General features: G+C 70.0%; 56 protein-coding genes (1 of these 56 cut by a window edge). 37 read left to right on the forward strand and 19 right to left on the reverse strand.

Annotation, left to right across the window (positions count from 1 at the left end; all coding sequences use genetic code 11):
• Window positions 1-150: 150 nt before the first annotated feature.
• From ACFW0G_RS10955 to ACFW0G_RS10965, 3 genes are all read right to left on the reverse strand, one after another.
• Window positions 151-654 (reverse strand): hypothetical protein, encoded by a 504-nt coding sequence (locus tag ACFW0G_RS10955; RefSeq protein WP_378324792.1) that lies wholly within the window; start codon window positions 652-654, stop codon window positions 151-153.
• Window positions 655-661: 7 nt separating this feature from the next.
• Window positions 662-1,909: a hypothetical protein gene (locus ACFW0G_RS10960; RefSeq protein WP_378324793.1), complete on the reverse strand. Its 1,248-nt coding sequence runs from the start codon at window positions 1,907-1,909 to the stop codon at window positions 662-664.
• A 79-nt stretch (window positions 1,910-1,988) separates the two neighbouring features.
• Window positions 1,989-2,135 (reverse strand): hypothetical protein, encoded by a 147-nt coding sequence (locus tag ACFW0G_RS10965; RefSeq protein WP_378324795.1) that lies wholly within the window; start codon window positions 2,133-2,135, stop codon window positions 1,989-1,991.
• A 228-nt stretch (window positions 2,136-2,363) separates the two neighbouring features.
• Here ACFW0G_RS10965 and ACFW0G_RS10970 point away from each other — a divergent pair, with 228 nt between their 5' ends.
• Window positions 2,364-3,350, forward strand: a complete 987-nt coding sequence (locus ACFW0G_RS10970) for an MsnO8 family LLM class oxidoreductase (RefSeq protein ID WP_378324796.1) — start codon at window positions 2,364-2,366, stop codon at window positions 3,348-3,350.
• A gap of 100 nt (window positions 3,351-3,450) precedes the next feature.
• Here the strand turns inward: ACFW0G_RS10970 and ACFW0G_RS10975 are convergent, their stop codons facing one another.
• Complete coding sequence (locus ACFW0G_RS10975) at window positions 3,451-6,027, reverse strand: YbhB/YbcL family Raf kinase inhibitor-like protein (RefSeq protein ID WP_378324798.1); 2,577 nt, start codon at window positions 6,025-6,027, stop codon at window positions 3,451-3,453.
• A 279-nt stretch (window positions 6,028-6,306) separates the two neighbouring features.
• Between ACFW0G_RS10975 and ACFW0G_RS10980 the strand changes: the two genes are divergently transcribed.
• Window positions 6,307-7,635 carry a lipase family protein gene (locus ACFW0G_RS10980; protein ID WP_378324799.1) on the forward strand — a complete coding sequence of 443 codons (1,329 nt, stop codon included), beginning with the start codon at window positions 6,307-6,309 and terminating at the stop codon, window positions 7,633-7,635.
• Window positions 7,636-7,735: 100 nt separating this feature from the next.
• Window positions 7,736-8,398, forward strand: coding sequence for a TetR/AcrR family transcriptional regulator (locus ACFW0G_RS10985; protein ID WP_378324800.1), 663 nt, complete (start codon window positions 7,736-7,738; stop codon window positions 8,396-8,398).
• 7 nt (window positions 8,399-8,405) lie between these two features.
• Here the strand turns inward: ACFW0G_RS10985 and ACFW0G_RS10990 are convergent, their stop codons facing one another.
• On the reverse strand, window positions 8,406-11,198 hold the full coding sequence (locus ACFW0G_RS10990; RefSeq protein WP_378324801.1) for a BTAD domain-containing putative transcriptional regulator: 2,793 nt from the start codon (window positions 11,196-11,198) through the stop codon (window positions 8,406-8,408).
• 166 nt (window positions 11,199-11,364) lie between these two features.
• Here ACFW0G_RS10990 and ACFW0G_RS10995 point away from each other — a divergent pair, with 166 nt between their 5' ends.
• The 3 genes from ACFW0G_RS10995 (at window position 11,365) to ACFW0G_RS11005 (ending at window position 13,307) form a co-directional block, all read left to right on the forward strand.
• Window positions 11,365-11,952, forward strand: coding sequence for a CHAP domain-containing protein (locus ACFW0G_RS10995; RefSeq protein ID WP_378324802.1), 588 nt, complete (start codon window positions 11,365-11,367; stop codon window positions 11,950-11,952).
• 92 nt (window positions 11,953-12,044) lie between these two features.
• Window positions 12,045-12,941 (forward strand): LysR family transcriptional regulator, encoded by an 897-nt coding sequence (locus tag ACFW0G_RS11000; RefSeq protein ID WP_378324803.1) that lies wholly within the window; start codon window positions 12,045-12,047, stop codon window positions 12,939-12,941.
• Between the two features lie 54 nt (window positions 12,942-12,995).
• Window positions 12,996-13,307: a DUF6506 family protein gene (locus ACFW0G_RS11005; protein WP_378324804.1), complete on the forward strand. Its 312-nt coding sequence runs from the start codon at window positions 12,996-12,998 to the stop codon at window positions 13,305-13,307.
• A gap of 22 nt (window positions 13,308-13,329) precedes the next feature.
• Here ACFW0G_RS11005 and ACFW0G_RS11010 read toward each other — a convergent pair whose 3' ends face one another.
• Both ACFW0G_RS11010 and ACFW0G_RS11015 read right to left on the reverse strand, forming a co-directional pair.
• A complete protein-coding gene (locus tag ACFW0G_RS11010) occupies window positions 13,330-13,632 on the reverse strand; it encodes a hypothetical protein (RefSeq protein WP_378324805.1) in 303 nt (100 codons plus the stop codon).
• Complete coding sequence (locus ACFW0G_RS11015) at window positions 13,632-13,784, reverse strand: hypothetical protein (RefSeq protein ID WP_378324969.1); 153 nt, start codon at window positions 13,782-13,784, stop codon at window positions 13,632-13,634. The genes ACFW0G_RS11010 and ACFW0G_RS11015 overlap by 1 nt, the downstream gene beginning before the upstream one ends.
• Between ACFW0G_RS11015 and ACFW0G_RS11020 the strand changes: the two genes are divergently transcribed.
• The gene (locus tag ACFW0G_RS11020; protein WP_378324806.1) at window positions 13,736-14,566 is read left to right on the forward strand and encodes a multiprotein-bridging factor 1 family protein; all 831 of its coding nucleotides are present in this window, start codon (window positions 13,736-13,738) and stop codon (window positions 14,564-14,566) included. The genes ACFW0G_RS11015 and ACFW0G_RS11020 overlap by 49 nt on opposite strands.
• Here ACFW0G_RS11020 and ACFW0G_RS11025 read toward each other — a convergent pair whose 3' ends face one another.
• Complete coding sequence (locus ACFW0G_RS11025; protein WP_378324808.1) at window positions 14,567-15,166, reverse strand: TetR/AcrR family transcriptional regulator; 600 nt, start codon at window positions 15,164-15,166, stop codon at window positions 14,567-14,569.
• A 92-nt stretch (window positions 15,167-15,258) separates the two neighbouring features.
• Between ACFW0G_RS11025 and ACFW0G_RS11030 the strand changes: the two genes are divergently transcribed.
• The 4 genes from ACFW0G_RS11030 (at window position 15,259) to trpA (ending at window position 18,359) form a co-directional block, all read left to right on the forward strand.
• Window positions 15,259-15,936 carry a nitroreductase gene (locus ACFW0G_RS11030; RefSeq protein WP_378324809.1) on the forward strand — a complete coding sequence of 226 codons (678 nt, stop codon included), beginning with the start codon at window positions 15,259-15,261 and terminating at the stop codon, window positions 15,934-15,936.
• 38 nt (window positions 15,937-15,974) lie between these two features.
• Window positions 15,975-16,160 (forward strand): tryptophan biosynthesis modulator TrpM, encoded by a 186-nt coding sequence (gene trpM / locus ACFW0G_RS11035; RefSeq protein ID WP_378324810.1) that lies wholly within the window; start codon window positions 15,975-15,977, stop codon window positions 16,158-16,160.
• 136 nt (window positions 16,161-16,296) lie between these two features.
• Window positions 16,297-17,535 carry a tryptophan synthase subunit beta gene (gene trpB, locus ACFW0G_RS11040; protein ID WP_378324812.1) on the forward strand — a complete coding sequence of 413 codons (1,239 nt, stop codon included), beginning with the start codon at window positions 16,297-16,299 and terminating at the stop codon, window positions 17,533-17,535.
• Complete coding sequence (gene trpA / locus ACFW0G_RS11045; protein WP_378324813.1) at window positions 17,532-18,359, forward strand: tryptophan synthase subunit alpha; 828 nt, start codon at window positions 17,532-17,534, stop codon at window positions 18,357-18,359. Before trpB ends, trpA begins: the two co-directional genes overlap by 4 nt.
• Before the next feature lie 39 nt (window positions 18,360-18,398).
• On the opposite strand, the gene ACFW0G_RS11050 is transcribed toward trpA, so the two are convergent.
• Window positions 18,399-18,593 carry a hypothetical protein gene (locus ACFW0G_RS11050; RefSeq protein ID WP_378324815.1) on the reverse strand — a complete coding sequence of 65 codons (195 nt, stop codon included), beginning with the start codon at window positions 18,591-18,593 and terminating at the stop codon, window positions 18,399-18,401.
• Window positions 18,594-18,661: 68 nt separating this feature from the next.
• The gene (locus ACFW0G_RS11055; RefSeq protein WP_378324816.1) at window positions 18,662-18,895 is read right to left on the reverse strand and encodes a hypothetical protein; all 234 of its coding nucleotides are present in this window, start codon (window positions 18,893-18,895) and stop codon (window positions 18,662-18,664) included.
• 191 nt (window positions 18,896-19,086) lie between these two features.
• On the opposite strand from ACFW0G_RS11055, the gene ACFW0G_RS11060 reads away from it, so the two are divergent.
• The 3 genes from ACFW0G_RS11060 to ACFW0G_RS11070 are packed head-to-tail and all read left to right on the forward strand — an operon-like array spanning window position 19,087 to window position 22,116.
• Window positions 19,087-20,274: a sensor histidine kinase gene (locus ACFW0G_RS11060; RefSeq protein ID WP_378324817.1), complete on the forward strand. Its 1,188-nt coding sequence runs from the start codon at window positions 19,087-19,089 to the stop codon at window positions 20,272-20,274.
• Entirely contained in the window at window positions 20,275-20,952 is a 678-nt protein-coding gene (locus ACFW0G_RS11065) for a response regulator (protein WP_378324818.1), read from the forward strand.
• An 18-nt stretch (window positions 20,953-20,970) separates the two neighbouring features.
• Complete coding sequence (locus ACFW0G_RS11070; RefSeq protein ID WP_378324820.1) at window positions 20,971-22,116, forward strand: cytochrome P450; 1,146 nt, start codon at window positions 20,971-20,973, stop codon at window positions 22,114-22,116.
• Between the two features lie 45 nt (window positions 22,117-22,161).
• Here the strand turns inward: ACFW0G_RS11070 and ACFW0G_RS11075 are convergent, their stop codons facing one another.
• Window positions 22,162-22,599: a PPOX class F420-dependent oxidoreductase gene (locus tag ACFW0G_RS11075; protein WP_378324822.1), complete on the reverse strand. Its 438-nt coding sequence runs from the start codon at window positions 22,597-22,599 to the stop codon at window positions 22,162-22,164.
• An 81-nt stretch (window positions 22,600-22,680) separates the two neighbouring features.
• Between ACFW0G_RS11075 and ACFW0G_RS11080 the strand changes: the two genes are divergently transcribed.
• The 5 genes from ACFW0G_RS11080 to ACFW0G_RS11100 are packed head-to-tail and all read left to right on the forward strand — an operon-like array spanning window position 22,681 to window position 31,368.
• Window positions 22,681-24,144, forward strand: a complete 1,464-nt coding sequence (locus ACFW0G_RS11080) for a hypothetical protein (RefSeq protein ID WP_378324963.1) — start codon at window positions 22,681-22,683, stop codon at window positions 24,142-24,144.
• The gene (locus ACFW0G_RS11085) at window positions 24,144-24,944 is read left to right on the forward strand and encodes a hypothetical protein (RefSeq protein ID WP_378324824.1); all 801 of its coding nucleotides are present in this window, start codon (window positions 24,144-24,146) and stop codon (window positions 24,942-24,944) included. The genes ACFW0G_RS11080 and ACFW0G_RS11085 overlap by 1 nt, the downstream gene beginning before the upstream one ends.
• A gap of 16 nt (window positions 24,945-24,960) precedes the next feature.
• Window positions 24,961-29,436: a hypothetical protein gene (locus tag ACFW0G_RS11090; RefSeq protein WP_378324825.1), complete on the forward strand. Its 4,476-nt coding sequence runs from the start codon at window positions 24,961-24,963 to the stop codon at window positions 29,434-29,436.
• 13 nt (window positions 29,437-29,449) lie between these two features.
• Entirely contained in the window at window positions 29,450-30,553 is a 1,104-nt protein-coding gene (locus ACFW0G_RS11095) for an LLM class flavin-dependent oxidoreductase (protein WP_378324826.1), read from the forward strand.
• Entirely contained in the window at window positions 30,550-31,368 is an 819-nt protein-coding gene (locus ACFW0G_RS11100) for a TIGR03620 family F420-dependent LLM class oxidoreductase (protein ID WP_378324827.1), read from the forward strand. Before ACFW0G_RS11095 ends, ACFW0G_RS11100 begins: the two co-directional genes overlap by 4 nt.
• A gap of 4 nt (window positions 31,369-31,372) precedes the next feature.
• Here the strand turns inward: ACFW0G_RS11100 and ACFW0G_RS11105 are convergent, their stop codons facing one another.
• Entirely contained in the window at window positions 31,373-31,861 is a 489-nt protein-coding gene (locus ACFW0G_RS11105; protein ID WP_378324829.1) for a YybH family protein, read from the reverse strand.
• A gap of 37 nt (window positions 31,862-31,898) precedes the next feature.
• On the opposite strand from ACFW0G_RS11105, the gene ACFW0G_RS11110 reads away from it, so the two are divergent.
• Window positions 31,899-32,291, forward strand: a complete 393-nt coding sequence (locus ACFW0G_RS11110; protein ID WP_378324830.1) for an ArsR/SmtB family transcription factor — start codon at window positions 31,899-31,901, stop codon at window positions 32,289-32,291.
• 102 nt (window positions 32,292-32,393) lie between these two features.
• On the opposite strand, the gene ACFW0G_RS11115 is transcribed toward ACFW0G_RS11110, so the two are convergent.
• Genes ACFW0G_RS11115 through ACFW0G_RS11125 form a run of 3 tightly spaced genes read right to left on the reverse strand, consistent with a single transcriptional unit; the run spans window position 32,394 to window position 36,610 of the window.
• Complete coding sequence (locus ACFW0G_RS11115; protein WP_378324831.1) at window positions 32,394-33,038, reverse strand: LysE family translocator; 645 nt, start codon at window positions 33,036-33,038, stop codon at window positions 32,394-32,396.
• A 47-nt stretch (window positions 33,039-33,085) separates the two neighbouring features.
• Window positions 33,086-34,657, reverse strand: coding sequence for an ABC transporter substrate-binding protein (locus ACFW0G_RS11120; RefSeq protein WP_378324832.1), 1,572 nt, complete (start codon window positions 34,655-34,657; stop codon window positions 33,086-33,088).
• A gap of 9 nt (window positions 34,658-34,666) precedes the next feature.
• On the reverse strand, window positions 34,667-36,610 hold the full coding sequence (locus tag ACFW0G_RS11125; protein WP_378324833.1) for a hypothetical protein: 1,944 nt from the start codon (window positions 36,608-36,610) through the stop codon (window positions 34,667-34,669).
• Window positions 36,611-37,030: 420 nt separating this feature from the next.
• Between ACFW0G_RS11125 and ACFW0G_RS11130 the strand changes: the two genes are divergently transcribed.
• The 6 genes from ACFW0G_RS11130 to ACFW0G_RS11155 all read left to right on the forward strand — a co-directional run bounded on the left by ACFW0G_RS11130 (window position 37,031) and on the right by ACFW0G_RS11155 (window position 42,200).
• Window positions 37,031-38,227, forward strand: a complete 1,197-nt coding sequence (locus ACFW0G_RS11130) for a winged helix DNA-binding domain-containing protein (RefSeq protein ID WP_378324834.1) — start codon at window positions 37,031-37,033, stop codon at window positions 38,225-38,227.
• 173 nt (window positions 38,228-38,400) lie between these two features.
• Window positions 38,401-39,405 (forward strand): type I glyceraldehyde-3-phosphate dehydrogenase, encoded by a 1,005-nt coding sequence (gene gap / locus ACFW0G_RS11135; RefSeq protein WP_378324835.1) that lies wholly within the window; start codon window positions 38,401-38,403, stop codon window positions 39,403-39,405.
• Window positions 39,406-39,410: 5 nt separating this feature from the next.
• Window positions 39,411-40,658 (forward strand): phosphoglycerate kinase, encoded by a 1,248-nt coding sequence (locus ACFW0G_RS11140; RefSeq protein ID WP_378324836.1) that lies wholly within the window; start codon window positions 39,411-39,413, stop codon window positions 40,656-40,658.
• Window positions 40,659-41,444, forward strand: coding sequence for a triose-phosphate isomerase (gene tpiA / locus ACFW0G_RS11145; RefSeq protein ID WP_378324837.1), 786 nt, complete (start codon window positions 40,659-40,661; stop codon window positions 41,442-41,444).
• A 116-nt stretch (window positions 41,445-41,560) separates the two neighbouring features.
• Window positions 41,561-41,791 carry a preprotein translocase subunit SecG gene (gene secG / locus ACFW0G_RS11150; RefSeq protein WP_378324964.1) on the forward strand — a complete coding sequence of 77 codons (231 nt, stop codon included), beginning with the start codon at window positions 41,561-41,563 and terminating at the stop codon, window positions 41,789-41,791.
• A gap of 64 nt (window positions 41,792-41,855) precedes the next feature.
• On the forward strand, window positions 41,856-42,200 hold the full coding sequence (locus tag ACFW0G_RS11155; protein ID WP_345387038.1) for an RNA polymerase-binding protein RbpA: 345 nt from the start codon (window positions 41,856-41,858) through the stop codon (window positions 42,198-42,200).
• Window positions 42,201-42,209: 9 nt separating this feature from the next.
• On the opposite strand, the gene ACFW0G_RS11160 is transcribed toward ACFW0G_RS11155, so the two are convergent.
• Complete coding sequence (locus ACFW0G_RS11160) at window positions 42,210-43,376, reverse strand: sensor histidine kinase (RefSeq protein ID WP_378324965.1); 1,167 nt, start codon at window positions 43,374-43,376, stop codon at window positions 42,210-42,212.
• Window positions 43,377-43,587: 211 nt separating this feature from the next.
• Window positions 43,588-45,066 carry an FAD-dependent monooxygenase gene (locus tag ACFW0G_RS11165; protein WP_378324838.1) on the reverse strand — a complete coding sequence of 493 codons (1,479 nt, stop codon included), beginning with the start codon at window positions 45,064-45,066 and terminating at the stop codon, window positions 43,588-43,590.
• Window positions 45,067-45,143: 77 nt separating this feature from the next.
• On the opposite strand from ACFW0G_RS11165, the gene ACFW0G_RS11170 reads away from it, so the two are divergent.
• From ACFW0G_RS11170 to ACFW0G_RS11190, 5 genes are all read left to right on the forward strand, one after another.
• Entirely contained in the window at window positions 45,144-45,896 is a 753-nt protein-coding gene (locus tag ACFW0G_RS11170) for a TetR/AcrR family transcriptional regulator (protein ID WP_378324839.1), read from the forward strand.
• A gap of 111 nt (window positions 45,897-46,007) precedes the next feature.
• On the forward strand, window positions 46,008-46,205 hold the full coding sequence (locus ACFW0G_RS11175; protein ID WP_378324840.1) for a hypothetical protein: 198 nt from the start codon (window positions 46,008-46,010) through the stop codon (window positions 46,203-46,205).
• 55 nt (window positions 46,206-46,260) lie between these two features.
• Window positions 46,261-46,752 (forward strand): DUF6879 family protein, encoded by a 492-nt coding sequence (locus ACFW0G_RS11180; RefSeq protein WP_378324841.1) that lies wholly within the window; start codon window positions 46,261-46,263, stop codon window positions 46,750-46,752.
• Window positions 46,707-47,603 carry a helix-turn-helix domain-containing protein gene (locus tag ACFW0G_RS11185; protein ID WP_378324842.1) on the forward strand — a complete coding sequence of 299 codons (897 nt, stop codon included), beginning with the start codon at window positions 46,707-46,709 and terminating at the stop codon, window positions 47,601-47,603. Before ACFW0G_RS11180 ends, ACFW0G_RS11185 begins: the two co-directional genes overlap by 46 nt.
• Window positions 47,604-47,878: 275 nt before the next feature.
• A complete protein-coding gene (locus tag ACFW0G_RS11190; protein WP_378324843.1) occupies window positions 47,879-48,244 on the forward strand; it encodes a hypothetical protein in 366 nt (121 codons plus the stop codon).
• A gap of 12 nt (window positions 48,245-48,256) precedes the next feature.
• On the opposite strand, the gene ACFW0G_RS11195 is transcribed toward ACFW0G_RS11190, so the two are convergent.
• The gene (locus tag ACFW0G_RS11195) at window positions 48,257-49,054 is read right to left on the reverse strand and encodes a thioesterase family protein (protein ID WP_378324844.1); all 798 of its coding nucleotides are present in this window, start codon (window positions 49,052-49,054) and stop codon (window positions 48,257-48,259) included.
• Window positions 49,055-49,115: 61 nt separating this feature from the next.
• Complete coding sequence (locus tag ACFW0G_RS11200) at window positions 49,116-49,310, reverse strand: hypothetical protein (protein WP_378324845.1); 195 nt, start codon at window positions 49,308-49,310, stop codon at window positions 49,116-49,118.
• 175 nt (window positions 49,311-49,485) lie between these two features.
• On the opposite strand from ACFW0G_RS11200, the gene ACFW0G_RS11205 reads away from it, so the two are divergent.
• The 6 genes in view from ACFW0G_RS11205 to ACFW0G_RS11230 are tightly spaced (at most 20 nt apart) and all read left to right on the forward strand, a layout consistent with a single transcriptional unit that may run on beyond the window.
• A complete protein-coding gene (locus tag ACFW0G_RS11205) occupies window positions 49,486-51,183 on the forward strand; it encodes a phage tail sheath family protein (protein ID WP_378324846.1) in 1,698 nt (565 codons plus the stop codon).
• A 20-nt stretch (window positions 51,184-51,203) separates the two neighbouring features.
• Window positions 51,204-51,728: a phage tail protein gene (locus ACFW0G_RS11210; protein WP_378324847.1), complete on the forward strand. Its 525-nt coding sequence runs from the start codon at window positions 51,204-51,206 to the stop codon at window positions 51,726-51,728.
• A 2-nt stretch (window positions 51,729-51,730) separates the two neighbouring features.
• A complete protein-coding gene (locus tag ACFW0G_RS11215; protein ID WP_378324848.1) occupies window positions 51,731-52,444 on the forward strand; it encodes a hypothetical protein in 714 nt (237 codons plus the stop codon).
• Entirely contained in the window at window positions 52,441-53,211 is a 771-nt protein-coding gene (locus ACFW0G_RS11220; RefSeq protein ID WP_378324849.1) for a hypothetical protein, read from the forward strand. Before ACFW0G_RS11215 ends, ACFW0G_RS11220 begins: the two co-directional genes overlap by 4 nt.
• Window positions 53,208-54,434 carry a DUF4255 domain-containing protein gene (locus tag ACFW0G_RS11225; RefSeq protein ID WP_378324850.1) on the forward strand — a complete coding sequence of 409 codons (1,227 nt, stop codon included), beginning with the start codon at window positions 53,208-53,210 and terminating at the stop codon, window positions 54,432-54,434. Before ACFW0G_RS11220 ends, ACFW0G_RS11225 begins: the two co-directional genes overlap by 4 nt.
• On the forward strand, window positions 54,431-55,844 hold the 5' portion of the coding sequence (locus tag ACFW0G_RS11230) for an ATP-binding protein (protein ID WP_378324851.1). Its footprint extends 653 nt past the window's final position; the window shows 1,414 of its 2,067 coding nt (coding positions 1-1,414); its start codon is at window positions 54,431-54,433; its stop codon lies beyond the right edge, outside the window. The genes ACFW0G_RS11225 and ACFW0G_RS11230 overlap by 4 nt, the downstream gene beginning before the upstream one ends.

Raw genomic sequence — 55,844 nt, forward strand, 5'->3', positions numbered from 1 at the left:
GGCCCGGGCCCCCGGGCCGGAGTTCCGCAAAAAAAAAATGGGAACTGTCTGGGGGGGGGGGTTGGGGGGGGGGGGGGGGGGGCCGCCCCCCCCCCCCCCCCCGCCCCGCGCCCCCCCGGGCCCCCCGCCCCCCCAGGGCCGTGGCCACGGTCAGCTGACGGCGGCCGTGCCGAGTTCGGCGATCTGGCCCAGCGACATGTCCAGCTCCTCGTGCAGGAACCGGACGATCGTCCAGTGCGGCAGTGCGCCTTCGTCGAAGGGGCCGAACTCCTTGACGTACAAGGGAATCCAGCGTAGCGCCTCGGCCGCGGCCTGCTCCCGGGGCGGCTCGGTCCGGTAGTCGGAGTAGCTGATGCTGCGGTGCTCGACGAAGAAGCCGCCCGGCAGCCGCTCGGTGCAGAATTCGCGGTACTCCCGGGTCTGCAGGATCAGGTAGTGCCAGATCTCGTCGATCTCCTGCTCGACGGGGAGGAACAGACCGGCGAGCTCGTCCTCGTGCGCCGAGACCAGATAGAGATAGCGCAGGCATTCCAGCGTCTGCCGCTCGACGTACTCGGCGGGTTCGCCGGTCTTCGCGACGAAATATTCGACGACTTCCGCGTACAGCGGCTCGCCCAGCAGGGAACGCAGATCGGCGGCGGAAACAGCGGGCACGATGCTCCTAGTGGTTTCGGGATTCCGGGTGCAGCCAGGCGTACTTGCCGGACCTGCCGATCGGGATGCGGTTCCGGTGTACCGGTTCGACGGCCAGTTCCAGGTGCTCCGAGAGGGCCGCGACCAGTGACGTGGCGGCCGGGGCGCCGAGCGGATCGCCGTCGAACGTGGTGTATTCCAGTTCCGCGGTGTTGTCTTCGCCGACCCGCAGCCGGTAGAGGAACACCGGTGGAGCGCATTCGCCGATCCACCGGTCGAGGTCACCGTGACAGAGCAGAGTGGATCCGACGCGGATCAGTTCCTTCTCCCGGCCGCAGAAGCGCGCGATGCGCGTCGGGTCGGGGCTCCCGTCCACCGTGCGCGCGCAGTCGCCGGAACGGTACCGGATCAGCGGCATGTACGGATTGCGGATACTGGAGACGATCAGGCCGAACAGCGTGCTGCCTTCTTCGACCGGCACCAGTTCGACCCGCATTTCGTCGAGGTGGGGATGATAGCGGCCCTGGCGGTCGCTGTAATAGAGATAACCGAGTTCGGTGCTGCCGAACAGGTCGATGATCGGGCAGTCGAAATGCTCGCGGATAAACCGGGAAACATTGTCCGGGGTGTATTCGTAGGCGTGGACGATGCTGTCCGGCCGGGGCAGAGCCTGTGCCAGGCCCCACCGCCGCGCCTTGAGTACCAGATGGGCGAGATGGTAGCTCGAACAGTCGAGGTGGTAACTCCCGCTCGGATGCCCCGACCGCGTCCGCTCGATTTCGCCGAGCATGCCGGCGACGTCCTCGCGACTCCACAACGCGGGATCCAGCCGCTGGTTGACGTAGACGGTGCGCTCGTCGAGACGCCGATCCGCCAGGCTCGGGTGTTCGGCGGGCTGCTCGCCGCGTGCCCTGGCGTTGACCCGCGCGACGTGCTGGGTGGCCAGCACGGTCGTGAGCGACACCCGCGGACAGCCCTTTTCCCAGGTGTGCGCGATGTCGGGGTGTTCGCTCCACAGCCGGTAATAGGATTTCAGCAGGAAATACGGCGGCCGGATCAGCTGCATGCGCGCGTGGTTCGTGCCGGTGGACAGCACGAACTCCGCGGCGCCGGAGTCCAGCGCCGCCTTCAGGTCCGGGGTCATCCAGTTGTCCGGGAATTCCCGCGCGATGCGGTCCTTTTCGAGAATCGGGAACTCGCCGCGCTCGACGGAATCCCGGTACAGGGGAATGTCACGGACGGCGTCGACCATCTCGGCCGGGGGCTGGCTCGTCATGTTCACCCATCATCCGATGCCGGACACCGGTGGCCGTCGACGGCGGAACCCGCCGACGGTCACCGGTGCGGGGAAGCCGTCAGGCCTTGCGGGACCGCGAGCTGGAAATGCAGCCCTGCTTGGCCCGCGAAATGCAGCCTTCCTTGTTCGCGCTCGGCGCCGAATTCGCGGCGACCCACTTGTCCCACACCTTGTCCTGCGCGATCAGCTCGACCAGCTTTTCCATGCGCTACCTCCGAACGGGGATACACCGACCGCGGTGACCGAAACGATCATCGCCCCGCCAAGGTAAAGGGATTGCAAAGGCTATGTCAAGGACACTTGAAGAAAGGTGGAGCTGTCAAAGCCGGGTGAGTTGTCACGCAGTGTCGCGGTTTCCGGCGAGTTCCCGTTTTCGTTGCGCGAATTCGGTGAAGATCCGTGCGGTGGCGGGCGTTCCGCTACCGTGGCCGTCATGAACGATCTTCCTCTGTCCGTGCTGGAACTCACGCTCGTGGAAGCGGGCAGGACGGCGGGCGACACACTGGCCGCGACGGTCACCACCGCACGCCGCGCCGAGGAACTCGGCTTCCGGCGCATGTGGCTGACCGAGCACCACGGCACCCCGATCATCGCCAGCGTGTCGCCCCCGGTGCTCGCGGCCTCGTACGCGGCGGCGACCGGCGCGATCCGGGTCGGCTCGGGCGGAGTGCTGGTACCCAACCACGCGCCGCTGGCGCTCGCCGAGCAGTTCCTGAGCCTGTCGGCGCTGCATCCCGGGCGGATCGACCTCGGCATGGGGCGCGGGCCGGGAACGTTCCGCGAGCCGGTGGTCCGGGCACTGCGCCGGGGAGCCGGGATCGCGACCGACGAGGAATACCGCGAGGGAGTGACCGCGCTGCTGGGTTTCCTCGCCGACGAGACGTCCCTGCTGCCCGGCGTCGAGCGGCCCCGGCCGTGGCTGCTGGTGTCCAGCCCGGCGGGCGCGGGCCTGGCCGCCGAGCTGGGGCTGCCGATCGCGGTCGCCCATCACATCCGGCCGCAGAGCACGGTCGAGGTGGTGGAGCGGTACCGGGCGGGCTTCCGGCCGTCGCGCTGGTGCGCGGAGCCGTACGTGATCGTCGCGGTCCGGACGATCTGCGCGGACTCCGACGCCGAGGCCGCGGCACTGGGACTGCCCGCGCGGGTGCTGACCGAGAACATCGCGAAGCAGGATGACGCCGCTCCGTTTCCCACTGTCGCCGAAGCGGCGGAGCACGTTTTCGCGCCCGAACTGGAAGAAGGGCTCGCGGCCTACCACGCGCAGCAGGCGGAAGGTTCGCCGGAGACCGTGGCTCGGCGGCTCACCGGCATCGCGGAGCGGACCGGCGCGGACGAGCTGATGCTGGAGACGCCGGTGTACGACCCGGCGGCCCGCGCGAGGTCCTACGAACTGACCGTCAAGGCATTCCGGGGTTCGTGACCCGGGACGGACCCGCGTAACGGCGGAGGCGCCGGGAGAGATGTCAGAGTGGGTGCGGCTGGGGGTGACCGGCGCCGCTCCGGTCACCCCCGGCCGCGGCTCAGCCGGCTGCCGCGCTGGAGGTCCCGCGCAGCTTCACGCCCGCCGTGGAGGCGTTCTTGATCGCCGTCTCGATCTGGGCCATCGTCGAGGACGAGCTCAAGCCAGGGACGGTCTCGGTGTTCAGCGCGTAGAGCGTGAACGTGTACGGATGGCTGGAACCGCCAGGGCACGGGCCGAAGAACTTCTGCGTGTTCGCCCCGCTGCCCATGGCCTTCTGTTTGGCGCCGCCCTGGCCCGGCACGCTGAACCCGGCGCCGAGGCCCTCCGGCAGCGACGTGGTCGCGGCCGGGATGTCCCAGATCGCCCAGTGCAGCTTGTTGCCGTTGTTCGCGACGTCGGCGAAGACGATCGCGTAGCCCTTCGCGCCGGTCTTTCCCGCGCCCCAAGCCAGCGGCGGCGAAGTGTCCTGTCCGGCGGAGTGGTCGCCGGCGCAGGTGTACTTGTCCGGGATCTTGGCGTTGTCGGCGAAGGCGGTGCTGCTCAGCTTGAAATCGGTGCCGGGGGTGTTCCCGCCGGCGAACTTCAGCCGCACGATGACGTTGTCGAGCACCGACGGCGTGCCGCCGTTCTTGTCGTTGTTGGTGGAGGTGAGCCAGAGCCCGCCGTCCGGCGACTTCGTCACCGAGCGCAGCCTGCCCCAGCGGCCGGAGAACACCGCCTGCGCCGGGCCGACGCCGTTACCCGCCGAGTTGATCTGCATGACCCACAGCTGTTCGCCGGTAACCCCGGCGACGTAGATCCAGTCGCCGACGATCTCGATCCCGCTCGGCCCCGCCTGGGAAGTCGGCCAGGTCTTCTTCGGGGCGATGAAGCCCGCGCAGTCGCCCTGGGTGCCTTCGCACTTGTCCCAGCCGTAGTTGCCGCCCTTCTGGATCAGGTTGAGCTCGTCCATCGTGTTGTCGCCGAACTCCGCCGCCCAGAGCTGGCCGCGCGAATCCCATGCCAGGCCCTGCGGGTTGCGGTGGCCGTAACTCCAGACGTAGCGCGCGTTGCCGCCGTCGGCGTAGAACGGGTTATCCGAAGGCGCGGAGCCGTCCGCGTTGAGCCGCAGAATCTTGCCGTTGAGCGAGTTCTTGTTCTGCGCGTTACCGCCGTTCTTCGCGTCGCCCGCGGTGGCGTAGAGCTTGCCGTCCGGGCCGAACCGGATCCGGCCGCCGTTGTGGTAGCGGTTCTTGGCGATCCCGGTGAGGACCGGCTCCGACGTCGCCGACAGCTTGCCGTTCTCGTACTTCATCCGCACGATCCGGTTGTCGTTCGCGGTGGTCTGGAACAAGTACACGGAGTGGTCGGTGGCGAACGCCGGGGAGAGCGCCAGCCCGAGCAGACCGCCCTCGCCGTTCGTGGTGACCGTGCCGGGAACCTTGCCCGCCACGGTCTTCTGCCCGTCCGGCGTCACCCGGACGACCTCGAACCGGTCGCGTTCGGTGGCCAGTGCCGAGCCGTCGGGCAGGAAGTCCACCGACCACGCCAGGTCGGCCTTCGCGATGTCCTTGTCGTACTCCGGGATCCCGCCCCCGCCGGTGTCGCCGCCGGTGGTCTTCGCGGTGACGGCGTTGCTCGCGGCCGAGGTGTTCCCGTTGGGATCACGGGATTTCACCGTGAACGTGTAGGACGTGGCCGGGGTCAGGTCGGTGACCGTGGCCTCCAGCGACGTCGTGGTCGCGACCTTGGTGGCGCCCTGGTAGACGTCGTAACCGGCGATCTTGCCGCTGTTGTCGGTGGAGGCGTTCCACGCCAGCGACACGCTGTTCGCGGTCGTCCCGGTCACCTTGAGCGCCGAGGGCGCGGTCGGCGGGGTGGTGTCGTCGCTCGGGGGAGTCGTGAACGTGACGACGTTGCTCTGCTGCGAGGGGTTGCCCGCCGCGTCGAACGCGCCGACCGAGATGTCGTAGGCGGTGTTCGGGGTCAGGGTGTCCACGGTCGCGGAAAGCGTGTTCCCGTCGACGCTCTTGAGGACGTTGCCGCCGCGGTTGATCTCGTAGCGCACCACACCGACGTTGTCGGTCGAGGCCTCCCAGGTGAACGTCGCCGAGGTCGGCTTGACGTCGCTCGCCTTGAGGTTCTTGGGCGGCGTCGGCGGCTCGCCGTCGTCGGAGCCGGTGAAGGTGTCGGTGAGCTTGTCGGCGTTCGGGCCGCCGTCCGCGGTGGTGGAGGTGGTGCGGATCTTGTTGGCGCCCGCGGTCAGTTTCACCGTCGCGGTCACGGTTTTCCACGTCGTCCACGAGCCGGTGCCGGGGAACGACAGGGTGGTGGCCGGACCGCCGCCCACGCTGAGCGAGAGCGGTCTGTCGGCCGCGGTTCCGTTGGCGTAGCGGAAGGTCAGCGTGTGCGTGCCGGCCTGTGCCGCGTTGACGGAGTACTCGACATAGCTACCGGCGACGTTGTCGAAGTTGACGAATCCCTTGCCGGAGTAGCCGGCGTGGTTGGACTCGACCTTGCCCTGGGAGATGAAAGCGCTTTCCGACTCGTAGTCGGTCGACGCCGCGGACGCGGTGAGCGCGGGCAGCACGGTGCTGCCGAGCGCCGCGGCGGCCAGGCACGATAAGGCCGCGCGCCACGGTGGGCGGGGTGCCACTGGAGGCCTCCTGCTGGGTCGGGGACAGGGAGGGGCAACGCGGCGGAATGGGCGGGGCCCACCGGGGACGTCATAGTTAGGAAAGTTTCCTATCTATAGCGGAAATCACACACCCTTCGAGCGCTGGTGTCAATACCGGACCCGAGTGGTGACTGCGCGTGAAGGCGACTCACCGTCAGGTGCGCCGTAAAAATCATGTACGGCGCTGTACATGATAGTTACTGGCTGGTAGGTTGACCGCGTCGCACTGTGATCCACTTCATGATTCAAAGGGGAGTCATGGGCAAAAACCCTGTTCGCCTGCTGGCCGCCGCGGTCGCCCTCACGTTGACCTTCGTCGCCGCACCGGCCGCCACGGCCGCCGCGGCAGGGACGGCGACCACCGCGGCCGACCCGTTCTACGCCTACAGCGGCAGCGAGCCGCTCTCGTCGTTCGCCCCCGGGACCGTGCTCAAGACCCGGACGCTGAGCTACCACGTCATCGGTATTCCCACGCCGGTGCAGGCCGTCCAGCTGCTCTACCGGTCGACCGACGCCCAGGGCCGCCCGTCCGCCAACGTCACCTCGGTGGTCCGCAGCCTGACCGGTGACACCGGCAAAGCCGTGTCGTACCAGTCGTTCTACGACTCGCTCAACCCCGAACACGGTCCGTCCCGGGCGATCGCCGGTGACGTCTCGCTCGGTGGTCTCATCCCGAACGCGGAAGCCCTCTTCATCGCGCCCGCTCTGTTGCTGGGCTACAACGTGGTCATTCCCGACACCGAAGGGCAGACCGCGAACTTCGCGGCGGGGCCGGAATACGGCACCAACACGCTGGACTCGATCCGGGCCGCCACGAAGTCCCCCAAGACGGGGATGAACGAGAACACCAAGTTCGGGCTCATCGGCTACTCGGGTGGCGCCATCGCGACCGGCTGGGCGGCCGCGCTCGCCCCGCGCTACGCGCCGGACGTCGACAAGAATCTGGTGGGCTTCACCGAGGGCGGCGTGCTCGTCGACCCCGCGCACAACCTCAAGTACGTCGACGGCAGCATCGCGTGGACCGGGGTCATGCCGATGGCGCTCATCGGGGCGTCCCGTGCCTTCGGCATCGACCTCAAGCCCTACGCGAGCAGCTACGGCCTGCAGGTGCTCAAGGATCTCGAGCACGCGTCGATCATCGACGCGGTCGGGCACTATCCCGGGTTGACCTGGACCAAGCTCGTCAAGCCGGAGTACGCCAACCCGAACTCGATCCCGCCGTTCGTCGAAGCGGTGAACAAGATCAACATCGGCCAGGCGCCCACCCCGACCGTCCCGGGTTTCATCGCGCAGGGCAACGGCGGTGTCTTCGAGGGCACCTTCGGCAACCCGCCCGGCATCGGCACCGGGGACGGCGTGATGGTCGCCGGCGACGTCCGGGCCCTGGCGAACCAGTACTGCGCCACCGGCAACAAGTCGATCAAGTACGAACAGTACGACGCGCTGAGCCACGTCGGCGCGGCCGCGGCGTGGGCGCCCTCGGCGATCGGCTGGCTCGTCGACCGGTTCGCGGGCAAGGCGGCGCCGTCGGACTGCGGGCGGATCCCCGCGGGGAACTCGCTCGCCCCGGAGAAACCGGTTTCCTGACCGGGACGACGTTCCGCTGATCGGTGCCCGGCCGGGATTTCCCGGCCGGGCACCGGTGCGAGCACGATTGTCCGGACCACTGGGCGGGTACGGTTCGGGCGTGACCGCGCAAGACCGTCTCGCCCGCCGCACCTTGCCGAAGGGGCCGCACAACCTGAGCCGCGACGAGGTGGCGGGCACCCAGCGCGCCCGGCTGATCGACGCCGTACTGGACAACGTCGGCGCGCGCGGGTACCCGCACACCACGATCGGCCACATCACCGCGGCCGCGGGCGTGTCACGTACCTCGTTCTACGAACAGTTCGCAGACAAGCAGGACGCCTTCCTCGTCGCGTACCGCTCGTTCACCACGGAATTCCTCGACGAAGCCGTCGCGGTGGCCGCCGGGGCGCTGACGCCGCTCCAGGCGCTCACCGCGTGCGGTGACTTCCTCGTCGACCACGTGCACCGGCACCCCACGGCCGTCCGCGCCGTCCTGCTGGAGATCTACGCACTCGGCGACGCCGGGCTCCGGGCGCGCGAACTCACCCTGCGCGCCGGCGAAGCCGTGTTCGATCGGACGGTCGGCTGGCTGCGTAAGACCGATCCCGCGCTGCCGGTGCCGCCACCGTTCACCGCGCGAACTGTCGTCGCCGCCACGATCGAACTGATCGCCCAGGCGATCTGGCACGGCACCGAGGACGCCTACGCCCAAACCCGCGAAGCCGTCCGCTACACCTGGCAGCTCGGCCTGTTCGGGCACCAGTACGTCCACGCGCGCTGAACGCCGGTTACCGCTGCCCCCAAGCGGTTTCGCCGGGCGATGCGGCGAGGTAGCCCTCCACGCGGTGCGCGTCCTGGTGACGATGATGGTCGCGGAACAGCTGGACGGACTGGTGCCACAGGTATCTCGCGTCGTCGTGGCCGCCGAGAGCCCGGTGGGTCAGGCCGAGGTATTCGAGGGTCTCGGCTTCGCTGTAGGTGTGGCCCAGCGTCCGGTACAGGACGAGGGCCTGCTGGTAATACTCCAAGGCGAGCGTGTGCTCACCGGCGTGGTAGGCGATGTAGCCGAGGCTGTCCAGTGAGGCGGCCTCGAAGTCCTGGTAGTTGTGGCGGCGGGTCAGCTCCAGGGCGGCACCGCAGTGGGTGCGCGCGGAGTCGTACTGCCCGAGCTGTGCGTACTGCCAGCCGACCTCGTTGAGCGCGGCCGCCTCCCGGAACGGCAGATCGAGCGTGCGGTAGAGGTCCAGGGCGGTGGCGGCGTGCTTCAGCGCCCGCCGATGGTCTCCCCGGTTGTCGTGAACCCTGGCGATGACGTGATGGGTCCGCGCTTGCGCGTCGCGGTCGTCTGCTTGCTCGGCCAGCTTGAGCGCCCTCGTGAGGTTGTCCGTCGCCTCGTCGTGCAGATGGGCGTCGGCGGCGGCGTGGCCGAGTCCCCGGAGGGCCAGAACGCGGATGTCGAGGTCGCCGAGGTGATCCGCCGCGGTCCGCGCGGCCCGCCACACGGCTATCGCGGCATGAATGGGCCCGCGCCGGTAGTGGAAATTGTCCAGTGCCCAGGCCAATTGCCAGACATGGGTGTGCCAGCCGAGACCCGCGGCGCTTTGCTGGGCGGCCAGCAGCACGGGGTGTTCGGTGGTGAACCACTGCATCGCGTCGCTCATCCGGGCCAGGGGCTGTGGCTCGGTTCCGGTGACGGGCCCGGCCAGGCTGATCGGCGACCGGTCGGGTTCCAGCAGGCGGTCGGCCGTGTAGGCGGTGTGCAGATAGAAGTCCAGAAGACGCCGCTGGGACGCGACGCGTTCGTCCTCGGGGAGGTCGTGGCGGGCACGCTCGGCGGCATACAGTCTGATCAGGTCGTGGGCGCGCCATCGGCCCGGGACGTGTTGCTGTATCAGATGCAGGTCCTCCAGCGTGCGCAGAGCCGTCCGCAGGACCGGGGCGGGCAGACCCGTGAGCGCGGTGGCGGCGGGCAACCCGATGTCCGGGCCGGGCGCCAGGCCCAGCAGCGCGAACACGCGAGCCTGCCGTGCTGTCAAGACGTTGTGGGACCACGAAAGCACCGCGGGCAGGCTGGTCGCGGGATTGTCGTCGTCCAGCACGGCCAGCCGGGTGGTGGCATCGCGCAGTTCGTCCGCGAGTGCGGCCAGTGCGAAGCCGGGATGGGCCGCGGCGCGGCTCGCCACGATGCCCAGCGCCAGCGGGAACCGCCCGCACCGCGCGATCAACGCCGCCATCGCGTCCGGTTCCGCTGTCACCCGCTCGTGGCCGAGCCGGTCCGCGAGCGACTGCCGGGCCTCCTCGTCGGACAGCACGTCCACCTGAACCGCTCTCGCGCTGTGGCGGGTCAGGAGTTCGGTGAGCCGGTTGCGGCTGGTGATCAGCACCATGCAGGCGGAACTACCCGGCAGCAAGGGCGCGACCTGGTCGGCGCTGCGGGCGTTGTCGAGCACGACGAGCATGCGCTTGCCGGCCACCAGGCTGCGGAACAGCCCGGTCTGCGCCTGAAGGTCGGGCGGTGCGGCGTCGGAGTCCACCCCGAGTGCCGTCAGGAACCCGCGCAGCGCCGTCGCCGGATCCATCGGCGTCTCGGTGGGGCTGAACCCCTGCAGGTCGGCGAACAGGTGGCCGTCGGGAAAGCGGTCGGCGGCGGTCCGTGCCCAGGTCAGGGCGAGCCAGGTCTTGCCTATTCCGCCGGGACCGTCGAGTACCGCCAGCTTCAGCTCCCCGTCGGTGCTCATGATCTTGTCGAGCCGGCGGAGTTCCTCGCGCCGCCCGGTGAATCCCGGGGGTGCCGCGGGGAGCTGGCGTGGCACGGGGTGCGGACTCGCCGTGGTGTGCCGGCCGGGAACCGGTTCGTCGTTGAGGATTCGCTGGTGCAGCGCCCGTACCCGCGCGTTGGGTTCGGTGCCCAGTTCCGCCACCAGCGTGCGGCGGAGGAGCTGGTAGTGGTTCAGGGCGTCGGCGTGGCGTCCGCTCAGATGCAACGCCGACATCAGGTGTTCGGCCAGCCGTTCGTCCAGCGGGTGTGCTTCGGTCAGTGGCAGCAGCACGCTCACGAGCTCTTCGTGCCTGCCGGTGCGCAGCGCCAGTTCCGCGCGGTGGCTCTCGGCACCGCGCCGGTCCTGTTCCAGCTTTCGGCGGACCGTGTCGAACCACGGAGTGTCCAGTGACGCCAGTGCTTCGCCTCGCCACAGGGCCAAGGCCTCGTTCAGCAGAGCCAAAGCGCGGTCGTCGTCGGCGACCGCGCGTGCCGAACCGGCCAGCTGGCCGAATCTTGTCAGGTCGACCGCCGCCGGATCGACGGTGAGGACATAACTCCCGGACCTGCGTTCGATGACGATCCCGCTGAGGCCCGCCATGGCCCGTCGCAGCCGGTGGAGATATCCGTACAAGGTGTCTCGCGCGGCGTGCGGCGGATGATCGCCCCAGATCCGGTCGACGAGCCTGCCGATCGGCACCATTTCGTTGGCGTCCACGGCCAGCGCGGCGAGCACGCTGCGCTGGCGGGCGTGCCCCAGCTCGACGGCCTTTCCGTCCACCCGGACCTCGATCGATCCCAGCAGCAACACCTCGACCGGCAAGTCCTCCCCCTCGACCGTCCGCACATCCCGCGATCGGCATCGCCGCGCGATGGTATCCCGCGCGATCTGCCAGCGGAAACCAGAAATACCGCAGATTCCTCCTCGGCCGGGCAAGCAGCATCGTGACCGCAAGGTACCGATGATCATCTTTCGCTCAGGAGGGGAAATGAGACGACGATTCACGCAATTGGTGACTCTCGTGGCGACGATGGCCGCGCTCGCCGTCGGTGGTGCCGGACTCGCGTCGGCGGCCGACGCCGACACGCAGGCCACCACGAGGCAGAAGATCGTCAGCATCGCGAAGGCGGAAATGAACAACGCGGACCACAACCGCGAGAAGTTCGGGAAGAACTGCAACTTCTACAGTGGCCAGGTAGGCGGCGGGACGCCGTGTGGTCCGGGGAACAAGTGGCGAGCCGAAGCGTGGTGCGCCGACTTCCTGAAGTACGTCTGGAAGAAGGCGGGAGCCGACACGGCGGGGATCAATGCCGGCGCGGCGAGCCTTTACAGCTACGGCAAGAAGCACGGGACCTGGAACAGTGGCTCCAGCATCGCCGGAGTGAAAGCCGGTGACGCCATCGTGTACAACCTGAACTCGGCGGGAACCCACGCGTCGCACGTCGGCATCGTCACGGCGGTCAACAAGTCCACCGGGAAGATCACCGTGATCTCCGGTAACTACGGCGATCGGGTCGATGATGTCACCGCCAAACCAGGTGGCTCGGTCTCCGGATACGCGGGTCCCGTCGGCTGACAGGCCACTTCGGCTGAACAGAGTGGGGGGCAAGCCGCCCCAGCCGGTTTCCGGCTGGGGCGGCCTTGCGTGACATGTCCTAGGCTCACCGGATGGAACTGCGTCAGCTGCGGTACTTCTGCGCGGTCGCCGAGGAGGAACACCTGACCAGGGCGGCGGAGCGGCTGGGTATCCGCGCGACGTCGCTCAGCCAGCAGATCATCGCGCTCGAAAAGCTGATCGGCACCCCGTTGTTCACCCGGACCCCGGCGGGCATGACCCCGACCGCGGCGGGACGTGCCTTGCTGCCCAAGGCATACGTCGTACTGGAGGCCGTCGAGGAGGCGCTGCGAGCCGCTCGCGAGCCGGACGCGCCGGTGCTCCGGATCGGGGTGACGCCCGGCGCGCCGCCGCCGGCGGTTTCGGCGCTCGGCAGGCTGGGCGCGCGGCGAGGGTCCACTGTGGACTTGCGGGATCTCCCGGTGTCGCGGCAACTGGAGCGATTGCGTGCCGGTGGCCTGGACGCCGGGCTGGTAGTGCTCCCCGCGGACACCACCGGGCTGGCAGAGGCGGTGATCAGCGACGTCCCGCTGGGAATCCTGATGGCGCAAGGGCATCCGCTGACCCGGCGGGACACCGTGGACTGGCCGGACCTCGGCGGGCAGGATCTGCTCTGGTTCGACCGCGAGCTGGCTCCCGGATATCACGACCACGTGCTCGCCGCGTGCGCCGACGCCGGGTGGCGGCCCCGGATCCGGGCAGGGTCACCGAGACGGGGGCTGTTCACAGCGGAGCTCGAAAGCGGGGAGGCCGTGGTGGCGCTGCGCCCGCGATGGGCGGCGCGGGACGGCGACCTCGTCTGGCGGGAGCTGTCCGGCGCGCCCCGGCTCCGGCACGCCCTGGTGTGGCGGATCCCACAGCACGGGCCCGTGTTCGCCGGGCTGGCCGCTGAGCTGGCCGATGAGGCGCGGGCGCACACGGATGAGGCGCCGCCTCGTGGACAGCGGTGATCGGTCCGGCTTGGCTGATGGTCGTTCGAGCCCTTCGACCTTCAGGAGTACGGGATGTCGTTGACCCGCTGGGGATTCGTCTACCTCGCCGACGGCGCCGACCCGGCGCGTGATACGTCCATTGTGGACACAGGAAGCTGTCGTACCGTGCTGATCGGCATGGCGGCGCCGGACCAGGTCGTCGACGTCGCCCGGCGCCTGGTCGACGACGGCGCGCAGCTGATCGAGCTGTGCGGCGGCTTCGGTCCACAGTGGACCGCCCGGGTGCTCGACGCGGTCGGCGACCGGGTTCCGGTGGGCGCGGTGACGTATGGCACCGAATCCGTCCCCGGCCTGCACACCCTGTTCGGCCCGCCGGACGCGTAGCGACGAGAGCCGTTCTTCTCTGTCACGCAGATCCCCTCGGGCGGGGATGCGGTACCGATCGGACGCCGGAAGCATGCGGGTAGCCGCCCGGCGGCGGCGCGAACCCCATCTCCGCCCGATAAACCTCCTCGCAGCGCCAGCACTGTCGTGCGACGCTGTGCGTGTCGCGCCGACCGTAGTCGTCGTACGCGGCAGGTGCTTGGACATCGCACAGCATCACGACCACCTCACCCGGCACGGGCAAATGGCCGAGCCAGGCCCGGTGCCACACCCCATCGACGATCGGATGCAGGTGGGCCAGGTCGACGTAGATCAGCGCGGTCATCACCGCCGCTCCGGCTGCTCGTCGGGCTCCCGCTCGGCCTGCTCCCGCTCCCTGCGCAGCTTTCGCAGTAGTTCGGGCGGAGTCTCCATCGGCGGCGCGCCGGATGTACGGAAATCGGTCGTCCGTACCGGCTGCCGGTGGTTGTCGGCCATGTCTTCCCCTCCGATTCGCGAGCCTCACGAGTAATCTCGGAACCGCCGACGGTGACTTGAAGGGTTTGGTGGTCCACACAGTGTCCACAAACGGGCCGGCTGTGCCGGGCTCCAGACTGCGGGAGGAGCGTGAAAGCGCGGGCTTCTCGCTGACCGATATGGCGAAGAAGATCAAGTTCTCGAAGTCGCTGCTCGGTATGGTCGAGACGGATCAGCGCACGGCATCACCGGAACTGATCACGGCATACGAGAAGGTGCTGGGAGTCGACATGTGGCGCAAGGACATCACACACAGCAACCTCCTGACCGTCACGAAGGCCGGCCGTGCGAAGTTGCTGGCCGGTGTCGAACGAGGTGAGCCGGGCGCGCTGCGTAACACCCCTACGGCGCACCGCACGGACGTGAGCCTGGGCAATGTCGTCTCGGACAAGGCGGCCGAGTGGTTCCGCAAGTGGGCCGTCGAGGGTGAGACCGCCACGCTCAGGACGAACTCACTGAGTGTCATCGCCAAGCTCCCCGGCAAGCAGAACGCCGATCTGGTGGTCCAGGTGCTGGAGAACGACCCGAAGGTCCGCCGGTTGATCGTGGCCAGTGAAATTTCCCGGCTGACGCAGCTCGACTGGAAGGTCGCGTTGAAGGGTGCCGACGACCCGACGACTATTCCGGAGCCTCGGAAGCTTGCGGCCAAGCTCGCGAAGGGTGCTATCAACCCCAAGGGCACCGAAGCCCGCTGGGCGTGCTCCTACCTGCTGGCGCGGATGGTGCCTGTTCTGGGGCGTTGATCAGCCTTGGTCCCTGCTGGCTGACAGGGCGGCGTCGAGCAGGGCTTCCGCCGCCGTCCTCGCGGGGTCACCGCAGCTCGCGTCGTTGAGGACCATGGCACGGCTGGCGGCGCCGTCGACGAGAACCGCGAGCTGCTCGCCGAGGGTCCGCGGTTCCGCGACGCCGAGCGCGCTCACCAGTTCGGTCAGGCGCGCGGACAGGCGGCGCTTCTGCTCGGCGGCGTAGTCGTGGACGGGGCTGTGCGGGTCGGGGAATTCGGCCGCCGCGTCGACGAACGGGCAGCCCCGGATCGGGCCGTCGGTCTCCGGCACGGTGAACAGCGCGAGAATCCTTTGCCTGGGCGGGAGATCCTCGCGGTCGAGCACATTTTCCAGTGTTCGCCCGGATTCGCCGAGGTACCGGAGGTACTCGACCACCAAGGCGTCCTTGGTGGGGAAGTGCGTGTACAGGGTGCGTTTGGACACCGGGGCGGCGGCCGCGACCTGCTCCATGCCGGTCGGGTTGATCCCGTGGGTCTCGAAGAGCGCGGTGGCCGCGGCGAGAATGCGCTCGCGCCCGCCCCGGCCCCGGCGACGCCGGATCGCTTGCGGCTCACTCACCCCTGAAGTGTACAGGACCGTTTACCTAAGGCGGAGATCGTCTGCTACCGTCTTAGGTACACGGAAACGTCTACTTAAGGAGGAGTGTCCTGATGCTGGCCTCTCTGTCCCAGTACGCCGAGAAGCTGATCCGCGGCAGGCGGGCGGTCCGGTCCTTCCGGCCGGATCCCGTCCCGGACGAGACGGTGCGGGCGATCTTCTCGCTGGCGGGCGCGGCTCCGTCGAACTCCAACACGCAGCCCTGGCGGGCCGAAGTGGTCAGCGGGGCCGCGCGCGACCGGCTGAGCGATGCGCTGCTGGCGGCGCACAAGCACCGACGTCTCTCGGTGGATTTTCCCTACCAGGACGCGCTCTACAACGACGTGCATCAGCTGCGGCGCAAGGGTTTCGGCGAGGCGATGTACGGCGCGCTCGGAATCGGCCGCGACGACAGGGAATCCCGCGAGGCCTACGACGCGGAAAGCCTGCGGTTCTACGGCGCTCCCCATGTCGCGCTGGTGTTCGCACCGTCCAATGCGGACGCCCGGATGACCGCGGACATCGGCATGTACGGCCAGACGCTGCTCCTGGCGATGACGGCCTACGGGGTCGCCAGCTGTCCCCAGGGATTGCTGGGCTTCTACGGCGACACGATCCGCGAGTCGTTGGGAATCCAGGACGGCAAGGTGCTTTTCGGCGTTTCGTTCGGCTACCCGGTCGAATCCGCTCCGGTGAACCAGCTGAAGCTCACCCGCGCGGACCTCGGCGAGACCACGAGGTTCCACGAATAGCCATGACGTGCCGGCGGGGCATGGGCTAGGCTTCGGGTATGCCTCTCGCCCTGCGCCTCGGCCGCGGCTGCCGCCCTCGCGGCTGCCGGGCGCCCGCGCGGCGAGTGCTCGGCCGCCGGGTGCGGTACGCGATCGGCTCCGAACCCGGTCAGGTCAACGGGATGCGATGGCTTCGCCCGCCGCGCGTCGCGTCGGGTGTCCGAGGAAGTTTCTTCTCCTCGTAAACCGGCTTCGAGGGTTTGCCCGCGCATTGTTCGCGGGCGCCCGGAAAATCCGGTCACCTCGCCGCGCGGATACGCACGCCCATGACCACCAGCGGAACCCGGGGCGGGTGCCCCGGGCGGAGGAGCATGCCCGAAAATGCCCAGCGAATTCTTCTTTCCCGCCCCTGAGGGCGAGTTTCCCGGCGCCGAGGGATATTTCGGCGCGTTCGGCGGAAAGTTCGTCCCGGAGGCCCTGACCGCCGCCGTGGACGAGGTCGCCGTCGAGTACGAAAAGGCCAAGGCCGATCCCGCGTTCGTCGCGGAGTTCGAGTATCTGCTCGCGCACTACGCGGGGCGCCCCAGCGCGCTCACCGAGGTGCCCCGTTTCGCGGAGCACGCGGGCGGGGGCCGGATTTTCCTGAAACGCGAGGACCTCAACCACACCGGATCGCACAAGATCACCAACGTGCTCGGCCAGGCGCTGCTGACCAAGCGAATGGGCAAATCACGCGTCATCGCGGAGACCGGCGCCGGCTCGCACGGCGTGGCGGCCGCCACCGCATGCGCCCTCTTCGGTCTCGAATGCACTGTCTACATGGGAGAGATCGACATCCGGCGGCAGGCGCTCAACGTCGCGAGGATGACCATGCTCGGCGCCGAGGTCGTCCCGGTCCGCTCCGGCTCGCGCACACTCAAGGACGCCATCAACGAGACGTTCCGCGATTGGGTGGCCAACACCGAAACCACGCACTACATCTTCGGTACGGTCGCGGGGCCGCATCCGTTCCCGGCCATGATCCGCGACTTCCAGCGCGTCATCGGCGTCGAAACCCGCCGTCAGCTCCTCGAACGGGCGGGACGGCTGCCCGACGCGGCCATCGCGTGTGTCGGCGGCGGCTCGAACGCGATCGGGTTCTTCCATCCTTTGTTGGCCGACGACGTCCGGCTCGTCGGCTGCGAGGCCGCCGGGCACGGCATCGAGACCGGCGAGCACGCGGCCACCCTGACCGCGGGCGAACCCGGCATCCTGCACGGTTCGCGCTCCTACGTCCTGCAGAATGAAGAGGGCCAGATCACCGAGGCCTGCTCGATTTCGGCCGGTCTGGACTACCCCGGCGTCGGGCCCGAACACGCCCACCTGCACGACCTCGGCCGCGGCGAATACCTCCCGGTCACCGACGACGCGGCGATGCGGGCGTTCCGGTTGCTTTCGCGGACCGAAGGCATCATCCCGGCGATCGAAAGCGCGCACGCGCTGGCCGGGGCACTCGAAGTCGGCCGGGAACTGGGCGAGGACGCGCTGATCGTCGTCAACCTCTCCGGGCGCGGAGACAAGGACATGGACACGGCCGCCCGCTACTTCGGGCTGCGGCAGGCGGGGGAGGACTCGAAATGAAGAATTTCGCCGGTGGTAAGCGAAAACTGCTCGGCGACACGCTCGCCGACGCGAAGGCCGAGGGCCGCGCGGCTCTCATCACCTATTTCCCGGCGGGATTCCCGACCGTTGGCGGTGGCACCGAGGCGGTCAAGGCGATGCTCGAATCCGGGGCCGACATCGTCGAAGTCGGTCTGCCGCACAGCGATCCGGTGCTCGACGGGCCGGTCATCCAGACCGCCGACGACATCGCCCTGCGGGGCGGCGTCAAGATCGCCGACGTACTGCGCACCGTCCGCGAGGCGCACGCCGCGACGGGCAAGCCGGTGCTGGTGATGACGTACTGGAATCCCGTCGACCGCTACGGCGTGGAGCGGTTCGCCACCGAACTCGCGGAGGCCGGGGGAGCGGGCTGCATCCTGCCCGATCTGCCGGTCCAGGAGTCCGCGCGGTGGCGGGCACAGGCCGAAAAGCACGACCTGGCCACGATTTTCCTGGTCGCGCCCAGCACCACTGACGCGCGGCTGGCGGAGATCACCGCGGCGGGCTCCGGCTTCGTCTACGCGACTTCCCTGATGGGCGTCACCGGCGCCAGGACGTCGGTCGGTGCGGCCGCGGGCGAGCTGGTCCGGCGCACCAGGGCCACCACCGGGCTCCCGGTCTGTGTCGGCATCGGCGTCGCGAACGGACGGCAGGCCGCCGGGATCGCGGGTTTCGCGGACGGCGTGATCGTCGGCTCCGCCCTCGTCAAGGCGATGCTCGACGCGCCCGGCGAGGCCGAGGGACTCGCGGCCGTCCGCGCGCTCACCGGTGAACTCGCCAAGGGCGTCCGCGGGCTCGTGTGACCGTCACCCGCTGGGGAAGCACGCCGCCTCCCCAGCGGGTCACGGTTTGCCGTCGGCCGGTTCGGGATCTCGTTCCGCCGGGCGCTCGCCGGTCACCTCGAGCGCCGCACGGACGGCGAGCGCGTCGTAACGGGCCCAGCTCTCCGGATCGGTGGCGAGCACACCCGCGGCTTCGGCCGCGGCGAAAACGGCCGCGACACTCCTGAACAGCCGAAAAACTATGAGGTCCCCCAAAATCCTCCCCGGGACCGGTGGGTACGAAACGCCCCCTCGGCGCTTCGTGCCCACGGCCGTGGTCCGGCCTAGCGGTGTGCTTCCTTCTGCCGGTCGTGTGCCCACCCGGCGAGTACCACGCCGACGAGGGTGAGGAGCACGAGCACGATCAGCCGGCCGCCCCAGCCGCCGGGGAGCCAGTCGAGCGCGCCCCACAACGGGGTGACGGCGTGGTCGAGCAGGCTCCGGATGACGGCCTGGGCGAAGACGACGGTCGTCGCCATCCCGAGAATCTGCAGTGCGACGTAGCCGCCCTTGCGCATCGTGGTCCTCCGTTCGGGTCGTCCCGCTGTGGAACGAAGATCAGTCTCGCCGCGCGGGGCGCCCGGCACATCGGTCCCGCGTCGCGAACCGGCTTCGACCAAGGGCGAGGACGGACCCGCGACCCGGGTCGAGCGGTGACCGGTCCCTCGGTCCGCTGCGCCCGCCCCGGCGGATCGACGATGATGAGCCGGTGAAAACCACAGGCGCCGCGCCCCCACTCGGGCCGTGGCAGCACGCGTGGCGGCTGCTCGCGGCCGCGGCGCTGGGCGTGGTGTTCTGGATCCTCGCGGCAGGCGATCTGCCGCCCGGCACGACCGGCCCGGCGCTCACCTGGCTGGCTGTCGGCGACCCGCTGGTGGCGCTCGTCTGCCTGGTGGCACTGCTCTGGCGGCGGCGGTTCCCGGTCACCGTCGCCACGTCGGTCGTCGTGGTGTCGACCGCGTCGAGTCTCGCGGGCGGCGCCGTGCTGCTGGCACTGGGGTCGCTGGCGGCCCGGCGGCGCCCGGTGGAGACCACGGTGCTGGCGGTGACCGCTGTGCTCACCGCACCGCTCACCTACGGCCTCTACCCCCGGCGCGAGGGGCCGGATCCGTTGTGGCTCACGCTTTCGCTGACCGTCCTGATCGTGGGCATCGTGGTGGCGGTGGGCTTCGCGGTCGGAGCGCGGCGGGAGGAAGTGCGCTCGCTGCGGGACCGGGCGGAAAGCGCGGAGCGGGAGCAGGCCGCGCGGGCGGCGGAGACCCGGATGGCGGAGCGGCACCGGATCGCCCGCGAGATGCACGACGTCCTCGCGCACCGCGTCTCGCTGGTCGCCATGCAGGCCGGGGTGCTGGGACACCGCACCGACCTGTCCGCCGAGCAGGTCGCCGTGCTGGCCAGGGGAATCGCCGACGGTTCCCACCAGGCGCTGGAGGAACTGCGCGACGTTCTCGGCGTGCTGCGGGCGAGCCCGGACGGTCCCGAACCGCCGCAGCCCTCGCTCGACGGCGTCCCGGCGCTCGTCGAGGACGCGCGGGCGCTGGGGCTGGACGTCACGTGCACCACGGACGTGCCGGGGAAGCCGCCGGACCTCGTCGCCCGGACCGCCTATCGCGTCATCCAGGAAGGGCTGACCAACGCCGGCAAGCACGCGCCCGGCGCGCGGGTGTGGGTCACCGTCGAGGGAGTGGCGGGCGAGGGGCTGCGGGTGACGGTCCGCGATTCCGGGGCCGCGCGGGCCATCGGCGGGCCGCCCGCCTCCGGGTTCGGGCTGCTCGGCCTCGCGGAGCGGGTCGCGCTGGCCGGCGGCACACTGGACCATCATCCGGTCGCCGAGGGAGGCTTCGTGCTCGGTGCGCGGCTTCCGTGGCCGGTCCGCGCGGGCGAAGGGAATGCGTGAGTGGACACCGAGCGGGAACCGGTGCGGATCGTGCTCGTCGACGACGATCAGCTGGTGCGGATGGCGCTGCGGCTCATCCTCGACGGCGAGCCCGACCTGACCGTCGTCGGCGAGGCGGCCGACGGCGACGCCGCGGTCGCGGTGGTGGGGGACGTGCAGCCCGACGTCGTCCTGATGGACGTGCGGATGCCCGGCCGTGACGGGCTGAGCGCGACCGAGGAGATCCTCGCCCGGCCGCCTGCTCCGCACGTGCTGGTGCTGACCACGTTCGACTCCGACGAGCTGGTGCTCGGCGCGCTGCGCATCGGCGCGCTCGGGTTCGTCCTCAAGGACACCCCGCCGCCCGGGATCCTCGCCGCCGTCCGGGCCGTGGCCGCCGGCGAGCCCGCGCTCTCGCCCGCCGCCACCGCGCGGCTGATCGCCGCGGCCACCGGACCGCGTTCGCCCGACGCGCGCCGGGCCTCCCGCGACGCGGCGCGCCGGAAACTGGCCGCCCTCACCGAACGCGAGCTGCAGACCGCGCGCGCCATCGCCGACGGACTGGCCAACACCGAGATCGCCCGGCGGCTCCACATCAGCGTCGCCACGGTGAAAGCCCATACCAGCGGCCTGTTCGCCAAGCTGGCCGTCGAAAACCGGGTCCAGATCGCGCTTCTGGTCCGCGACGCCGACGACTGACGCTGGTAGCTTCGGCGGGTGTTTCCCGTGGGGGCCGAGGCGACGATCGGCGCGCTGAGCGCGGACCCGCACCCGTTGCTGGCCCGGCTGCGCGCGGCCGAGCCGGTGTCGTGGCTGCCGGCGCTGAACGGCTGGCTCGTCACCCGGCACGATCTGGCGACGCGCGTGATGCGCGACTCCGCGGTGTTCACTGTGGACGATCCGCGGTTCTCCACGGCGAGGGTGGTCGGCCCGTCGATGCTGTCGCTCGACGCCGCCGAGCACGCCCGGCACCGGGCCCCGTTCTCGCGCCAGTTCCGGCCGAAGGAGATCGAGCGGCGGTTCGGGGACTTCGTCCGCGAGGAATGCGATCGCCTGGTCGGTGGTTTCCGCGCCGAGGGCCGTGCGGAACTGCGGCGGGCGCTGGCGGGTCCCTTGGCGGTCGCCGTGGTGGCCGACGCGCTCGGCCTGTACGGCGCGGAGGCCGGTCGGATCCTCGCCTGGTACGACGCCATAGTGTCCACTGTGGACGATCTGTCGGCGGGCAGGAAGCCGGATTCCGGTGGTACGGAGGCCTTCGGCGAACTGCGTGCGCACATCGAAGGTTCGGTGGCCACGCGCGACCCCTCGCTGCTGACGGACGCGGCCGCGGCACTGGAGCTGCCCGAGGTGGTGTCGAACGCGGCGGTGCTGATGTTCGGCGGCATCGAAACGACTGAAGGCATGATCGCCAACGTCCTGGCGCACCTGCTGGGCGATCCCGCGTGGCCGGCCGCGGTCCGGCAGGACCGGGCCCTGATCCCGGCCGCCGTCGAGGAATCACTGCGGCTGGAACCGGCCGCCGCGGTCGTCGACCGGTACGCCACGCGCGACGTCGAACTCGCCGGGGCGCCGATCGCCGCGGGCGACCTCGTCACGGTGTCGCTGACCGCGGCCAACCGGGACCCGGCGGTCTTCGCGGATCCGGACGTCTTCGACCCGCGTCGACCGGACCTGCGCAAACAGCTCGCGTTCGCGCACGGCCCGCACTACTGCCTCGGCGTCGACCTGGCCCGGCTGGAAACCCGGATCGCCGTCGAAACCGTCCTTGACCGGCTTCCCGGCCTCCGGCTGACCGCCCCGGCCGTCCCGGCCGGCCTCGTCTTCCGCAAACCCGCCGCCGTCCACGTGACCTGGGAGAGCTGAAGGACGCTTTCAGTGCATCGAGTGCACTAAAGGCGTCCTTCAGCGTCAGGAGGCGATGCCCCGGCGCGCGATGACCTTCGTGATCTTCGCCCGGACGAGCGACTCCTCGGGGACGGCGTTGCGCTTGCCGTACGCCTCGGCCTTGTCCTCGCCCATGTAGCGGCCGCCGAGCCGGGTGGCCCAGTCGAGCATCTCGGGCAGGTCGTGGGTCAGCCTCGCCTCGGCGGTGAACTGGACGTAGGAGTAGGGCGGCCGCTGGTCGTCGACGCACAGCGAGATGCGCGGGTCACGGCGGATCGCCTTGCCCTTCAAGGTGTCCGTGCCGGTGGTGAACACCAGCTCGTCCCCGTCCGGGGTCGCGTCCAGCAGGAACCAGACCGGCGTGACGATCGGCGCGCCGTTCGCGCGCACCACCGCGAGCATGCCCGTGCGGGTCCCCCCGGTCGCGAACTCCCACCACTCGTCCCTGGTCATCTCGTGCATGCCCCCGACCCTAGGGGGTCACCCGTGCGTGCGCCCGCGGGAGGCCGACTAGCCTGGCCTGCTGTGCGAGACGACGAACTGATGGCCGCGGGGCTGGCCGACGAGGGCCTCACCCGCAGGCTGAAGGCGCTCGCCTGCACCGCGCCGCTGCACGACCTCGACGCGCGCAAGGCGAAGCTGGACTGGGCCGACGCCACGATCTACCAGATGGCCGAGATCGCGCTGCACACGATCGACCAGGTCACCATCGCGATGGACTTCGACACCGGCGCCGGGCACGACGAGGTCATCGACCGGCTGCTGCCGTTCATCGCGCTGCAGGCGCCCTCGCGGATGCCCGAGGAACACGTCCGGGTGGCCAAGTGGGTGCTCGACAACATGATCAACGTCGGCACCACCGACCGCGGCTTCCGGCGCGTCTACGGCTCGATCGGGCCCGGCGGCTACCAGCGCCGTCAGTTCGACTTCAAGCTGCTGGTCGAGCTGGCCGCCCCGGACGGCGAGGTCTACCTGCGCGCCACCGACGAGGCGATCAACGTCCTGGTCGGCGCGCTGGACACGGACGTCGAATCGGCGCAGATCGCGGCCGAGGTCAAACTGGAGAACCTGATCAACCGCGGCCGCCTCGCCGACGCCAAGCTTGCCGCCGAGCAGGCCCGCTACCGGACGGTCCAGTACGGCGAGACGCTGCGCGCGAAACTGGACGCGACGCGCCGCGACGTCCGGGCCGTCGACTGGGAGCGCGAGGTCCCCGAGCTGCTGGACAACGCGCTGAGCCACATCGAATCCCGCTTCCGCGCGGAGAACGCGATCCTCCGGAACATCACCACCGCGCGCGACGAGACCGAGGACCTCGACCGCAAGCGCCGCGCGGCCGAGCTCGTCGACATCGTGAGCGACTGCATCCGGCGGCACACCCGCCTCCAGTCGCGGCTGGCCGACGCGGGCGCGGTGTTCCGCGCCGAACAGGACCGCCAGCAGTTCTCCGGCCCGCCGCAGCGGGCCACGCTCGACCTGTTCGGCCAGCTGCTCGTGCCCACCCTCGGCCTGCCGCTGGCCGACGCGGTGACCCCGGCCGAGTCGTTCTTCCACGCCGCCGCCGGGATCATCGCGCCGACCGTGCCGTCGCTGTCCGCGCTGGTGTCGCTGCTGCTGCGGCCGGCTCCGGAACGCGAGCAGCTCGTCGGCGAGATCCCCGAACCCGAGCTGATGCCCGCCGAGGACACGGATCGTTTCGGCGACGAGATCTGGCGCCGCGCCGACGAACTGCTCGACCTGCCCGAGGTGCCGCGGCGGCTGTCCGGCCTGCTGGAGGAGGCCCGCCGGATCGACCCGGCGCTGCCGTCGCTGGTCGCGCTGCGCGCCCTGCACGCCTACAGTCCCGAGGTCGGCGCCGCGCGGCGGCAGGGGGAGCGCCAGGTGCTGCTCGCCGTCGACGACGGCACGCTGCTCGACGATCCGGACTTCGGCGGCGCCGATCTGCTGCTGTCCACCGCGCAGCTCGACCGCGCCGACGACGAACCCGACAACGAGGAGGTCGCCTGATGGCCGTGTCCCACAGCAGCGTGGACGCCGAGGCCGCCGCCCGGCTGGTCGCCTACGGCATGCGGCCCAAGCAGCTGCCCGCGCGCGACGTCGTGTACGGCGAACTCGTGCGCCGTTACGCCGAGGACAACGCGTTCAAGGCGCTGACGCACGCGGTCGCGGCCGGGCTCGGGCTGATGGTGCTGGAGGTCAACCACCAGGCGGGCGCCGTGCTGGCCGCCACCGACGAGTCGGTGTTCGAGATCCGCATGGACAGCTACGCGCGGCAGAGCAAGATCCGCGAGCGCCGCGAGACCGAAAAGGTCCTGCACGGGCTCATCCACCTGGCCACCGCCGCGCTCGGCTACCCGCGCCCGGACGACCTCGCCAACGACACCTACATCGGCCGGGTCAGCGTCGAGCAGGTGGACGCGATGGTCCGCGAGGCCGCGCGCATGCTCGACGAGCGCGCCGCGGAGGCCGAGGCGAACAACGACCCCCTGGCCGACGCGCCGGAGCTGGAGCAGGCGTGGCGGGCCTACGCGCGACGGCCCGCCGCCGCGGCCACCAAGGACGGCAGGCTCGCCGCCGACACCACCCGCGGCATGGTCTCCCGCGCGCTGCGTTTCCTTGCCGACCAAGGGTTCCTGGTGCCGGTGAGCGACGAGCAGGGCGGCACCTACCGGACCACGCCGCGCTACCAGATCCAGGTCCGCGAACTGGCCGCCGACGCGGCCTTCGACGACCTGCTGGCGCTGAACGTCGTCGCGGTCGCCAACGACGGGGGCACGCTGCGCGCGGCCGCCTCCGACACGCTGTAACCAAGAGGGGACACGGATGTACGAGCTTTCGCGGGTCCGCCTGCACTCGGTGGGCCCGGCGGGCGCCCGCTATCAGGACGTCGTGCTCGACTTCAGCGGTGCCGGCGCGAAGATCACCGCGCCCCAGCAGGACGCGTTGTTCAGCGCCGGGATCCACGCGGGCGCGGGCGAGGTGCGCCGCCCGTCGCCCGCCAGCGTGCTGTTCCTGGAGAACGGCGGCGGGAAGTCGGTGCTGATCAAGCTGATCTTCTCGGTCATGCTGCCCGGCCGCCGCCAGGTGGTGGGCACGACGAACACCAAGGTGCTGGAGAAGTTCGTCGGCGGCAAGGACGTCTCGCACGTCGTCCTGGAATGGCTGCACGTCGAAACCGGGCAGCGGATCATCACCGGCAAGGCCTCGGAATGGCGCGGGCACGTCGTTTCCGCGGACTCCGAGAACCTGATCGACTCCTGGTACTGCTTCCGCCCGACCGCCAGCCTCGACCTCGATTCGCTGCCGCTGATCGAGGACGGCCGGTACCTCACGATGTCGGCCTTCCACGGCAGGCTCAACGACGTCTTCGCCGCCGAGCCGGAGCTGGAGCTGTTCTGGACGCGGCGGCACCACGAGTGGACCGGCAGGCTCGACGGGATCGGGTTGGACACCGAGCTGTTCCGCTACCAGCGCGCGATGAACGCGGGCGAGGGCGAGGCGGCCGACGCGTTCGCCTTCTCCACCGACGAGGCGTTCATCGAGTTCCTGCTGAAGGCGGTGCTTTCCGAGGACGAGCCGAAGGATCTCGCCGAGGTCGTCGCGACCTACGCGCACAACCTCGCGCAGCGCGGGGACCTCATGGCGGAACGCGATTTCGTCGCCGGGGCGCTGGATCTGCTCGGCCCGCTCGCCGAGGAGGAGGGCGTCGCCGCGGCGTCGCGGAAGATCGCGACCGCCGCCAAGGCCGAGATGCAGGAGCTGGCCGGTCAGGTCGTCGCGCGCAACGAATTGGAGAACGCGCGTCTGGGAGGGCTCGAGGAGCACGTCGCCGAGATCGCGTCTTCGGAGAAGCTCGCCGAAGGAGACCACCGGCGGCTGGCCGCGGCGGTCACCGAGCTGCGTCGCCAGGTCGCGGTGCTGCGGCTGGACGAGGCGCAGGAAGCCCGCAAACGCGTCGACGCCGAACTGACCGAGGCGAAAACCGCGGCCGAGGCCTGGCGCGAGACGGCGACCGTGCTCAACCAGCTCGGCGCCGCGCGCAAGGCCCGCGATCTGCGTGAGCTGGTCGGCAACCGGGAGCAGAAGGCCCAGCCCGCGCTGGTCGCGCGCAACGCGGCCGCCTCCGCGCTCGCACGCGGGCTGCTCGCGCTGGTCAAGGACGCGCAGCGGCAGGCGGACAAGGCCGAGGCACACGCCGGGGCGTTGCGAGCCGAGGCGGAGAAGGCACAGACCGAACGCGACGAGGCGGCGAACCTCGCCGCCTCGCGCCGGGCCGAGGCACGCGGGCTGACGACGCGGATCGCCGAACTGCGCGAGGAGATCACCGAAGCGGTCCGTGCCGGGCTGCTGGCCGCGGGCGCCGACGTCGGCGAAGCGGCTCGCACGGCACGTTCGGCGGCCGACGCCGCGTCCGCCGAGTTCACCCGCCGCGAGTCCGAATTGGACCGTGTCGGCGAGGAAGTCCAAGCGGCGCAACGGACCGTGAACGAGGCGCATCAGCTCGCCGGGTCCACACAGGACAGGTTCGAGCGGGCGACCGAGGAACTGGACCGGGCACACCGGCGCACCGACTCGCTCGCCGCGGAGGCTCGCCTGATCGAGCTGCTCGGCGCCGAGGACATCGTGCTGGAGAACGATCTCCCGGTGCTGCAGGAGCGGCTGCGGGAGGCGAGCGCGGCGGTCGAGAAGGAACAGACCGCGCTGCGCATGGAGGAGTCGGCCGACGAGCGGGCGCTCGCCGCGCTCGGCTCCGGCGGCCTGCTGCCGCCGCCCGAGGACGTCCAGGCCGCGCTGGAAGCGCTGGAGGAGGCCGGGATCACCGCGTGGTCCGGCTGGCGCTATCTGTCCCGTTTGGACACCGCACGCCGCGCCGAGGTGCTGGAAACCCTGCCACAGCTGGTTTCCGGTGTCCTGCTCAACGACGTCGCGCATCTGGAGCGGGCCCGCGAGGTGCTCACCGCGCGACGGCTGCTGCCGAGCGCGATCATCGCCGTCGGCACCACGGAAACCGTGTATGCGGAAGGACTTTCCGCGGCCACCGGCGTCGAGTTCCTGGTGCCGCCGAATCCGGCGATGTACGACGAGGAGGCCGCCGACGCCGAACGCGAGGCGATCGCGCTGAGGCAGGCCGAACGCCAGCGGCGGCTGGAGCGGCTCTCGGAGTCGCTCGCCACCGACGGCGCGTTGTCGTGGAAGCTCACGACGTGGCGCGAGGACTACCCGCCGGGCGCTATCGCGACGCTGGCCGAACAGGCACAGACCGCCCGCACCGCACGCGAAACCGCGCGGACCGCACTGGAGCAGGCCGACGCGGAACTGGCGCGGCTCAAGGAAAAAGCGGCGTCGCTGCGCGAGAAGGTTCCCGCGCTGCGGTCGGCGCTGGCCGAGACCGAGGAGAAGGCCCGCAAGCTCGGCGAACTCGCCACGCGGACCGCGCGGATCCCGGAGTGGACCGAGGACTTCGAGCGCGCGACCGAGATCGCCGAGCGCGCCGACGAAACCGCGTCCGAAGCCGCCGGAAAGGCCGCGCGGCTGCGGGAACAGGCCGCGGAGGAGCAGCGCACCGCCGACGGGCACCGCCGCACGGTGAGCACCGCGAAGGGCGAACTCGCCGAGGTCCCCGGCGCGGGCGAGGTGTCGGAGGACGACCCGGCGCCGGACGAGCCCGTGGACGCGCTGCGGCGGACGTTCGCGTCGGCCTCGGAGGCGTACGGGAAGGTCGAGGTCGGCAGCGATCTACGGGCCGAGCTGGACCAGGCCGAAAGCGCCGAAGCCGCCGCCGGTGCCGCGGTCGAGGCGCTGGACGACGCCGTCCGCGCCCGGGCCGCCGAACTGCTGGAAACCCCGGACGGCTCGGACGCCTCCGCCCGCGCGGCGGCGCTGGCGCGCGCGAAGCGGGTCGTGGCGGCGTTGGAGGACGAACGCACCGAGGCGATCGGGCTCGTCTCGACGCGCAAGGCCGAGCTGGACCAGTTCCCGTCGCAGCCGAGCGCGGCGGGGGAGCGGCCGCGCGACATCGAGCACGGCCTCGAACTCATCGACGCGGCGGGGCTCGAAGCCTCGGCGGCCGCGCGGAAGTGGGAGGAACTGCAGGAGCGGCGGGCCGCGGCCGAGGCGACGCTGGAATCGGCGAAGGCGTCGGCGTCCGGGTTCGCCCTGCTCGCCGAATCGATGGCGCACCTGGTCACCTCCGACGGCGAGGCCGCCGCCTACGACGGCGACGTCGATTCCGCGCGGGCGCGGCACACCAGGCTGCACACCGCGTTCACCGACGCGCAGGACGCCGCCGACGCCGGGGACCGCAGGGTGCGCGCGGCGGCCGACCAGCTGGCGCAGTACGCGACCGAGAAGCGGTTCGAGAAACTCAGCACGCCGGTGCGGCAGCAGGTGATCTCGGTCAAACGCGACCAGCTGCCCGCGCACGCCGCCGAATGGGCCGAAGCGCTGCGGCCCCGGCTGCGCACGCTGACCGACGACCTCGCGCAGATCGACCGGCACCGCGGCGGGATCATCACGCGGCTGCAGGGCATGGTCGACGGCGCGCTGCGGACGCTGCGGTCCGCGCAGCGCGTCTCGCGGCTCCCGGACGGGCTCGGCGACTGGTCGGGTCAGGAATTCCTGCGGATCCGGTTCACCGAACTCGAGGACAACGCGCTGGCCGAGAAGCTCGGCGAAGTCGTCGACGAGGCCGCCGCGGGCAAGACCGCCGACGGCCGCGACGTCAAACGCGACGGGCTTTCCCTTGTCCTGCGCGGAGTCCGGGCCGCGGCGCCGAAGGGCTTCCGGGTCGACATGCTCAAGCCCGACTCGGTGCTGCGGACCGAACGCCAGCGTGTTTCGGAGATCCGCGACGTGTTCTCCGGCGGCCAGCAGCTGACCGCCGCGATCATCCTGTACTGCACGCTCGCGGCGCTGCGGGCCAACAACCGGGGCAAGGTGCGGAACCGGCATTCGGGCGTGCTGTTCCTGGACAACCCGATCGGCCGCGCGTCGGCGGGCTACCTGCTGGAGCTGCAGCGCGCGGTCGCCGAGGCGCTGGGCGTGCAGCTGATCTACACGACGGGTCTGTTCGACGCGGGCGCGCTGGCGGAGTTCCCGCTGATCGTGCGGCTGCGCAACGACGCCGACCTGCGCGCGGGCCGCAAGTACCTCTCGGTGGACGCGACCATCCGCAACCCGCTCGACGACCTGGGCGATCCCGACGGCGTCGCGCGCTTGTCCGCCACCCGCTTGTTCTCGCGGCCATCGGGGGACCAGGATGAGGCCGACCAGGACGTGGAGGTCGCGCGGCAGGCGTGAGGACGGGGGCCGGATGGACACCACCGACACCAGCAGGCATGCCGAGTTCGGGGTGTTCATGCCGGTGGCGAGCAACGGGTTCCTCTTCTCCACCGCCGCGCCCCGGTTCGAGCCGAGCTTCGGGCACAACCGCGACGTCGCGCGGCTGGCCGAGCAGGGCGGGCTGGATTTCGCCTTCTGGATGGGAAAGTGGCGCGGCTACGGCGGGACGACCGGGTTCTGGGACCAGTCGCTGGAGCCGCTGACGCTCGCGACGGCCGTTGCGGCGTCGACGGAGCGGATCCGGTTGTTCGCGACGGTCAGTCCGTTGCTGCTGCATCCCGCGGTGGCGGCGAAGACGATCGCGACGGCCGACGAGTGCAGCGGCGGCCGTTTCGGGATCAACGTCGTCACCGGCAACACTCTCGACGAGTATCTGCAGATGGGCCTGGTCCCCGAGGGCTACGACGGCGCGCGGTACGAGTACGCGGAAGAGTGGTGCGAGGTCGTCAAGCGGCTGTGGGCCGAGGACAGCGTGACCTTCGACGGCCGCTTCTTTCACCTCGCCGACTGCGTGTCGCGGCCGAAACCCGCCCGGCGGCCGACGATCGTGTGCGCCGGGCTGTCCGACGAAGGGCTCGCGTTCACCGCGCGGCAGGCCGACTACTCCTTCGTCGGCAACGCCTCGCCGGCGGTGGCGAAGGTGCGCGAACTGGCGGCGCGGGCCGGACGCGGCATCCGTGTCGTGACCAACCTGTTCGTCGTCCAGGACAGCACGGACAGGCTGGCGCGGGCGCGCTTCGACCGGATCCGGGCGGGGCTGGACACCGAGGCACTCGACAACGTCATCGCCGGGTTCACCCGCAGCGACCGCTCCTCCTACGAATTCCGGACGCATTTTCTGCGCGCACCCGATACGGTCGGCTTCGGGACCGGGACGACGGTCACGGGAAGCGCGGAGACGGTGGCGGAACGGATCGTGGCCGAGGTGGTGGACAACGACATCGACAGCGTCCAGTTCACCTTCCCCGACTACCTGCCCGACCTGGAGGCGCTCTGCGCCGACGTCCTGCCGATCGTGCGGGAACGCCTGGCACGACAGGGAATCACCACAGGGGAAGGTAGTAGGCGAGGATGACGGAGCTGGGCCCGATCGGTGCCGTGAGCGTCGATCTCAACACCGCCGAACACGCGGTGGCCGTCGACACCACGAAGGAACTGGAGGCCGCCGGGTTCTCGACGCTCTGGCTGCCCGGCAGCGGCGGTGACAATCTCGAACGGGTCGCGCAACTCGTGCGCGCCACGAGCGGGATCGGGATCGCGACCGGGATCCTCTCGGTCGACGCGGTGTCCGCCAATGAGGTGGGCCAGGCGTACGCGGAGCTGGAGCGGGACCACCCCGGCCGGTTCGTCGTCGGGCTCGGCGGCGCGCACGGCCCCCGCCCGTTCGCGACGATGCACGCCTTTCTGGACATTTTGGACTCGACGCCGCCGCGGATTCCTTTGTCCGCAAGGATTCTCTCCGCGCTGGGCCCGCGCATGCTCGATCTGGCGAGGGAGCGCGCGGCGGGCGCGTTCCCGTATCTGATCACCCCGGAGTACGTCACGACCGCGCGCGAAGCGCTTGGTCCCGGCAAGAAACTGCCGGTCTGGGTGGAGGTGATCCCGGAGATCGAGCCGGACACCGCGCGGGAGCGGGCCAGGGAGGCACTCGGTTTCTTCCTGACACTGCCGCACTACGCCACCAACTTCCGCCGGATGGGTTTCACCGCCGGCGAAATCGGCTCGGCCGCGCCGCGGCTCATCGACGGGTTGGTGGCGTGGGGCGACCTCGGCACCATCGTGCGACGGCTGCGCGAATACCTGGACGCCGGGGCCGATCAGGTCGCGGTCAACATTGACCGCGTGCCTCGCGAGCTGTGGCGCCCACTGGCCGACGCTCTGCGATCCTGACGCCTCAGCCGCGGATGGCTTGCTGGTAGGCGGCGAGCGCGGCGGCGTCGTCGATGCTGCCGTGGTGATGTACTTGCGCCCAGTGGCCTTCCTCGTACCGGAAGTAGCGGCTGGTGCGGATGGCCAGCGGGACAGCGGGGGTGTCGCCGACGCGGTACTCGCCGGTCTCGCGCCCGGCGAACAGCGCGTGGTCGTCTCCGACGTACTCGACGATGTCGCCGAAGGTCACGGTGACGCGGGCCGGGCCGGTGAACACCTTGTCGTACAGGGCGGTGATCGCCTCGCCGCCGCGCAGGATGCCGCCGAGCGGGTTGTTGAGCTGTGCGAGCGGATGCGTGGTCCACACCTGGCGGAAGACATCGAGATCGCGGTGGTTGAAGGCGAAGTAGAAAGATTCGAGCGCCGCCAACGCTCCTGCGCGGCCGGGCTGCGTCGCCTCGGAAAGCAGTTCGCGTGCGTCGGGGCCGAAGCTGAGTGCCAGCTGCTGGGGCATGGGGACTCCCGTAGAGTGTTCGATGGAGGTCGACCAGATGAGTGTACGACAGGAATCGAACACTGGCCAGGTTTCCGCGCGCGCACGGGGACTGACCCACACCGATCCGGCGGACGTGCCGTTGCAGGACGCGCTGACCGCCGTCGGGGACCCGGTGCGGCGCACGATCCTGCGCGCGCTGGCAGCGGTGCCGGACTGGGCCAAGGCCTGCGGCACGTTCGACCTGCCAGTCACGAAGGCGACCCGCAGTCATCACTTCGCCGTGCTGCGCGCGGCGGGCCTCATCGAACAACGCGACGAAGGCGCGCGAAGGCTGAACCGCTTACGCCGCAAGGAATTCGACGCCGCCTTCCCCGGCCTGCTCGACCTGGTGCTCCGCGAGGAAGCCGAGCGCGAGGCGTCCGGGCGGGCTCGCGGCGCGGGGAGCTGAAGGACGCTTTCAGTGCGGTGAGTGCACTGAAAGCGTCCTTTACTGCGGTGAGTGCACCGAAGGCGTCCTTCAGCACGCGCGGCCCCGGACGGGACCTCGGGCTCAGTCCTTGCGGCCGGTGAAGGCGAGTGTCGTGCCGAGGCCGATCATCACCAGCCCGCCGGTGCCCCCGACCAGCCGGAGCCGCCGGGGCGAGCGTGCGAACCAGGCCCGCGCGGTCCCCGCGATGAGCGCCCACACCGAGTCGCTGATGAGCGCGATCACCGGGAGACAGACACCCAGCAGCAGCATCTGCGGCGGCACCGACCCGGCGTGCGCGTCGACGAACTGGGGGAGGATCGCGGCGAGGAACACGATCGACTTCGGGTTCGCGAAGCCGACCACGAACCCGTCCCGCAGCACGGTCAGGGTGCGGCCCGGCGTCACACTGATCTCGGCGGAGAAGGCGTCGGCGAGTTTGCGGCGGTGCCGGAACGCCTGCACCCCGAGGTAGACGAGATAAGCGGCGCCGCAGAGCTTGACCGCGGTGAACACCGTCGCGGACGTCGTCACGATCGCGCCGAGCCCGAACGCCACGGCGACCACCTGGGTGTACACGCCCAGCGCGTTCCCGGCGACGGTCAGCAGCGCCTCCCGCCGACCGACCGTCAGCGCCCGGCTGATCGTGAACAGCACGCTCGGTCCCGGCACGACGATCATCGCGAAGGCGAGCGCCGCGAACGTCCAGAACTGACCCGTCGACACCATGCGGCCAGCCTAACCCGGTGCGATGGCCCACCGTACGGAATATCTCGTTACTTCGTGTGGTAGACCTCGGCCGTCTGGGCCGCCGCCGCGGACGGTACCTCGATCACCGGGATCGGCTTGTTGCTGGGATTGCCGCTTTCCGCGGCGCGGTAACTGAAACTCAGCTGACCGGACGCGCCGGGGACCTCATCGAGGCTGTTCAGGTTCAGCATCTGGTTGAGCACGTCGCTGTGGCTCGGTACCGCGTGGTCGGGGTGGGAGCGGGTGGACAGCCTCGCCGCCTTCGCCGCGATGAGCAGGGCGTCGTGGGTGGAGATGGCGCCGCCGTCGTCGAGGTCGGCAGGGGCGAACCCGAGGCGGCCGAACTGGTCGTGGAAATCCTTGAAGAACCGGGGAGTTCCGGGCGCGCCCTGCGCCCAGCCCTGCGGGTCGGTCTCGGTCGCGTAGACGATGCTGATGTTCTTCTCCCGCAGTTCCGCTTCCTTCGCCCGGAGCTGCAGGGACCCGAAATCGGCGCCCGCCACGATCGCGGTCACCGGCGAGTCCGGGCAGACCCGGTTGCGCAGCGACTGCAGGAAACTCGGGAAGTCCACGACCCGGCCCGCGTAGAGCACCGCCTTCGGTTTCACCGCGCACACGTTCGTGGTGATGTTGGTGAACAGGTCAGGGCTCGCCGCCGTCGGCCCGGACATGCCGACGTAGTTCTGCGCCGGGTACCTGATCAGGTTCCCGAACCCGGCGGCGAAGTCGTCGCGCAGCGAGCGGGTGAACAGGTCCGCACCGGAGGTCGTCCCCGGATCGGGATTGACGTCGGAATTGGCGTCGTAGACCATCATCGCCGAGTCGAGGCCAGGATGGTGCCGCAGATAGCCCTGGAGCGCCGCGACGTATTCGGCGTTCGCGGGCGACGCGCGCAGGAACCCCCGGATGGCGCCGTAGTTGAGCTGGTCGGCGGTGGCGATGGCGCTCACCATCGGGATGTCGTGCTGGGCAAGGTGTTTGGCGGCCTGCTCGGTCTGCACCGTGGACAGCCGCAGGCCGACCACGGCGACCAGCGGTTCGGGGTCGTGCACCATTCCTTCCAGCTGCTCCACGACGGTCTGCCAGCGCAGCTCGTGACTGCCCCAGTTGGCCAGCACCAGTTTCACCAGCGGACGCTGGTCGCCGACGGCCGCGGTGTGGTTGACCCGGTACTGCGCGGTGTACGCGCCTTCCAGCTCGGTGCGGACCTGGTCGAGCGTCACGGCCGAGGTTTCGTTGACCGTCAACGGATCCAGCAGCGCGATGGTCACGGTGCGCCCGGTGCCGCTCACCGAGGCGTTCTCCGCGGCGATCTTGCGCTGCACGTCGGCGAGGGACTCGTGGTAGACGTAAGTGCCGTCGGTGACGCCGGCACATTCGCCGTCGAGTTTCCGCACGCCGGAGTCCGAGCCCCCGCAGGCGTTGTCCGGCCAGAACACGGCGGTCACCACCGCGGCGGCGACCACGGCCACGGTGACCACCGCGACCAGGCGGCGATGGTCGCGCAGCCAGACCCAGCGCCGTCGCCAGAACCCCACCGGAGGCGGTGGGTCCGGGAAGAGGTCGTCTTCCGGGCCGGGCACATCGCGGTCGGGCACAGTCTCTCCTCAGCTCCACAGCTCGGCTTGCTTGCGGTGGTAGTCGGCTTCGTCGAGCAGCGGTTCCGGATCGCCCTGCGCGAGCCCGGCGACGAAGTCGTAGTCCGCCGCGATCTGCCGGTGCAGGGCGCGGCGCCGGTTGGACACGAACGGATCGAAGGCGATCCACCGGGCGACGACCAGCCTGGTCAGCCGCTGCGATCGCTTGTCGATCGCGGTGCGCAGCTGGTCCATCGGGGGCAGGTCGGACCCGAACCCGGCCGTCCGGGGCATCGAGGTCACCGAGCGCAGCAACCGCACCCAGTCCTCCGGATCGTCGGTGGCCAGCCGCTGCCGCAGGCCCTCGCAGGCGGTCGTGACGTCCCCGGCGGCCATCGCGTAGTGCAGGACGCCCTCCTCGTCGCCGTCCTGCGCGCACCGCGTCCGGAACCAGTCGACGACCGTCGCCCAGTTCGCCGCCTCGTCGTCGCCGCGCGCGGCGAGCCGCCGCACCAGCAGCCGCCGCAGGACCACCGGCCCGGCACCGCCGGAGGGCGGCCACAGCACGGGGGCGATCTCGCGATAACTGTTGATGCCGCCGACGAGGAGTTCCCCACGCGCGGCCAGCAGGCTGGCGTGCTGCTTGGTTCGCGCCGCCGCGCAGGTGACCAGGTCTTCGTAGGTGTCTTCGGTGAACTCGCCGAGCAGCTGCTGCCGCAGGCTGTCCTCCAGCATGGGGCGGTCCGGGTCGCGGCCGGGTTCCGCGCGGTCGAGCAGCACCATCAGCGTGTCCCCATGCTCGAGCGGGCGCTCGCGGATCGCTTCCACCAGTTTCGCGGTCGACGCCGGATGGCCGCCGGCGAAGCCGTACACCATCGGCGTCAGCTGGTGGTGCCCGATCAGCGCGACGTTGCCGCCCTGCACCGACGCGAGCGCCGACACCAGGACACCGGTCTCGCGTTCGCTCAGTTCGGGCAGCGCGTACCGGCACCACCAGTGGGGCTCGTCGTGCGGGTCGTTGGTCAGCTCGTGCTCGATCCCCGAACCGGTGAACTCGATCAGTTCCCGGTGGGGCACGCCCGCCAGCAGTTCGCCCCGGCTCGTCGCGACGACGGTGAGCGGATCGGCCGGGTCCATCCCGAGCGCCAGCCGGTCCTTGCGCGCGTCCACCAGGCCGTTGACGAACTCCTGCCCCAGCGGGGTGTCGCAGTCGTCGAGCACCACCACGCAGTTGAGCGTCATCTCGGACGCGTGCCCCGACGTCCGGAAGTCCTCCCGCAGGTCCGCGAGGAACGCCTCCCACAGCAGTTCGTTCACCTGGTGGGTCAGCCCGTCCTTGACCCAGCTGTTGAGGTCGACCAGCACGTCGAGCGGGTCCTTGTGGAGGTCGCGATCGCGATGGCCGTACCAGTCGGGGGACAGCGACTTCGCGCGGCGGACCATCCGCAGCGCCGCCTCGATCCCCAGCCGGGCCATCGCCCGCACGATGGCGGCGATCGGGTCCTCCGGGGCGAGCATCGGCGCGAGCCCGTCGGCGGTCTCCCAGAGGATCGCGCGCATCGCGTCCAGGTTGACCCGGGACCGGAGCAGCCGCCGGATCGTTTCGCGGGCTTCCTGCCTGCTTTCCGGCAGTTCGGCCCGCATCGCCATCCTGCCTATCGTGAGCAACGGAAATCGCAGCGAGCCATACCGCTCGTTCCTTTTTCCCAGCTGAAATGCGATCGAGGACAACACTTTCGGCACAGTCGCCCCGCGATACCTTTCGAAGTCGACGCGGGCGTGCGGAATGCGCTCTCCGAACCGGTGCGCGAGCGTGTCGGCCAATGCCGTCTTGCCGCAGCCTCTCGCGCCCTCGAACACCAGTACCGGATGGCTCAGGCTGCGCGTCGCGCTGCGATGCGGTTCGCGCTCCATGAGCCGCCGCACGAGCTGCGTCGCCCGCCGGTGCCCGAGAGTTTCCCCGCCCTGGCTCACGGTGCTGTTGTAGTCGATGCGCCGCGGCGCGTTGCGGCTTTTGACACACCGGCGTCGTCGCAGGGGCCCATGTCCACCCGGATGGTGGCAGCGGTCGTCACGCGCGGCTACCCGTGTTCGGCCATCGAGGGGAACCGCTTCCCGCTTTCGCGGGAAGATCCTTTTCTGCTCCGCCTGTTCTCCGGCCGCGTCTGGTGCATCGCGTCAGGTTAGGTCCTTTCCCCGGGACCGGTCCTGCGGCGATTCCGGGAAATGACGTTCGCCGGTTTCGGCACGGGCGCGCCCAGTGCCGTGAAGGCCTCCTTACCGGCACTGGGCGCCGGTAAGGAGGCCTTCACGGAAAAATCCACAAAGGACATTTCCCGGCTTGGGCAGGGCGAGGACGCGGAAGTTGTCGGTGGCGTCTGTTAGGAAGATCGGGTGACCCCGAAGTTCACCATCGACCAGCGCAGAGCCCGCCTCGCGGTGCGCCACCACCTCGCCGCCCCGGCAGCCACCGCCGAGGCGGCGGCCGAGGGCGTCGTCGCCTTGCACGCGACCGATCCGGCGACGGTGTACCTCTCCGCCCGCGCCCGGCTGGCGGAGCGGGGCACCGCCGTCGAGGACGTCGAGCGCGCGCTCTACACCGATCGCGGGCTGCTGCGGCTGCTCGGCATGCGGCGCACGATGTTCGTCGCGGGCCTGGAGGTCGCGGCGCTGATCCAGGCGGGCTGTACACCCGATGTGGCGGCGAAACAACGCAAGCTGCTGATCAAGCATCTCGCCGAACAGGGGCATCCGGAGAACGTCACGGACGCTGCTCGCTGGCTGGCCGAAGTCGAGCAGGCCACCGAAGCGGCCCTCGCCGCGCGCGGGCAGGCTCCCGCGCAGGTGCTCGTCGAGGACGAGCCACGGCTGCGGCAGCAGCTGATCATGGCGAAGGGCAAACCGTACGAAGCGGTCGCCAACGTCACCAGCCGGGTGCTGAACCTGCTGGGTGCCGACGGCCGGATCGTGCGCGGGCGGCCGCGCGGGAGCTGGGTCAGCACTCAGTACCACTGGGCCACCCTCGGCACCTGGCTCCCGGCCGGTCTCACGGAATGGGAGGCACCGGCGGCCCGCGCCGAACTCGCCAGACGGTGGCTGCACGCGTACGGGCCCGCGCCCGCCGAAGACCTGCGGTGGTGGACGGGCTGGACAGCGGGCCAGGTGAAACAGGCGCTCGCCAGGCTCGGCACCGTGGAGGTCGGCCTCGGCGGCGCGCCGTCGGGCACCGGCCTGGTGCTCGCGGACGACCTCGAACCGGTCGCGGAGCCTGGGCCGTGGGTGGCGCTGCTGCCCGCGCTCGATCCGACGCCGATGGGCTGGGCGGCGCGCGACTGGTACGTGGGGGAGCACCGGGCCGCGTTGTTCGACCGCAGCGGCAACATCGGGCCGACGGTCTGGTGCGACGGCCGCGTCGTCGGCGGGTGGGCGCAGCGTACGGACGGTGAGGTCCGGATCGGGCTGCTGGAGGACATCGGTGCCGAGGCGAAGGCCGCGGCCGAGGCGGAGGCGGACCGGCTCGCCGGGTGGTTCGGCGTGGTCCGGGTGGTGCCCCGGTTCCGCACTCCGCTCGAACGGGAGCTGGCGGGCTGACGTGACGACAGAGCGGACCACGCACCCCTTCTGGATCGATTCTTGACCCGTTCGCCGAGTGGTGGAAGTCTCGTCGGGGCGGCGATAGAAGCCCAGGCCAGCACGCTAGGGTGGCGCCCGAGCCCGCAAATCTTCCGGGGTGGCCCCGGTCGAGTCTCAAAGGAGTGGCAGCAGTGACCGTTCGCGTAGGTGTCAACGGCTTCGGCCGGATCGGCCGCAACTTCTTCCGCGCCGTGCAGGCGAGCGGTCACGACATCGAAGTGGTCGCGTTCAACGACCTCGGCGACGTCGCGACGATGGCCCACCTGCTGAAGTACGACTCCATCCTCGGCCGTTACCCCGAGGAGGTCACCGTCAGTGACGAGGGCATCGTCGTCGGCGGCAAGACCATCAAGGCCCTCGCCGAGCGCGACCCGGCGAACCTGCCCTGGGGCGACCTCGGCGTGGACGTCGTCGTCGAGTCGACCGGCTTCTTCACCAACGCCGACGCCGCCAAGGCGCACATCGCCGGTGGCGCCAAGAAGGTCATCATCTCCGCGCCCGCCAAGGGCGAGGACCTGACCGTGGTGCTCGGCGTCAACGACGACAAGTACGACGGCTCGCAGACCATCATCTCGAACGCCTCCTGCACCACCAACTGCCTCGGCCCGCTGGCCAAGGTCCTCAACGACGCCTTCGGCATCGAGCAGGGCCTGATGACCACGATCCACGCGTACACGCAGGACCAGAACCTGCAGGACGGCCCGCACAAGGACCTGCGCCGCGCCCGCGCCGCCGCGCTGAACGTGGTGCCCGCCTCGACCGGCGCCGCGAAGGCGATCGGCCTGGTGCTGCCGGAGCTGCTGGGCAAGCTGGACGGCTACGCGCTGCGCGTCCCGGTGCCGACCGGCTCGGCCACCGACCTCACCGTCACCCTGAAGAAGTCCGCCAGTGTCGAGGACATCAACGCTGCGTACAAGGCCGCCGCAGAGGGCCCGCTGGCCGGGATCCTGCGTTACTCGGTCGACCCGATCGTGTCGGCGGACATCGTCACCGACCCGGCGTCGTGCATCTACGACTCGCCGCTGACCAAGGTGATCGGCAACCAGGTCAAGGTCGTCGGCTGGTACGACAACGAGTGGGGCTACTCCAACCGCCTCGCGGACCTGATCAAGCTCGTCGGCTCGAAGCTCTCCTGAGCCCGATGTCCGTCAAGAACCTCGAAGACCTGCTGAGCGGCGGTGTTCAGGGCCGGTACGTCCTCGTGCGTTCCGACCTGAACGTCCCGCTCGACAGTGCCAATGGCTCGAGCCCGCAAGCGACTCTCGCGGAGACCATCACCGACGACGGCCGGGTCCGCGCCGCGCTGCCGACGATCAAGAAGCTCGCCGAGGCGGGCGCCAAGGTCGTCGTCACCGCGCATCTCGGCCGCCCGAAGGGCGAGCCGGACCCGAAGTTCTCGCTCGCCCCGGTCGCGAGGCGGCTGTCCGAGCTGCTCGGTGCCGAGGTCCCGCTCGCCGGCGACCTCGTCGGCGATTCGGCCAAGGCGCTCACCGCCGGGCTGGCCGAGGGCGGCGTCGTGCTGCTGGAGAACGTGCGGTTCGACGCGCGCGAGACCAGCAAGGACGCCGTCGACCGGTCCGAGCTGGCAGCGGAGCTCGCCGCGCTCGTGCCCGGCGGCGCGTTCGTCTCGGACGGCTTCGGCGTCGTGCACCGCAAGCAGGCCTCGGTCTACGAGATCGCCTCGGTGCTCCCGGCGTACGCGGGCGGCCTCGTGCTGGCCGAGCTGGACGTGCTGAAGAAGCTCACCGACGACCTCGCCCGGCCCTACGTCGTCGTCCTCGGCGGCGCGAAGGTGTCCGACAAGCTGGGTGTCATCGCCAACCTGCTGACCAAGGTCGACCGGCTGCTCATCGGCGGCGGCATGGCCTACACGTTCCTCAAGGCCCAGGGCCACGAGGTCGGGAAGTCGCTGCTGCAGGAAGACCAGCTGGACCAGGTCAAGGGCTTCCTCGCCGAGGCGGAGAAGCGCGGTGTCGAGCTGGTGCTCCCGGTCGACGTGCTGGCGGCCACCGAGTTCGCGGCGGACGCCGCGTACGACGTCGTGGACGCGGCCGCGATCCCGGCGGACCGGCAGGGCCTCGACATCGGCCCGCGCAGCCGCGAGCTGTTCGCGAGCAAGCTGGCCGACGCGGCGACGGTGTTCTGGAACGGCCCGATGGGCGTGTTCGAGTTCGAGGCGTTCGCCGGCGGCACCCGTGCCGTCGCCGAGGCGCTCGTCGCCAGCGAGGCGTTCACGGTGGTCGGCGGCGGCGACTCGGCCGCGGCCGTCCGGCAGCTCGGCCTGCCCGAGGACGGGTTCTCGCACATTTCGACCGGTGGCGGTGCGTCGCTGGAGTACCTCGAGGGCAAGGAACTGCCCGGGGTCGTCGCCCTGGAGGAGAAGAACTAAGTGGCACGCAAGGTCCTCATCGCCGGCAACTGGAAGATGAATCTGAACCACCTCGAGGCCATCGCCCTGGTGCAGAAGATCGCCTTCGCGCTGCCGGAGAAGTACTACGCGAAGGTCGACGTCACGCTCCTTCCGCCGTTCACCGACATCCGCAGCGTGCAGACCGTGACCGACGGCGAGAAGCTGTCGTTCACCTACGGCGCGCAGGATCTGTCGCCGCACGATTCCGGTGCCTACACCGGGGACGTGTCGGGGCCGATGCTCGCCAAGCTGGGCTGCAGCTACGTCGTCGTCGGGCACTCGGAGCGGCGCGAGTACCACGCCGAGACCGACGAACTGGTGAACAAGAAGGTCAAGGCCGCGCTCAAGCACGGGATCACGCCGATCCTCTGCGTGGGCGAGAGGCTCGAGGTCCGCGAGGCGGGCGAGCACATCGCGCACACCACCACGCAGCTGATCGAGGGGCTCAAGGGGCTCAAGACCGAGCAGGTCGCGAACGTGGTCGTCGCGTACGAGCCGGTCTGGGCGATCGGCACCGGCAAGGTCGCCACCCCGGCGGACGCGGAGGAGGTCTGCAAGGCCATCCGCGAGACGCTGCGGGAGAAGTACGGCGACGAGATCGCGGCCGGTGTCCGGGTGCTCTACGGCGGTTCGGCGAAGGCGAACAACGTCAGCGACCTGGTGGCCTGCGAGAACGTGGACGGCGCGCTGGTCGGTGGCGCGAGCCTGGACGGGGACGAGTTCACCAAACTCTGCGCACTCGCTGCGGGCGGGCCGCTGCCCTGATCGTGGCCACGACCGGGTAACCTGTGTATCCGGTCCGTCACAGCACTGGACGAGTCCAGGGGTACGGTGGATCCTGCGCCGTGCCCCTGCATTCTCCGATGAGCACAGAGGATGACATGAAGCTGTTCCTGCAAATTCTGTTGATCGTCTCCAGCGTGCTGCTGGTCGTGGCCGTGCTGCTGCACCGCGGTCGAGGTGGCGGTCTGTCGTCGCTGTTCGGCGGGGGCATGCAGTCCAGCCTCGCGGGCTCGAGCGTGGCCGAGAAGAACCTCGACCGCATCACCGTACTGCTCGGTTCCGTGTGGCTGATCAGCATCGTGGGCCTCGGCCTGCTGCTCAAGGTCTGATCGACGCTGAGTGACTCGGCGTGCCCGTGGGGGGCGCGCCGCCGACTCCTAGGTGTGAGGATTCATGGTTGGCGGTAATGCGATTCGGGGCACTCGGGTGGGTGCCGGTCCTTCGGGCGAATCGGAGCGGGGTGAATCGGCGCCGCGGCGGCGCATCTCGTACTGGTGCGCCAACGGACACGAGGCTCGCCCCTCGTTCTCGATGGACGCCGAGATTCCCGACGAGTGGGACTGCCCCCGCTGCGGTCTCCCCGGCGGGCAGGACGAGAAGAACCCGCCCGCGGCGCCTCGGACCGAGCCCTACAAGACTCACCTGGCGTACGTGAAGGAGCGGCGCAGCGACGCCGACGGCGAGGCCATCCTCGCCGAGGCGCTGGAGCGTCTGCGCCAGCGCCGGGAGCTCATCTGAGACTTCTCCTCACCGGTCGAGCGGGTACCGGGCACGCACCCGGAACCCGCCGTCCTCGGTGTCGGACGTCTCGAAGCTGCCACCCAGCAGCCGAGCGCGCTCAGCCAGTCCGGTGAGCCCGTGCCCTCCCGAGGGCAGGGCGGCACCGGGCTGTTGGGCGCGTTCGTTTTTGACCTCCACCTTGAGCGCGCCGTGCTCGCCGTGGATGCGGATGGTCGCGGTCGCGCCGGGCGCGTGCTTGTAGACGTTCGTGAGGCATTCCTGCACCGTGCGGTAGGCCGCGGCGGACACCTGGTTCGGCAGGAACTCCGGCAGCTGCTCGACGGTGAGGTGCACCGGGACGTCGGTGGCGCGGATCAGCCGGTCCAGCTCGTTGATGCCCGGCTGCGGCCCGTCGTCGTCCGATCCGGAACGCAGCACGCTGACCAGCGAGCGCAGCTCCTCCAGGGTGCGGGTGCTCAGCTGGCGGATGACCTGCGCGGTCTCCAGCGAGCGGGTGTCGGTGGTCTGCGCCTGCAGCGCACCGGCCTGCATCGCGATGAGGGTGATCTGGTGCGAGACGACGTCGTGCATCTCGCGCGCCAGCCGGGCGCGTTCCTCGGCGCGGACGGCGTCGGCGTGGAACCGGCGCTCGCGGTCGCGGCTCGTGGCCAGTTCCGCGAGCTTGTTCGAGATCTCGGCCCGCGCCCCGATGAGCATGCCGATCGCGATCGGCATACCGGCGACGAGGACGCCGTAGATCCCGTCGAGGATGTGCTCACGCCAGCTGAGCTTGGCGAAGTCCTCCAGCGGCCACTGCACGAAGCGGCAGGTGAACACCAGCGCCGCGCCGACCCACGTCTGCCAGTGTGACTGCCTGCGCGTCGCGAGCATCCCGAGGTTGATCATCGCGGCGAGCTGCGACCAGCCGGCGAGGAAACCGGGCACGGTGGCGAGCGTGGCGAGGAAGGGGAACTTGCGGCGGAACACGACCGCGAGGCACGCGGCCGCCGAGAGATAGGTGGAGTACGGCTGGGCCTTGCCGGGGACCACCAGCCACACGTCGAGCACGGCCAGCAGCACCAGTGCCGCGTCGAAGCCGAGCGTCATCATCACCGGTCGTCGCATCGAGGCGAACAGCCCGGTCAGGGCCCGTCGCCTGACCCGATCGGCGGCCCCCGCGCCGGGGCTGCCCATCGAGATACCTGGAATCGAGAGTCCCTCTGTGCTCATCGGGCGACCTCACTCGTCTTGTGGACTTGATGATGAGAGGTGCTCGAGCCCCGAACGGGACGCGCAACTACGAACAAATGTGCGGATGCTAACGAGAAGGCGTATTAAGACGGTAAGTTTCACCCGTAAACCGGGTGTAGCTGTCCGGATTCCGTAGTCGGTTGCTCCGTTCGGCTCAGTCTTCGCTGGTGCGCTGCCGTGAATCGCCGATCCACGTCCGCAGCGCGGTTTCCCGGGTGGCGTCGTCCGGTTGGCCGGGAGCCGCGGCCCAGGCGACGATTCCGTCCGGCCGGACCAGCGCCGCGGCGAGATCGTTTCTCCCGGTCGACGTCACGGCAACGGATTCAAAACCCGTCCACGGTGAGGCCGGGGCCGGGTGGAGCATGATCGGTCCACCCTCGTGCGTCAGGTCGTACAGCCGGGTGGTGCCGCCGTCCGGCAGGGACAGTTCGAGGTCGGGGCAGGGCCTGCCGGTCAGCGGATGCGTCGCCGGGTAGGGGAAGTCGTGCCGCAGCCCGAGCCCGGACAGCATGCGGCCGAAATAGCGGTTCACCTCGGGAATGTCCATCAAATCCGCGACAATGTCGCGCAGCGCGTCGCTGTGCGGCCCCGGCCGTAGCAACGCCGACTGGGCGCGCGTGTTGTGCAGGACCTCGGCGCCGGCCGGATGACGTTCGTGGTGGTAGCTGTCGAGCAGCCCGGCGGGTGCCGTGCCCGCCACCGTCGCGGCGAGTTTCCAGCCGAGGTTGACCGCGTCCAGCAGGCCGAGGTTCAGCCCCTGCCCGCCGCTCGGCGAATGAACGTGTGCCGCGTCCCCCGCCAGCAGGACCCGGCCGAGGCGGTAGGAGCCGGCCTGCCTGGCCTGGTCGGTGAACCGCAACCCCGCGCCCACCTCGGTGATGGTCACGTCGGCCCCGGACACCCGCCGGACGCTGGCTTCGAGTTCCTCGGCGCTGATCGGGCCCCGTCGCCGTTCGGTGTCCTCGAAATCGAACGTGGCCACCATGCCACCGCCGTAGAAGAGCGTGCCGCGGTCGTTCCGGCCGGGCGGCGGCAGAGCGGAGGTGTCCTCGATCCGCGCCGCGGCCCGCCGGACGGTCATGATGGGTGCCGTGCCGGGGAAGTCGAACGGGACGAGTTCGCGGACCGTGCTCCGCCCGCCGTCGCAGCCGGCCAGATAGGACGAGCGGAGCTGCAGGTCGCCCCGCGAGGTCGTCACGGTCACCGTCACCCCGGCCTCGTCCTGGCCGAGATCGGTGACCTGGTGGCCGTACCGGATCGGCACGCCGAGGCCGGTCGCGTACGAGACCAGGATCTTCTCGAGCTCGGGCTGCCAGATCAGCGTCCGCTCCCGGCCGGGCTCGTCCTGCAGGGCAGGGTCGATCTTGTGGATCGACGCGAAGTGGCCGTTGTCGCTGCCGTGGTCGCGGGCGAAGTCGGCGCGGCCCTGCGCGTCGTGCCGGGCGATCTCCTCGCCGAGCCCGCGACGTCGAAGCGCCTCGGTGGCCAGCGGCCCGATGCCACGTGCCCGTTTCTCGTCGTTCAGCCCGTGCCGGGCTTCCAGCACGACGGGCTGAGCACCCGCGAGTTTCAGTTCGGCCGCCAGCAGCAGGCCGACCGGGCCCGCACCCACCACGATCACGTCGTTGTCCATGAGATCCCCCTTCGACCGAAAACCCGGGCACAGTGTGCGCAGTTTCGAACGGTAGCATACTGCGCACACTGTTCCCAGTGACTGACGAGGAGGTCCGGGTGACGGGCACTGGCGGCGACGACGTGATCTGGCTGCGCTCGGGCCGGGCGTCTCGCGGTCCCCGGCCCGCCCACAGCCTCGCCGACATCGCCGAGACCGGTGTGCGGGTCGCCGACGCGGACGGGCTCGACGCGGTGTCGATGCGGCGGATCGCGGCGGAACTCGGCAGCGGCACGACCTCGCTGTACCGCTACGTGTCGTCGAAGGACGACATCCTCGACCTGATGTACGACGCCGTGCTCGGCGAGGAAGAACTGCCGCCCCCGCGCGGATACTGGCCGGACGATCTCGCCGCGATCGCGCACCGGATGCGGGGCCTGATGATCCGGCACCCGTGGATGACCGCGCTCGCGGGCCGGCCGTCGGTCGGCCCGAACGGGCTCTACGCCACGGAGCGCGCGCTACGCGCGGTGGACGGTCTCGGGCTGGGTATCGACGAGATGGTCGTGCTCATCGAGGCACTCGAGGCGTACGTGCTGGGCTACGTGACCCGGGAACTGGCCGATCGCGCCGCCACCCGGCGCTCCGGCCGTGACTGGGACCAGTGGATGGCCGCGCACGCGAGGTACGGCCGGACGATCATCGACGGCGGCCGGTTTCCGTTGGTGGCGCGGGCTTGGCTGGACGCGCGGGAGCCGCATGCCAGGGATCGTCAGGAACGCGGGTTCCGGCACGGCCTGGAGCGGCTTCTGGACGGAATCGGCGCCCGCATCCGTGCGGCCAGGGGCTAGCGGTTTTGGCCGGTGGCCCGTTCGGGTCACCTTCATGCACGGGCGCGACTAGCGACCATTCTTGTCACCCTCCGTCGATACCCTATGACCCATCGAGACCGAGGAGGGGTTATGGAGCGTCCGGTAACACTGACCAGGATCGCCGGAACCTGCGAGGATGGCGAGGTCTGTCCGACCGTGTACCTGACCGACCGGAGGACGATCGCCGTGCAGGGCTACCTGCTGCCGGGCAAGGACGTCTCGGCGGGTGAGGCGATCGTCGAGATTCCGCTACCCCTGCTGCTGGAGGCGGCCCGTGTATCAGGTTGAGGGCACGCATGACGTCGGCGGAAACTGGCTGTCGGCGGACGAATACCGGGATCGTATGACCGAGTTCAAGTCCGTGTCGTTTCGTTTCCAGGCGCTCCAGGTCTACGGAGTTCCCTGGGAACAGGGGCCGTTCCGCGAGTTCATGCGGTCCGGGATCCGGCATGTCGATCCGGGAGATCCTCGGCTGGCGCGGCTGAAGGAGCGGCTCGAGGGCGGCAGGCGCGTGGAGCGGGTGCAGGTTGTCCGGCCGCCGGTCAGTGACTACCTTCGCTTCGCCTTCACGTTCTTCCACCACTCCGCGCTGGTGGGGGAGGACCTCCGGATTCTCGACTCTTCGAGAGTGGACACCGCGGATCTGCCGGACTACGACTTCGTGCTGCTCGACGGGAACGCCGTGATCAGGCTGCATTACTCACCCGAAGACGGGAGCGTTGTGGGACGGGAACTGCTCCCGGAAGCCGATCTCGAGGAGTATCGGTCCTACCGCGAATACTCGCGCCGGTGTTCCGTGCCATTCTTGGAGTACGAGGACGCGGCTTCGTACTGATGCTGGAGCCCAGTGACGCCGGACAGGAACGACGCAACCTGGCGGACGTTCTTCGGGAACTCCGGCTCGCCGCCGGGTTGTCTGGTGAAAGGCTCGCGGCCAAGACACATATGAGCCAATCGAAGATCTCCCGGATCGAGACCGGCAAGATCCTTCCTGCCGTCACCGACGTCGATCGGGTTCTGCGTGCGCTGGCGGTTCCGCCCGAGCAGGCGGAGCAACTGCTGAGGCTGGCGAGCGCCGCCAACGTCGATTTTATGAGCAGACGGCAGGTCCGGCGGATCGGGATCGACCACACTCAGCGCACGCTGAGGGCGTTGATCGAGCAGGCGACGACCGTCCGCTACTTCCTTCCAGCCAGCCTGCCCAGCTTCCTGCAGACCGAGTCCTATATCCGCAGCAATCTCGAGAATCCGCTCAAGAAGACGACCGCCGCTCAGCGTGAGATGCTCGTCGCCGTAAAGCTGGACCGGCGGAAGCTTGTCGAACGAAACGATACCGCGTTCGTTCTCGTCCTCACTGAGGATGCCATCCGGTTTCCCATGGTGAACCCTGCGCTGATGGTTGAGCAGATCGACGTGCTGATCGAGATGTCCCGGTTGCCGTCGGTGCGTCTCGGAATCATTCCCGCTGCGACACAGCTGCAAAAGTCGCCGCTGAACACCTTCGTCGTCTACGACGAGCGGCTGGTGACGATGGAAACGTTCGCGGGGACGATCGCGCTCCGGGATCCGTCCCATGTGGAGGATCATCGAGAACTGTTCGAGTACTTCGCCGACCATGCGGTGTTCGAGTGCGAGATGCGAGCCTTGCTGGCGGAGATAGCCGTCGAGTTCCGGGAGAAGTCCTGACTCGTTCGGAGTACTACAGCCGCAGGAATTCACGTCGGCACGCGGGTAACCGCGATCTGTGCTTGTCGACCCGAATTCTGCCTCCTGGCGTGAATCGCATGGAGATCAAGGAAATTCTGGAAGGTAGCCATGCGCGAGGCTGGCCGACGGTGCATGTGTCCGAGCGTGGAACGCTGATCTTCCAGGGCCCCGAGATTCGTTGTGCTGCCGGGTTGAAACTGGGGCTGGGGGAGCGAGCGGTCGAACTTCCGCCGAGCTCGTCAGGGAGGCGATTCGTGCCTTCGACAGCTGACGAAAGCGTCGCGTTCGAACCTCGCGTAGTCACGAGACAGTACACCTATCGCAACGGCAGGAATGACGTTGTCTACCTGACGCCGTATCCGGTCGAGGGGCCGGTATGTGTGCGGGACAACACCGGGACACGGGTGTGGATGTTCATGTACGCGCACTTCGTCTTCTGCTGGGCGGAGGACGCCTCGCGCGTGCACATCAGCCACGGCAGTCTTGCCGGGGCGAAGATGCCACTGTGGACGGATGTCGAGATCTCCGGCCGCTGGTCCGGGCAGGTGCTCGCCGGGTTCGCGCGTGCGTGGACGGCGGGGCACCTGGCCCGGTTCCATGGGCGTCGGCCCGAGGAGTAGAAGCGGGACAGATCAGGACTCCAGGGGCCGGACGGTGAGGATCTGCTCCGCGCGGCCGACCGGTCCCCGCTCGTCGTGCAGCACCGTGCTGGTGACGCCCTGGCCGTGACCGCCGAAGACGACACTGGTGTCGAGCCCGGTCCACCGGCCTTCGGGCAGGCGGTGCAGGTGGATCGACAGGTCGACGTTGGGGAACAGCCACTTGGTCGGCTCCTGCCGCACCGCGATGCCGTTGGCCGTGTCGACGAGCGCGACGTACGAGGCCGTCGGGCTCGGCTGCTCGCCCGCGACGAGGTCGATCGGGGTAGAGACCCAGGCGGTGGTCCGTCCCGGCTGGGGCGCGCCGGTCGTGCGGACGTCCAGTGACGCGATGTACCCGCCGGGCCACAGGTCGCTCATCGCCCAGGGAGCCAGCGACTCGGGCGGTGGCAGCGGCGCGGGTTCACCGCCGGCGACGATGCCGGTTTCCTGCGGGGCCAGAAGCCACACGCGCGCGCTGACCACGGGACGTCCCGCGATGACCACGGTGGCCTCGGTCAGTTCGATGGTGCGGCCCGGCCGGGGCGTGGACACGTGGATTTCGAACTCGTCGAGCGCGATACGGCCGAGGATGTCGAAGCCGATGCGGCTGATCAGCAGGCTGGGCCGCTGTTCACGGGCGCGGACGCGTTCGATCTCGTGGACGATCAGGCCGCCCAGCGGACTGAAGTGCTGCTCGTCGTCCCGCCAGGCCCCGCCCGCGTGGGCGGTGGGGGCGAAGCGGTGCGTGTCCAGCCGTTCGAAATAGCTGGGCTCGGGGTGGTGGGTCAACGGTGGATCTTTCCTCGCTTGTGACGGATGCGTCCTCAGCGTTTCACAGCGGCGAAACCGCTTACCCGGCGACGTCCCCGATCCAGCCGCGTACCAGCTCGACGAGTTCGTCCGCGGTACTCGCGACCGCGCTCTTCGGTGCGCCGTAAGGGAGTTCGCCGACCCCGACGAGCCGGGCGCGGAACCCGCCGCCGGCCTCGGTCCACAGCCGGATCACGAGGACGGCCGCTCGCTCGCTGTCGGCTGGTTCGTCCACCGGGCCTCCTCCGGACGGCATCGGCGGAGTGTGCCCGTCGTGATGTCACCGCCGCGTCACGCGGATAACGGATGGGCGACGCGCGCGGGTGGTGACGCCACGGTGACGCACCACCCGGAAGGTGAGCGGGCACAAGGGCCTTTGCGAAGACGGCCTTGCGAAGGGAGCCATGGCCATGCCCATCAGTCCTACCTTTCCGGGCGTCTACATCGACGAACTGCCGAGCGCGGTACGCACCATCATCGGGGTGCCGACGTCGGTCGCGGCGTTCATCGGCACCGCGCCACGGGGAGCCACCGACCGGCCCGTGCACATCACCAGCTGGGCCGACTACGAGGCCGAGTTCGGCGGGCTGGACAAGACCAGCGACATGAGCCACGCGGTCTACCAGTTCTATCTCAACGGCGGCAGCGAGGCGGAGATCGTCCGCATCGTCCGCGACCACAACACCGAGGACGAAGACAAGCAGAACCCCGCTCCGAAAAAAGCGGTCAAGGCCAAGGTCGAGCTGAAGAACAAGGCGGGCGACGCCAAGGTCACCCTGCACGCGGCCAGTGAAGGCCAGTGGGCCAAGGACAACCTCCGCGTCCGGGTCGACTACGACACCTTCGTCAAACCGGCCGAGGGCGGAACCCGGACCACCTACAACCTGACCATCCGGGACAAGACCACCGGGATCACCGAGCGCTACCTCAACGTCAACGTGGACCCGACCGATCCGGACGGCCTGGTCAAGGTCCTCGCGTCCTCGCGTCTCGTCAGCACGGTCGAAGAGGACATCGCAGGGCAGACCGTGCTGCCGAACGAACACGTTCCGGAAGGCAAGCTGGACGAGCAGAAGAAGCCGATCGGTCCCGCGGTCGGGGCCGACCCCTTCCGGGACGACACCAAGGGCAGCGCCGCCCTGGAGAAGGCCTGGTACACCGAGGCGGTCGAGGGCGCCGACGGCGACGCGCCCGGGGTGGACAACTACCTCGGCGGCAAGACCGGGGAACGGGACAAGAAGGGCCTGTACCAGCTGCTCAAGGCCGACATCGTCAACATCATCTGCCTGCCCGGCGACCTCGGCCAGGTCGGCAAGCCGATCAGCATCGTTCCCGACGCGGCGGCTTACGCGGTCAAGCACCGGTCGATGCTCCTGCTCGACCCGCCGACGAGCTGGGGGACGGTGGAGCAGGCCGCGACGGGCGCTCGCGCCGGGTTGCCGGTGACCGGTGACCTGGCCAAGAACGCGGCCGTCTACTTCCCGCGGATCAAGCTGGCCGATCCGAGCCAGAAGAACGCCATCCGCGAGTTCCCGCCGTGCGGCGTGATGGCCGGGGTCTGGGCCCGCACCGACGTCCAGCGCGGCGTGTGGAAGGCACCCGCGGGGACCGACGCGTCGCTCAACGGCGTCACGTCGCTGGCCGTGACGATGACCGACCCGGAGAACGGGCGGCTCAACCCGCTCGGCGTGAACTGCCTGCGGCAGCTGCCGGTGTTCGGCCACGTCGCCTGGGGCGCGCGCACCACCAAGGGCGCCGACCTCGCCGCGGACCAGTGGAAGTACCTGCCGGTCCGGCGGCTCGCGCTGTTCCTCGAAGAGAGTCTCTACCGCGGCACGCAGTGGGTCGTCTTCGAACCGAACGACGAACCGTTGTGGGCGTCGATCCGGCTCAACGTCGGGGCGTTCATGAACAACCTGTTCCGCCAGGGCGCTTTCCAGGGCCGCACCCCGCAGGAGGCGTACAAGGTCACCTGCGACAGCACGAACAATCCGCAGAACACGATCGATCAGGGCATCGTCAACATCCAGGTCGGTTTCGCGCCGCTCAAGCCCGCCGAGTTCGTGATCATCCACATCCAGCAACTCGCCGGCCAGATCCAGGTCTAGGGCCAGGGAGGAAAACAGTCATGGCCGACAGCAAGACGAAGCGGCGCGACCCGTACAAGAACTTCCGTTTCCGCGTGAAGTTCTCCGGGGGCACCGAGTACATCGCGGGCGTGAGCAAGGTGACCGGTTTCAAGCGCAGCACCGAGGTGGTCAAGCACCGCGACGGCGGCGCACCGGGCACCAGCGTCAAACTGCCGGGGCGCACCGAGTACGACGCGATCACGCTCGAACGCGGGGTGACCAACGACAAGGTGTTCGAGCAGTGGGCGAACCGGGTGTGGAGCTTCACGAACGCCTCGGGCGGGCTGGAGACCTCGCTCAAGGACTTCCGCCGCGACCTGCTCGTCGACGTGTTCAACGAGGCGGGGCAGAAGGTGCTGTCCTATCAGGTCTTCAACTGCTGGGTCTCGGAGTACCAGCCGGTGTCCGATTTGGACGCCAACGCGAACGCCGTCGCCATCCAGCATATCAAGCTGGAGAACGAGGGCTGGGTCCGTGAGGATCTGCCGGAACCGCCCGAAGTCGGCTTCGAAGACCCCGCCTGACCATGACGGCGCTCACCGAGGCCGGGCTGCTCGCGGTCTGGGAGGCCGGGCTGGGGAAGGGGCCGGTGCGGCGTGCGCTGGCGCTCGCCACGGCGGGTGGCGCGGATCCGGCCTCGGTCGCAGATCTGTCCGTCGGGCGGCGGGAGGAGTTCGTCCTCGCGCTCCGGGAAACCTGCTTCGGCACGGTGTTCCCGTGCGCGGTGGACTGCCCGGAATGCGCGGGCGAACTCGAACTCGAACTGACCGTGGACGACGTCCGCGCCGGGGAGCCCGAGTCCGCCACCACGGTTTCGGCGGACGGGTACGAGGTCGAGTTCCGGGCGGTCACCAGCCGGGACCTGCTGGCCGTGCCGTCGCGGGCGCCGGACGCGCGGCGGCGGCTCCTCGGGCGGTGCGTGATCACGGCGACCGCGTACGGGGAAACGAAAACGGGCGACGAGCTGCCGGACACCGTGCTCGACGCCCTGTCCGGCGCGCTGGCGGCCGGTGACCCGCAGGCCGACATCGCGCTGGAGCTGGACTGCGCGAGCTGCGGGCACGAGTGGCGCGCACCGTTCGACATCACGGCCTACCTGTGGGGAGAGATGGACACCTACGCCCGGCGGTTGCTCTACGACGTGCACGTCCTCGCCAGCGGGTACGGCTGGTCGGAACGCGAGGTGCTCGCGGTGAGCCCGGCCCGCCGCCGCTTCTACCTGGAACAGGTGACACCGTGACCGACTTCGCGAACCGCCTGCTCGGCCGTGCGGGCGGAGCCACCATCCGCCCGCTGCTGCCGACACTCTTCGAGCCGGTGACCGCGCGGGAACCGGAACCGCTCCCGCCGATGGGCGCGGTCAGCCCCGATCGTCCACATCGGACGGACGAGACGGAAACCGCGGCCCCCGCGCGACCTCAGGACGCGTCCCCGGCGGAGCCGTTGTCCCGCATGGCGACACCGGCGCCCGCCGCGGCACCACGCGAGCCGCGGGCGGTGCCCCCTCCGTCGCCCGTGGCCGGGCTTCCGATCACGTCGAGAGAGTCCACTGTGGATGAACACCTGGTCGTGCCGCCGGGCCGGGTGCCGGAAGCGCCCGTCGTGGCGGGGACGCGAACCGTCCCACGGGAGATGCCGATTCCCTTACGTCACAGCGGAACCCGGCCGGTTCCAGTGACCACACGGGAAATGGCCGAGCCGGTCTCGTATCCCGTCGTCGCGCCGGATCGGACCGTCGAGCCGCGACCGGACGAGCCTCCCGACGTCGCCCGAAACGCCGAACGGCCAACGGTCCCGGCGCGCCGGAGCAGAAAAGCCGCCCCGGTGGCACGGCAGGCGGAACCGGCCGCCGAACCCGTCGTGCACATCAGCATCGGCAGGGTCGAGGTCAAGGCCACCGCGGAGCCGGGGAAGAACGCGGCACCGCAACGGAAGGAAACCCCGAAACAGCCGGTGCTCGGGCTCGCCGAGTACCTGCGCGAACGGGCGGGAGGTGGTTCGCGATGAGCGACGCGCGAGCCATCGAGGCGGTCACCGAGACCCTGCAGATGATCATCCAGCGAGGGGTCAGCGAGGTCCGGTCCGGCGCACTGGTCCGGGTGCTGCCGCCACACGAGGTGGACACCGGTCAGCCGGAGCAGGTCAACCTGTATCTGTACCAGGTCGACGTGGCCGCCGGGCTGCGCAACGAGGATCCGCTGGACGTACTGCCGGGCGAGACGGCCGATCCGGCGCTCCCCCTGGTGCTGCACTACCTCCTGACGCCGTACGTACATGGCGGCGACGACCTCATCGCGCACCGCATGCTCGGCGGCGCGGTGCGCGCCGTGCACGAACATCCCGTGCTGAGCCGTGCCGACCTGCGGCATCTCCCGCACTACAGCGACGTCGACCAGCAGCTGGACCGTGTCCGGCTGACCTGGCAGCCATTGGAGGAGAAGGACATCTTCTCGCTGTGGTCGGCCTTCCAGACGCCCTACCGGCTTTCGGCCGCGTTCGAGGCGCGGGTCGTGCTGATCGATTCCCGGCGGCAGCGCCGGACCCCGGTGCCGGTGCTCGCCCGAGGCAGGAACGACACCGGCCCGGTCGCCGACGGCAGCGTCGCCTCGCCGTTCCCGGAGCTGATCACCGCCGTTCCCGCGCACGCTCAGCCGTCCGCGAAGCCCGGCGAAACCATTACCCTGCAAGGGAAGAACCTCACCGCCGACACCGTGGAAGTCGTGCTCCGGCATCCGCTGGTGCCCGAGCCGGTCGCCGTCGACGTCGGCGCCAGGACCGCCACCGAAGTCCACTTCGGACTCACGCGCCCCGGTAGTGACTACCCGGCGGGGTTATGGTCGGTCGCGCTCCGGCTCACCTCGGGCACCGGGACCGACCGGAGCACCACCGTCACCAACGACGTCCCGCTCGCGATCGCGCCCACGGTGACGGCCGGTTTCGGGGGCACGGTGAACGGCGGCCCGAAGCACACGTTCGACCTCGACGTCACGTGTACGCCCGTGCCGTTGCCGGGACAGCCGGTTTTCCTGCTGCTCGGCTCCCACACCGCTGCGCCGGTCGTGGACGCCCAGAACCCGAGGCCGCTCGACAGCCCGCGCTTCCGCTTCACCGGTGTGGAGCCGGGCCGCTATCCGGCGCGGCTGCGTGTCGGCGGGGTCGACAGCCAGCTGGTCAACCGGTCGGGGGAGCGGCCGGTGTTCGACGGTACGCAGGTGGTGACTGTGACATGACGAGTACCGACTGGGAAGCGGCCAACGCGTGGTTCCTGTCCGCGTCGCTCACCTGGCTGCGCCTGCTGCTGATCCAGCACAGCGAGCCGCAGCAGGGCGAAACCACACCGGACGTCGTCGCGCCGAAGGAACCGCCACGCAGACGCCTTTTCGGCCGCCACGACGAACCGGCTCCCGCACTCCCGGCCCCTGCCACGCCGCGGGAACGGGTCACTGCGGATCAGCTCGCCGCCGCGGCCGACGCCGTCCGGCAGGCCGAGGCGTCGAACCCGCCGCCCGCGCTCGTCGCACTGGCCGAACGGCTGGAGCTGACCCGTTTCGAGCGCGACACCCTGTTGCTGTGTGCCGCGGTCGAACTCGACCCGCCGATCGCCGCGCTGTGTGCCGCGGCGCAAGGAAACCCGGCGATGACCTACCCGACGTTCGGGCTGGCGATGAGCCTGTTGCCCGGCGCCGCGTGGGAAGTCGTGTCGCCGCACCGCGGGCTGCGTTACTGGCGGCTGATCGAGCTCACCGGCCGCACGGCGCAGGGCGTGGTTGGCAGCCCGCTGCGGGTGGACGAGCGGATCGTCAACTATCTCAAGGGATTGAACCATCTCGACGACCGGCTGGCGCCGCTGGTCTCGCGGCTCGACCCGGCGGTGGGAACCGCGCTGCCGCCGTCGCAGCAGGCGGTCGTCGACGAGATCGGCAGGCACTGGCACGCCGCGGGGCCGAGACCGGTCGTCCAGCTCGCCGGCGCGGACGAGCAGGGCAAGCGGCTCGTCGCGGCGCACGCCGCGCTGAGCCGCGGCATGATCGTCCAGCGGCTCTCCGCGACCCTGCTGCCCACCGCGCCCACCGAACTCGACGAGCTCGCGCGCCTGTGGCAGCGGGAAGCCCAGTTGCTGCCGCTCGCACTGTATCTCGACGTCGAAGACGGCGGGGCCGTCGACGATGCCGGCCAGACCCACGCGTCGGTGACGCGGTTCCTCGGCCGGATCAGCTGTCCCACGGTTTTCGCGGCCAGGGAGAGCTGGTCGGAGCTGGGCAGGCAGTCGCTCGTGCTGGACGTCGAGCCGCCGACGCCGGCCGAGCGGGTGGTGGCCTGGCGGTCCGTACTGGGGCCGTCCGCGTCGCAGGCGGAGATCGACTCGCTCGCCGCACAGTTCGCCCTTGAAGTGCCCGCGATCCTCGACGTCGCGGCCGTCTCCGGCGGAGACGCCGCCGAGGCGTGGCGGGTGTGCCGGGCGCGTACGCGGCCGAGAATGGACTCGCTCGCCCAGCGGCTGGAGCCGAAGGTCGGCTGGGAGGACATCGTGCTGCCGCCGGACGGCCTGGCCCTGCTGCGGCGGATCGCCGAGCAGGTCCCGCAGCGCGCCAAGGTGTACGACGCCTGGGGGTTCGGCGACCGGATCACCCGGGGGCTCG

It is taken from the genome of Amycolatopsis sp. NPDC058986 (assembly GCF_042741125.1).
Classification (GTDB): Bacteria; Actinomycetota; Actinomycetes; order Mycobacteriales; family Pseudonocardiaceae; genus Amycolatopsis.

Coding starts and splice junctions, on each gene's coding strand:
- ACFW0G_RS10960 (WP_378324793.1), bottom strand. CDS start 1,909: ATGACGAGCCAGCCCCCGGCCGAGATGGTCGACGCCGTCCGTGACATT.
- ACFW0G_RS10965 (WP_378324795.1), bottom strand. CDS start 2,135: ATGGAAAAGCTGGTCGAGCTGATCGCGCAGGACAAGGTGTGGGACAAG.
- ACFW0G_RS10970 (WP_378324796.1), top strand. CDS start 2,364: ATGAACGATCTTCCTCTGTCCGTGCTGGAACTCACGCTCGTGGAAGCG.
- ACFW0G_RS10980 (WP_378324799.1), top strand. CDS start 6,307: ATGGGCAAAAACCCTGTTCGCCTGCTGGCCGCCGCGGTCGCCCTCACG.
- ACFW0G_RS10995 (WP_378324802.1), top strand. CDS start 11,365: ATGAGACGACGATTCACGCAATTGGTGACTCTCGTGGCGACGATGGCC.
- ACFW0G_RS11000 (WP_378324803.1), top strand. CDS start 12,045: ATGGAACTGCGTCAGCTGCGGTACTTCTGCGCGGTCGCCGAGGAGGAA.
- ACFW0G_RS11005 (WP_378324804.1), top strand. CDS start 12,996: ATGTCGTTGACCCGCTGGGGATTCGTCTACCTCGCCGACGGCGCCGAC.
- ACFW0G_RS11010 (WP_378324805.1), bottom strand. CDS start 13,632: ATGACCGCGCTGATCTACGTCGACCTGGCCCACCTGCATCCGATCGTC.
- ACFW0G_RS11020 (WP_378324806.1), top strand. CDS start 13,736: ATGTACGGAAATCGGTCGTCCGTACCGGCTGCCGGTGGTTGTCGGCCA.
- ACFW0G_RS11015 (WP_378324969.1), bottom strand. CDS start 13,784: ATGGCCGACAACCACCGGCAGCCGGTACGGACGACCGATTTCCGTACA.
- ACFW0G_RS11030 (WP_378324809.1), top strand. CDS start 15,259: ATGCTGGCCTCTCTGTCCCAGTACGCCGAGAAGCTGATCCGCGGCAGG.
- trpM (WP_378324810.1), top strand. CDS start 15,975: ATGCCTCTCGCCCTGCGCCTCGGCCGCGGCTGCCGCCCTCGCGGCTGC.
- trpB (WP_378324812.1), top strand. CDS start 16,297: ATGCCCAGCGAATTCTTCTTTCCCGCCCCTGAGGGCGAGTTTCCCGGC.
- trpA (WP_378324813.1), top strand. CDS start 17,532: ATGAAGAATTTCGCCGGTGGTAAGCGAAAACTGCTCGGCGACACGCTC.
- ACFW0G_RS11055 (WP_378324816.1), bottom strand. CDS start 18,895: ATGCGCAAGGGCGGCTACGTCGCACTGCAGATTCTCGGGATGGCGACG.
- ACFW0G_RS11075 (WP_378324822.1), bottom strand. CDS start 22,599: ATGCACGAGATGACCAGGGACGAGTGGTGGGAGTTCGCGACCGGGGGG.
- ACFW0G_RS11080 (WP_378324963.1), top strand. CDS start 22,681: ATGGCCGCGGGGCTGGCCGACGAGGGCCTCACCCGCAGGCTGAAGGCG.
- ACFW0G_RS11085 (WP_378324824.1), top strand. CDS start 24,144: ATGGCCGTGTCCCACAGCAGCGTGGACGCCGAGGCCGCCGCCCGGCTG.
- ACFW0G_RS11090 (WP_378324825.1), top strand. CDS start 24,961: ATGTACGAGCTTTCGCGGGTCCGCCTGCACTCGGTGGGCCCGGCGGGC.
- ACFW0G_RS11095 (WP_378324826.1), top strand. CDS start 29,450: ATGGACACCACCGACACCAGCAGGCATGCCGAGTTCGGGGTGTTCATG.
- ACFW0G_RS11100 (WP_378324827.1), top strand. CDS start 30,550: ATGACGGAGCTGGGCCCGATCGGTGCCGTGAGCGTCGATCTCAACACC.
- ACFW0G_RS11105 (WP_378324829.1), bottom strand. CDS start 31,861: ATGCCCCAGCAGCTGGCACTCAGCTTCGGCCCCGACGCACGCGAACTG.
- ACFW0G_RS11110 (WP_378324830.1), top strand. CDS start 31,899: ATGAGTGTACGACAGGAATCGAACACTGGCCAGGTTTCCGCGCGCGCA.
- ACFW0G_RS11115 (WP_378324831.1), bottom strand. CDS start 33,038: ATGGTGTCGACGGGTCAGTTCTGGACGTTCGCGGCGCTCGCCTTCGCG.
- ACFW0G_RS11140 (WP_378324836.1), top strand. CDS start 39,411: ATGTCCGTCAAGAACCTCGAAGACCTGCTGAGCGGCGGTGTTCAGGGC.
- secG (WP_378324964.1), top strand. CDS start 41,561: ATGAAGCTGTTCCTGCAAATTCTGTTGATCGTCTCCAGCGTGCTGCTG.
- ACFW0G_RS11155 (WP_345387038.1), top strand. CDS start 41,856: ATGGTTGGCGGTAATGCGATTCGGGGCACTCGGGTGGGTGCCGGTCCT.
- ACFW0G_RS11160 (WP_378324965.1), bottom strand. CDS start 43,376: ATGGGCAGCCCCGGCGCGGGGGCCGCCGATCGGGTCAGGCGACGGGCC.
- ACFW0G_RS11165 (WP_378324838.1), bottom strand. CDS start 45,066: ATGGACAACGACGTGATCGTGGTGGGTGCGGGCCCGGTCGGCCTGCTG.
- ACFW0G_RS11175 (WP_378324840.1), top strand. CDS start 46,008: ATGGAGCGTCCGGTAACACTGACCAGGATCGCCGGAACCTGCGAGGAT.
- ACFW0G_RS11180 (WP_378324841.1), top strand. CDS start 46,261: ATGACCGAGTTCAAGTCCGTGTCGTTTCGTTTCCAGGCGCTCCAGGTC.
- ACFW0G_RS11205 (WP_378324846.1), top strand. CDS start 49,486: ATGCCCATCAGTCCTACCTTTCCGGGCGTCTACATCGACGAACTGCCG.
- ACFW0G_RS11210 (WP_378324847.1), top strand. CDS start 51,204: ATGGCCGACAGCAAGACGAAGCGGCGCGACCCGTACAAGAACTTCCGT.
- ACFW0G_RS11215 (WP_378324848.1), top strand. CDS start 51,731: ATGACGGCGCTCACCGAGGCCGGGCTGCTCGCGGTCTGGGAGGCCGGG.
- ACFW0G_RS11225 (WP_378324850.1), top strand. CDS start 53,208: ATGAGCGACGCGCGAGCCATCGAGGCGGTCACCGAGACCCTGCAGATG.